Annotated in this window: 51 protein-coding genes and 1 pseudogene (2 of these 52 cut by a window edge); 32 read left to right on the plus strand and 20 right to left on the minus strand. The window is 46.0% G+C overall.

The window, feature by feature from the left end:
- Both A8L45_RS01780 and A8L45_RS01785 read right to left on the minus strand, forming a co-directional pair.
- On the minus strand, positions 1-1,512 hold the 5' portion of the coding sequence (locus A8L45_RS01780; protein WP_068898605.1) for an MFS transporter. 354 nt of this gene lie to the left of the window's left edge; the window shows 1,512 of its 1,866 coding nt (coding positions 1-1,512); the start codon lies at positions 1,510-1,512; the stop codon falls past the left edge of the window.
- Between the two features lie 31 nt (positions 1,513-1,543).
- The gene (locus tag A8L45_RS01785) at positions 1,544-2,143 is read right to left on the minus strand and encodes a TetR/AcrR family transcriptional regulator (protein WP_068898607.1); all 600 of its coding nucleotides are present in this window, start codon (positions 2,141-2,143) and stop codon (positions 1,544-1,546) included.
- Positions 2,144-2,688: 545 nt separating this feature from the next.
- Between A8L45_RS01785 and A8L45_RS01790 the strand changes: the two genes are divergently transcribed.
- The 4 genes from A8L45_RS01790 (at position 2,689) to A8L45_RS01805 (ending at position 6,889) form a co-directional block, all read left to right on the plus strand.
- Complete coding sequence (locus A8L45_RS01790; RefSeq protein WP_068898610.1) at positions 2,689-3,606, plus strand: Tim44 domain-containing protein; 918 nt, start codon at positions 2,689-2,691, stop codon at positions 3,604-3,606.
- Positions 3,607-3,822: 216 nt separating this feature from the next.
- On the plus strand, positions 3,823-4,707 hold the full coding sequence (locus tag A8L45_RS01795; protein ID WP_068898612.1) for a TraB/GumN family protein: 885 nt from the start codon (positions 3,823-3,825) through the stop codon (positions 4,705-4,707).
- 582 nt (positions 4,708-5,289) lie between these two features.
- On the plus strand, positions 5,290-6,468 hold the full coding sequence (locus tag A8L45_RS01800) for an MFS transporter (protein WP_349266988.1): 1,179 nt from the start codon (positions 5,290-5,292) through the stop codon (positions 6,466-6,468).
- A gap of 163 nt (positions 6,469-6,631) precedes the next feature.
- Entirely contained in the window at positions 6,632-6,889 is a 258-nt protein-coding gene (locus tag A8L45_RS01805) for a TIGR02647 family protein (RefSeq protein ID WP_068898613.1), read from the plus strand.
- A 17-nt stretch (positions 6,890-6,906) separates the two neighbouring features.
- On the opposite strand, the gene A8L45_RS01810 is transcribed toward A8L45_RS01805, so the two are convergent.
- From A8L45_RS01810 to dinG, 6 genes are all read right to left on the minus strand, one after another.
- Positions 6,907-8,349, minus strand: a complete 1,443-nt coding sequence (locus tag A8L45_RS01810) for an alanine/glycine:cation symporter family protein (RefSeq protein ID WP_068898616.1) — start codon at positions 8,347-8,349, stop codon at positions 6,907-6,909.
- 386 nt (positions 8,350-8,735) lie between these two features.
- On the minus strand, positions 8,736-8,894 hold the full coding sequence (gene rsmS / locus A8L45_RS01815; protein WP_068898618.1) for a pleiotropic regulatory protein RsmS: 159 nt from the start codon (positions 8,892-8,894) through the stop codon (positions 8,736-8,738).
- A gap of 13 nt (positions 8,895-8,907) precedes the next feature.
- Positions 8,908-9,822 (minus strand): histone deacetylase family protein, encoded by a 915-nt coding sequence (locus A8L45_RS01820; RefSeq protein ID WP_068898621.1) that lies wholly within the window; start codon positions 9,820-9,822, stop codon positions 8,908-8,910.
- Position 9,823: 1 nt separating this feature from the next.
- Positions 9,824-10,375 (minus strand): primosomal replication protein PriC, encoded by a 552-nt coding sequence (priC, locus tag A8L45_RS01825; RefSeq protein ID WP_068898623.1) that lies wholly within the window; start codon positions 10,373-10,375, stop codon positions 9,824-9,826.
- Positions 10,376-10,408: 33 nt separating this feature from the next.
- Complete coding sequence (locus tag A8L45_RS01830; protein WP_068898625.1) at positions 10,409-11,182, minus strand: TSUP family transporter; 774 nt, start codon at positions 11,180-11,182, stop codon at positions 10,409-10,411.
- 16 nt (positions 11,183-11,198) lie between these two features.
- Positions 11,199-13,274 carry an ATP-dependent DNA helicase DinG gene (dinG, locus tag A8L45_RS01835; protein WP_068898627.1) on the minus strand — a complete coding sequence of 692 codons (2,076 nt, stop codon included), beginning with the start codon at positions 13,272-13,274 and terminating at the stop codon, positions 11,199-11,201.
- Positions 13,275-13,789: 515 nt separating this feature from the next.
- Between dinG and A8L45_RS01840 the strand changes: the two genes are divergently transcribed.
- The 12 genes and pseudogenes from A8L45_RS01840 to A8L45_RS01895 all read left to right on the plus strand — a co-directional run bounded on the left by A8L45_RS01840 (position 13,790) and on the right by A8L45_RS01895 (position 26,113).
- On the plus strand, positions 13,790-14,770 hold the full coding sequence (locus tag A8L45_RS01840; RefSeq protein WP_068898629.1) for a porin: 981 nt from the start codon (positions 13,790-13,792) through the stop codon (positions 14,768-14,770).
- 81 nt (positions 14,771-14,851) lie between these two features.
- Positions 14,852-15,490: a YccT family protein gene (locus A8L45_RS01845; RefSeq protein ID WP_083228147.1), complete on the plus strand. Its 639-nt coding sequence runs from the start codon at positions 14,852-14,854 to the stop codon at positions 15,488-15,490.
- A gap of 14 nt (positions 15,491-15,504) precedes the next feature.
- Positions 15,505-15,906, plus strand: a complete 402-nt coding sequence (locus A8L45_RS01850; RefSeq protein ID WP_139122282.1) for a hypothetical protein — start codon at positions 15,505-15,507, stop codon at positions 15,904-15,906.
- 416 nt (positions 15,907-16,322) lie between these two features.
- Complete coding sequence (locus tag A8L45_RS01855; protein ID WP_068898633.1) at positions 16,323-16,721, plus strand: YbaN family protein; 399 nt, start codon at positions 16,323-16,325, stop codon at positions 16,719-16,721.
- A 107-nt stretch (positions 16,722-16,828) separates the two neighbouring features.
- A complete protein-coding gene (gene apt / locus A8L45_RS01860) occupies positions 16,829-17,374 on the plus strand; it encodes an adenine phosphoribosyltransferase (protein WP_068898985.1) in 546 nt (181 codons plus the stop codon).
- A gap of 153 nt (positions 17,375-17,527) precedes the next feature.
- The gene (gene dnaX / locus A8L45_RS01865; RefSeq protein ID WP_068898635.1) at positions 17,528-19,711 is read left to right on the plus strand and encodes a DNA polymerase III subunit gamma/tau; all 2,184 of its coding nucleotides are present in this window, start codon (positions 17,528-17,530) and stop codon (positions 19,709-19,711) included.
- A 27-nt stretch (positions 19,712-19,738) separates the two neighbouring features.
- On the plus strand, positions 19,739-20,068 hold the full coding sequence (locus A8L45_RS01870) for a YbaB/EbfC family nucleoid-associated protein (protein ID WP_068898637.1): 330 nt from the start codon (positions 19,739-19,741) through the stop codon (positions 20,066-20,068).
- A 2-nt stretch (positions 20,069-20,070) separates the two neighbouring features.
- Entirely contained in the window at positions 20,071-20,673 is a 603-nt protein-coding gene (recR, locus tag A8L45_RS01875; RefSeq protein WP_068898639.1) for a recombination mediator RecR, read from the plus strand.
- A 162-nt stretch (positions 20,674-20,835) separates the two neighbouring features.
- A complete protein-coding gene (htpG, locus tag A8L45_RS01880; protein WP_068898641.1) occupies positions 20,836-22,740 on the plus strand; it encodes a molecular chaperone HtpG in 1,905 nt (634 codons plus the stop codon).
- A gap of 163 nt (positions 22,741-22,903) precedes the next feature.
- The gene (adk, locus tag A8L45_RS01885; protein WP_068898643.1) at positions 22,904-23,548 is read left to right on the plus strand and encodes an adenylate kinase; all 645 of its coding nucleotides are present in this window, start codon (positions 22,904-22,906) and stop codon (positions 23,546-23,548) included.
- A gap of 177 nt (positions 23,549-23,725) precedes the next feature.
- Complete coding sequence (gene hemH, locus A8L45_RS01890; RefSeq protein WP_068898645.1) at positions 23,726-24,694, plus strand: ferrochelatase; 969 nt, start codon at positions 23,726-23,728, stop codon at positions 24,692-24,694.
- A 115-nt stretch (positions 24,695-24,809) separates the two neighbouring features.
- Positions 24,810-26,113: pseudogene (locus tag A8L45_RS01895) on the plus strand (inosine/guanosine kinase).
- A gap of 77 nt (positions 26,114-26,190) precedes the next feature.
- Here the strand turns inward: A8L45_RS01895 and asnB are convergent.
- The 4 genes from asnB to nagB form a co-directional block, all read right to left on the minus strand.
- Positions 26,191-27,858 (minus strand): asparagine synthase B, encoded by a 1,668-nt coding sequence (gene asnB, locus A8L45_RS01900; RefSeq protein WP_068898647.1) that lies wholly within the window; start codon positions 27,856-27,858, stop codon positions 26,191-26,193.
- A gap of 361 nt (positions 27,859-28,219) precedes the next feature.
- Positions 28,220-29,437: a DNA-binding transcriptional regulator NagC gene (nagC, locus tag A8L45_RS01905; protein WP_068898649.1), complete on the minus strand. Its 1,218-nt coding sequence runs from the start codon at positions 29,435-29,437 to the stop codon at positions 28,220-28,222.
- 7 nt (positions 29,438-29,444) lie between these two features.
- Positions 29,445-30,581, minus strand: a complete 1,137-nt coding sequence (gene nagA / locus A8L45_RS01910; RefSeq protein ID WP_068898651.1) for an N-acetylglucosamine-6-phosphate deacetylase — start codon at positions 30,579-30,581, stop codon at positions 29,445-29,447.
- A 15-nt stretch (positions 30,582-30,596) separates the two neighbouring features.
- Positions 30,597-31,397 carry a glucosamine-6-phosphate deaminase gene (gene nagB, locus A8L45_RS01915; protein ID WP_068898653.1) on the minus strand — a complete coding sequence of 267 codons (801 nt, stop codon included), beginning with the start codon at positions 31,395-31,397 and terminating at the stop codon, positions 30,597-30,599.
- A gap of 267 nt (positions 31,398-31,664) precedes the next feature.
- On the opposite strand from nagB, the gene nagE reads away from it, so the two are divergent.
- Positions 31,665-33,224 carry an N-acetylglucosamine-specific PTS transporter subunit IIBC gene (nagE, locus tag A8L45_RS01920; protein WP_068898655.1) on the plus strand — a complete coding sequence of 520 codons (1,560 nt, stop codon included), beginning with the start codon at positions 31,665-31,667 and terminating at the stop codon, positions 33,222-33,224.
- Positions 33,225-33,433: 209 nt separating this feature from the next.
- Complete coding sequence (gene glnS, locus A8L45_RS01925; protein WP_068898657.1) at positions 33,434-35,104, plus strand: glutamine--tRNA ligase; 1,671 nt, start codon at positions 33,434-33,436, stop codon at positions 35,102-35,104.
- A 63-nt stretch (positions 35,105-35,167) separates the two neighbouring features.
- Here the strand turns inward: glnS and fur are convergent, their stop codons facing one another.
- The 4 genes from fur to A8L45_RS01945 form a co-directional block, all read right to left on the minus strand.
- Positions 35,168-35,614 carry a ferric iron uptake transcriptional regulator gene (gene fur / locus A8L45_RS01930; protein WP_068898659.1) on the minus strand — a complete coding sequence of 149 codons (447 nt, stop codon included), beginning with the start codon at positions 35,612-35,614 and terminating at the stop codon, positions 35,168-35,170.
- Between the two features lie 384 nt (positions 35,615-35,998).
- Positions 35,999-36,526 carry a flavodoxin FldA gene (gene fldA / locus A8L45_RS01935; protein WP_068898661.1) on the minus strand — a complete coding sequence of 176 codons (528 nt, stop codon included), beginning with the start codon at positions 36,524-36,526 and terminating at the stop codon, positions 35,999-36,001.
- A 119-nt stretch (positions 36,527-36,645) separates the two neighbouring features.
- A complete protein-coding gene (locus A8L45_RS01940) occupies positions 36,646-36,867 on the minus strand; it encodes a DUF2788 domain-containing protein (RefSeq protein ID WP_068898664.1) in 222 nt (73 codons plus the stop codon).
- Positions 36,868-36,936: 69 nt separating this feature from the next.
- Positions 36,937-37,701 (minus strand): alpha/beta fold hydrolase, encoded by a 765-nt coding sequence (locus A8L45_RS01945; RefSeq protein WP_068898666.1) that lies wholly within the window; start codon positions 37,699-37,701, stop codon positions 36,937-36,939.
- A gap of 100 nt (positions 37,702-37,801) precedes the next feature.
- Between A8L45_RS01945 and seqA the strand changes: the two genes are divergently transcribed.
- Positions 37,802-38,347: a replication initiation negative regulator SeqA gene (seqA, locus tag A8L45_RS01950; protein WP_068898987.1), complete on the plus strand. Its 546-nt coding sequence runs from the start codon at positions 37,802-37,804 to the stop codon at positions 38,345-38,347.
- Positions 38,348-38,384: 37 nt separating this feature from the next.
- A complete protein-coding gene (gene pgm / locus A8L45_RS01955) occupies positions 38,385-40,031 on the plus strand; it encodes a phosphoglucomutase (alpha-D-glucose-1,6-bisphosphate-dependent) (RefSeq protein WP_068898668.1) in 1,647 nt (548 codons plus the stop codon).
- Positions 40,032-40,112: 81 nt separating this feature from the next.
- On the opposite strand, the gene A8L45_RS01960 is transcribed toward pgm, so the two are convergent.
- Positions 40,113-40,883: a DUF1853 family protein gene (locus tag A8L45_RS01960; protein ID WP_068898670.1), complete on the minus strand. Its 771-nt coding sequence runs from the start codon at positions 40,881-40,883 to the stop codon at positions 40,113-40,115.
- A gap of 157 nt (positions 40,884-41,040) precedes the next feature.
- Between A8L45_RS01960 and A8L45_RS01965 the strand changes: the two genes are divergently transcribed.
- Positions 41,041-41,796: a Nif3-like dinuclear metal center hexameric protein gene (locus A8L45_RS01965; protein WP_068898672.1), complete on the plus strand. Its 756-nt coding sequence runs from the start codon at positions 41,041-41,043 to the stop codon at positions 41,794-41,796.
- 151 nt (positions 41,797-41,947) lie between these two features.
- Here A8L45_RS01965 and A8L45_RS01970 read toward each other — a convergent pair whose 3' ends face one another.
- A complete protein-coding gene (locus A8L45_RS01970; RefSeq protein ID WP_068898674.1) occupies positions 41,948-43,237 on the minus strand; it encodes a citrate synthase in 1,290 nt (429 codons plus the stop codon).
- Between the two features lie 418 nt (positions 43,238-43,655).
- Between A8L45_RS01970 and sdhC the strand changes: the two genes are divergently transcribed.
- From sdhC to sucD, 8 genes are all read left to right on the plus strand, one after another.
- Positions 43,656-44,048, plus strand: a complete 393-nt coding sequence (gene sdhC, locus A8L45_RS01975) for a succinate dehydrogenase cytochrome b556 subunit (RefSeq protein WP_068898676.1) — start codon at positions 43,656-43,658, stop codon at positions 44,046-44,048.
- The gene (sdhD, locus tag A8L45_RS01980) at positions 44,042-44,389 is read left to right on the plus strand and encodes a succinate dehydrogenase, hydrophobic membrane anchor protein (protein WP_068898678.1); all 348 of its coding nucleotides are present in this window, start codon (positions 44,042-44,044) and stop codon (positions 44,387-44,389) included. The genes sdhC and sdhD overlap by 7 nt, the downstream gene beginning before the upstream one ends.
- Positions 44,390-46,156 carry a succinate dehydrogenase flavoprotein subunit gene (gene sdhA / locus A8L45_RS01985; RefSeq protein WP_068898680.1) on the plus strand — a complete coding sequence of 589 codons (1,767 nt, stop codon included), beginning with the start codon at positions 44,390-44,392 and terminating at the stop codon, positions 46,154-46,156.
- Between the two features lie 15 nt (positions 46,157-46,171).
- A complete protein-coding gene (locus A8L45_RS01990; protein WP_068898682.1) occupies positions 46,172-46,882 on the plus strand; it encodes a succinate dehydrogenase iron-sulfur subunit in 711 nt (236 codons plus the stop codon).
- Between the two features lie 114 nt (positions 46,883-46,996).
- The gene (gene sucA / locus A8L45_RS01995; RefSeq protein WP_068898684.1) at positions 46,997-49,822 is read left to right on the plus strand and encodes a 2-oxoglutarate dehydrogenase E1 component; all 2,826 of its coding nucleotides are present in this window, start codon (positions 46,997-46,999) and stop codon (positions 49,820-49,822) included.
- A 12-nt stretch (positions 49,823-49,834) separates the two neighbouring features.
- The gene (odhB, locus tag A8L45_RS02000) at positions 49,835-51,052 is read left to right on the plus strand and encodes a 2-oxoglutarate dehydrogenase complex dihydrolipoyllysine-residue succinyltransferase (protein ID WP_068898687.1); all 1,218 of its coding nucleotides are present in this window, start codon (positions 49,835-49,837) and stop codon (positions 51,050-51,052) included.
- 90 nt (positions 51,053-51,142) lie between these two features.
- Positions 51,143-52,309 (plus strand): ADP-forming succinate--CoA ligase subunit beta, encoded by a 1,167-nt coding sequence (gene sucC / locus A8L45_RS02005; RefSeq protein WP_068898689.1) that lies wholly within the window; start codon positions 51,143-51,145, stop codon positions 52,307-52,309.
- Positions 52,309-53,181, plus strand: a complete 873-nt coding sequence (gene sucD, locus A8L45_RS02010; protein ID WP_068898691.1) for a succinate--CoA ligase subunit alpha — start codon at positions 52,309-52,311, stop codon at positions 53,179-53,181. The genes sucC and sucD overlap by 1 nt, the downstream gene beginning before the upstream one ends.
- Before the next feature lie 122 nt (positions 53,182-53,303).
- On the opposite strand, the gene znuB is transcribed toward sucD, so the two are convergent.
- Together znuB and znuC are read right to left on the minus strand one after the other, a co-directional pair.
- Entirely contained in the window at positions 53,304-54,089 is a 786-nt protein-coding gene (gene znuB / locus A8L45_RS02015; protein WP_068898693.1) for a zinc ABC transporter permease subunit ZnuB, read from the minus strand.
- The gene (gene znuC / locus A8L45_RS02020) at positions 54,082-54,852 is read right to left on the minus strand and encodes a zinc ABC transporter ATP-binding protein ZnuC (RefSeq protein WP_068898695.1); all 771 of its coding nucleotides are present in this window, start codon (positions 54,850-54,852) and stop codon (positions 54,082-54,084) included. The genes znuB and znuC overlap by 8 nt, the downstream gene beginning before the upstream one ends.
- Positions 54,853-54,934: 82 nt before the next feature.
- Between znuC and znuA the strand changes: the two genes are divergently transcribed.
- The 3 genes from znuA to A8L45_RS02035 all read left to right on the plus strand — a co-directional run.
- Positions 54,935-55,903: a zinc ABC transporter substrate-binding protein ZnuA gene (gene znuA / locus A8L45_RS02025; protein WP_068898697.1), complete on the plus strand. Its 969-nt coding sequence runs from the start codon at positions 54,935-54,937 to the stop codon at positions 55,901-55,903.
- Complete coding sequence (gene mepM, locus A8L45_RS02030; protein ID WP_068898699.1) at positions 55,900-57,243, plus strand: murein DD-endopeptidase MepM; 1,344 nt, start codon at positions 55,900-55,902, stop codon at positions 57,241-57,243. Before znuA ends, mepM begins: the two co-directional genes overlap by 4 nt.
- Positions 57,244-57,465: 222 nt before the next feature.
- A protein-coding gene (locus A8L45_RS02035) for an AraC family transcriptional regulator (protein ID WP_068898701.1) crosses the window boundary here: on the plus strand, positions 57,466-57,671 show its start. It continues 2,461 nt past the right edge of the window; 206 of the gene's 2,667 nt are visible here — the first part of the coding sequence; its start codon is at positions 57,466-57,468; its stop codon lies beyond the right edge, outside the window.

Here is a 57,671-nt window from a genome sequence, read left to right on the forward strand (position 1 = left end):
GTGGATTGGGATAACCCTTGCCGCACGGAAGAAGTAATGAAGAACAGGGATGTGGTAATACTCTTCATCCATCACGAAACGAATAGGTCGAGGACAGGCGCCAGCCAGCAGCAGTGCATCGACATAACTAACGTGGTTACAGATAAGTAATGCGCCGCCCTTTTCAGGAATATTATGTAGGTCTTTGTGTGTAACGCGGTACATAGTATGGCTTAGTAGCCAGATAAAAAACCGTAGCGCGAAAAGCGGAACTTGTTTTCCTACATAAATGGCGACCACAAGATTACCGATTGCAAGTGCAAGAAAGAAAGTGGGGATACTGATGCCCATAACACTGAGAGCAATAATTGCAGTAACTGCACTCGTTACCATGAACAGAGAGTTGTAGATATTGTTCGCGGCGATAACCTGAGAGCGTTCACTTTCTTTGGCTCTTTGCTGCATCATCGCGTAGAGAGGAACAATAAAAATACCGCCAAATACGCCGAGTAACGCGAGGTCAATAAACACACCGAAGAGCTCTGGGTGTGAGATAAACTCAAGGAAACTGGTCGTTTCAGGAAGGGATTCTGGCGTCGTAAAGAATAGATGCCCTGAGAAAATGGTGATCCCCAGACTACCAATTGGCACAATACCCGGTTCAATCCGGTGGTTCGATAGCTTGTCACAAAGGAGTGAGCCAACCGCGATACCTACCGAAAATAAAGCTAACAAGAAAGAGACGCCAGCTTCACTCCCACCCAAAAAGGTTTTAGCGTAGTTTGGAAACTGTGTCAGAAAGCTCGCACCAAGAAACCAGAACCAACTGATCCCCATGATGGATTGCAGGACAACTTTGTCTCGGTGGGCGATCGAGAGTGTTTTACGCATTTGCCTGACAGGAGCGAAACGTACTTTCAGATCCGGGTTACTGGCTTTAACTTCTGGAATAAAGCGGGCGCTTACATATCCCAGGATGGCAAAAAAGACAACACAGACGGCCGCAATCGCTCGGCTTTCCTCCATATTAGCAATAATGCCCGCTATCAGTGTACCAATCAAAATTGCCAGAAAAGTACCAGTCTCAACCAATGCATTACCCGACACCAGCTCAGAGGGCTTCAGCTGCTGTGGTAAAAGTGAGTATTTTACCGGACCGAAAAATGTCGATTGCGTGCCCATAAGAAACAGAATTAATAACAGAGCGATGTAGCTTTCCGTTATAAAGGCCAGAGCTGCTGCGCTCATGAGTACTATTTCGATCAGTTTTACTGCTCGTATCAAGGACGATTTCTCGTACTTATCAGCGAGCTCTCCAGCAAATGCGGAAAATAAAAAGAAAGGAAGAATGAATAGCCCTGCGGCGAGATTGATGAAGGCATCACTTGGTATTGCCAAGGTTCCGGGAGCCGCAAAGGCTACCAGAATGAGCAGAGTGTTTTTGTAGACATTATCATTAAACGCCCCAAGAGCCTGGGTGATAAAATAGGGTAAAAATCGGCGTTGTTTGAGAAGGCCTGTCTGAGTTGTCATGCTCTAGTTCCGGTAGCAATTAGAGAAGCAATTAGTTACATCGCCATGTTGCAAGGTAACCGTCGAGCAGATTCTGGATCAGGGCGTCGCCATCCACAGGTGTATCGGTAAACAGCTTATCGTCAACGGATAAAAGGGTTATACCGTGAACTCCTGCCCACAATACCCGACTTGCCTCAATCACTGCTTTTTCGTCTCTGTTAGGCGAGAGCTGGCCCAGCATTTTCTCAATAAGGCCTGTCATCCTATCGATACGCTCGCTGTGCCATTTAGGTAGCTCTTTCCCATTCATACTGTGTTGAAACACCAACTGCCAGCGATGTGGATTCTTTCGCGCGTAATCCAGATAAAGTTGGGCGAGAATTGAGAGACCCTCTTCAGGATTAGTACACTTTTCGATTTCTACTCTCGCTGTCTCTCCCATGTCATCCAAGGTGCGTGCGACAACATGAAGCAGAAGCAGGTTGTAGGAGCCAAATACATTGATAAGAGTGCTGGGTACATACCCAATCATTGCGGCAACTTTTCTCAGGCTCAATTCCTGATGAGGTTTTTCTGAGAGAAATTGCTCGACAGCGGACAAAGTCATTTCAACTAGTTCGTCACGACTGTGGTCGTTTCGACGTGCCATAGGGATTCCGGTTCTTTGATGAACAATGTTCACAAGTTTATTGAGCTGGGTTAAAAAGGCAAGTTTCGTTTAATCTGAACCACACATTTATCAAACCGGATCGAAATCTTGCGCAACTTTCGCTGGATTAATCAGCGTAAATTTCATGTTGGTTAAACAATTGGCTCTTCCGGTATTTATAAAAAGGTAATCTTACCGGGCCTCAATCGCGTAATTACTAATGTAAATAACAAATATGTAATAAATGGGATAACGATTGAAATAGTGTTGCAAAGGGTAGTCCCTGTGGTCAGTTTTATGTCAAGCATGCATCATCAGAACAGACATCATTATGGTGCTGTCACAGCAATACATTCTTACCTCAACGTACTGGTAAGTCCGGTGCTTACGGGTATTCCTGCAATGTCTTTCAGTATGGGTATAATAAGCAGGTAAGGAAAAATGAAACGACTAGCATTGTTACATTTGTTATCTTTGTTTTCGTTGACATTCTGTTTGGAGAACCTAGCATGTCGTTAATTCTCAACACTCAAATAAGGGACGCAATGAAACGCTTTTTTGCAATTTTTGCGCTAATGTTCGTGGTTGTCGCAACGGCACCGCATGCAGAGGCGAAAAGGTTTGGCGGAGGAAAATCCTTCGGTAAGAGCTACAAAACAGCCCCAGCACCTAAATCTCAGCCTCAGCAAAATAACCTCAACAAACAACAGGCAAACCCAGCTAAGAACGGAACTAAGAAAGGTTTAATGGGCGGTTTGCTCGGCGGCCTGCTGGCGGGTGGTTTGTTGGCAGCGCTCTTTGCTGGCGGCGCGTTTGAAGGACTCCAGTTTATGGACATCCTTATTGTTGCCGTAATTGCATTTGTGCTGTTCAAAATATTCCGCTCGATGATGGCGGCAAAAAACGGCGCAATGCGACAGCAAGGTCCGGCTATGGCTGGCTCTGCGCCTAGTGCTGAGAAAAAAGGCTACTATCACGAGAAAGACGGCTTCCAGCAGGGTACCAACGCGTTCCGTGAAACGTCATCAACAGAGCCTGCAGCCCCTGCGGGTGGTTTTGGCTCTTCACCGACTTCTGAGGACGTGCCGCACAACTTTCCGCCAAACTTCGATATCACGGGGTTCGTTAATGGTGCACGTGATCACTACCGCACCCTACAGCAAGCTTGGAATGTGAATGATCTTGCGAAGATTCAGGAATACGTGACGCCTGAACTATACAACGAGCTTAGCCGTGAGCGAGCGTCGATGGAAGGTGAGCAACACACCGAAGTGATGTTTGTTGACGCAGAGGTTGTGAGAGCGGACCATGACCAGTCAACGGCTCACATCAGCCTCAAGTTTAGTGGCCGATACCGAGACAGCCACGAAGGCGTTGAAGAAGACATTACTGACATTTGGCACCTGGAGCGAGATCTTAAACTACCGAACGCTCCTTGGCTTATTGTGGGTATTGAGCTGTAAGCTTTTCGATATACCCCAATGTGGAAGCAGCGCACCGCGCTGCTTTTTTTATGTCCGATTTGTGAGTCTTTTCTGAAACTTTTACACATAGTGTTACTTTTTCCAATCTAAACGCCGTAAAGTCTTTTTTTCTTCAATCGAATATTGTTTTGTAAAGCAGACATAGGAAGAAGTTTTAAATAGATATTTAATGGCTTTGCCAACACAGGAGTGTTTATGAAAAGTAATGTTTTGGGAAGAGTATCAATGTGTCTCAAAGGTCTGCTGTCGCTCTCATTTCTTTCCGCTTCAGCGGTAACTTATGCGGATTCAGCCGTTTGGAAAGTATCAAAAAATAATGATGTTATTTATCTTGGAGGCACGATTCATGCGCTACCGAGCACGGCTTATCCTCTCCCAAAAGCCTATGATATTGCCTATGGTAAATCTCAGGAAATTATTCTGGAAGTTGCCGAATTAAATCATCCTGATGTTGGTGCAAAAGCCTTGGCTCATGGCGTTTATCAAAATGGGGTAACCTTGAGCAGCAAACTCTCTCCATCGACGATTTCCTCCTTAGATAAAGCACTTGGCGGTTATGGGTTAAATCTTGCGTCGGTAGATATACTTAAACCGGGTATGTTGATGGCTCAACTCACAATGCTTGAACTTCAGAGAGCAGGTTTTGAAAGTGGGGGAGTAGACAGCTTTTATCAAGCTAAAGCCAATGAAGATGCCAAGCCAGTGCTTGGGTTAGAGACGATAGATGAGCAACTCATATTTCTGACTAACCTGGGTAAAGGTAACGAAGATACGTTCATACGAAAATTGCTCAACGATTTACCTGAATCAAAGGAGAAAATGAAGGAGCTTCTGCTTGCATGGCGTAACGGGAACATGAATCAACTGGAAAAAGTCTTTAACCAAGAGACAAAAGAGAATTTCCCAGACCTATATCAGTCTCTTGTTGTAAAAAGAAATAACGCCTGGATACCGAAAATTGAGCAATTGTTTGGTGATAAAAATACTGAGTTTGTTCTGGTGGGAGCAGGGCATTTGTCAGGAGACGTGGGCTTGTTAAAACAGCTTGCTGATAAAGGATACAAACTTGAGCAGATGTAACATGGTCTAATCCAGCTTGTTACTGATAGCTTTACGAGTATATTCCATTATTTAAGCTATATGCATCAAACATATAACTTAAATTTCTTATATTTTATCAAGCGTTTTTTTCAAAAAAAACAACAATTTGCACATTCATATTTTTTTGCGAAACGATACCTATATACCTTTTCGATAATACTTCTCTTGGCTCTGCAGAAAACAGTTTTAGTGTCACACACAGGGCAGAATAGAATTTTGCTCATAAATATCATCTAAATATTTTGATTATCTTTTTGGTTGATTACGCAGCCAAATCCAAACCTTTGTTGGCTTTTTTTCTAGGTATTCAGTCTGATTTTATTTTGATTCAAGCCTGAGTGCTGACAAGCTGAACAATCTGCCCTCTTTTTGTTCAGCTTTATCATTGTCAAAGATTCTCCACGCTAGGAGCAATTGAAATCGTCAGTAACGCTCCGAGAGGCCTCAGTATTTCAAGATGATCAAAGATTGATCGCATTGAGTATTTTTAATCGCCAGCGGGTGTTAAAGGTGGAATCGTCTGGGTATAGTGCAAGATGCCCTCAAGAAGAGAGACGGAAAATGGCAAGAGACACAAAATATCTACTGATTGCAATGGCTGTGGTCATGACTCTGGTTTTTTCAGTATGGAATGTTCTGTTAAATAACTTCGTCGTTGAAAAAGCCGCATTTACAGGCCAAGAAATAGGAATTTTGCAGAGCTTGCGTGAAGTTCCCGGTTTTCTTGCTTTTACTGCCATTTACCTACTCTTGTGGTTTAAAGAGCAGACATTTGCCCTTATTTTTCTTGCGTTGATGTGTCTAGGGGTTGCCATTACAGGATGGTTTCCCACTACCTATGGCCTTTACATGACGACTATGGTCATGTCGATTGGCTTCCACTATTTTGAGACAGTCAATCAATCCCTGACCTTGCAATGGGTAGACAAAGATGAAAGTGCCGCTTTTATGGGGAAGATACTGGCATGGAAAGGTGCGGCAAGTTTGCTGGCTTACTCTGCTGTTTGGGTATTGATGGAGTATTTCAATATCTCTTACAACGTCGTCTATATGTTATTTGGTTTGGTTGGACTCATTATTGTTGTGGGGCTTTGGCTATATTTCCCATTGTTCCGTCAAGCCCATCAACAACACCGTAAACTCATTCTACGAAAGCGTTACTGGTTATATTACAGTCTTACTTTTCTCAGTGGTGCCAGACGACAAATCTTTATTGTTTTCGCCGGATTTATGATGGTAGAGAAGTTCGGCTACTCGGTGGGAGAAATAAGCCTGCTTTTTATTATTAATTATATATTTAATATGTTGTTTGCTGAGCGTATCGGTCGTTGGATTGGTAAGGTTGGTGAGCGAAAGGCACTGACCGTCGAATACATAGGTTTGATCTGTGTCTTCACCAGCTATGCTTTTGTTGAAAATAGTTATATTGCCGGTGGGTTGTACGTTATTGACCATTTATTTTTTGCGTTAGCAATTGCAATAAAGACATATTTTCAGAAAATTGCGGCTCCCGAGGATATTGCATCAACGGCGGGTGTGAGTTTTACCATTAACCATATTACCGCTGTTTTTATACCTGCGATCCTTGGCGTAGTTTGGCTCACTTCCCCTACATTTGTCTTTCTATTCGGTAGTGCATTAGCGGCATCTTCGTTGGTGCTGGCACTTCTGGTACCACGTAAGCCATCGGCAGGCAATGAGGTGTTTTCTACCAACAAAACAGCACAGGATGTGACCTGAAAAGGTAAATAGGCGAATCCTGAGAAAGTTAAGGTGTCGTTTTTTTAGCTTTTAGCTTCTGGTTATTGGACATAGCGCAGAGTCTGAAATTGGCAGTGGAGGTACTCTTTAGGAGTGCTATCGTTAGATAGAACCAGTTCTCACTTCTACCTTGGGAGGTTTTATGCCATTTACCCCTGACCTAGTCGACGAGTTGAACATGCTGGTCAAATTTACGCTCTCTTCAGATATGGCTGGTCTAAAAGTACACAGTGATGCGAGTCCTTCATTGATTGAGGCAACACAAAGGCTGTATCAGAAAGGTTTGGTGACAGATTATGATGGTGGTTATCTCACCTCTATTGGTCGCGATGCAGTTGAGCATGCCAAAGAGGCTCTGCGAATATTAAATTCGGTACCACAACAAAAAACGGGAAGCTAACGCTTCCCGATATTCTTTTATTGATGTTTGTTCCAGACATCTTTATCTATTTGTTTGTCTAACTGCGGAAACTTCTTCCGGTCAAAGGATGGGGTGACGCCTCGCTTCCTTTGTTCCTCGTAATCTTTTAGCAAAGCAAAAACGATATTTGATAAAAGAAGGATAGCAACGAGATTGATCAAGGCCATCATTCCCATTGATAAGTCTGCAAAGGCCCAAACTGTCGGCAAGTCTGTTATTGCACCAACCACAATGATACCGAGTACCACAACACGATAGACATTGATTGCCAGTTTGCTATCAAAGATATAGCGAATATTTGATTCGCCATAAGAATAGTTAGCGATTAATGAAGTGAAAGCGAATAGCAAAATGGCAATGGCGACAAAGCCTGAGCCCCAGCTTCCAACCTCAACTTCCAGAGCTTTCTGTGTCAGTGCGATGCCGGTAACGCCGCTTTCTGGCTCCATTACCCCTGAAAGTAAGATAATTGCAGCGGTCGCAGTACAAATAACAATGGTGTCAACAAACACTCCCAGCATTTGTACATAGCCCTGAGCGACGGGATGGTTCGGATCAGTCGTTGCTGTTGCTGCAGCATTCGGCGCTGAGCCCATACCTGCCTCGTTTGAGAACAGGCCACGTTTTATGCCCTGCATCATCGCCTGAGCAATAGCGTAACCCATCGCACCACCTGCCGCCTGTTCAAAGCCCAGTGCGCTTTTCACTATGGTGGCGAATACGCTTGGTAGCTGAGTGATATTGGCAAAAACAACATAGAAGGCCACGATAAGGTAACCAAGCGCCATGAATGGCACAATGAGTTCTGCAACTCTTGCCACCGAGCGCATACCACCAAAAATAATTGGGGCAACGGCGACAGCCAGCAAAATACCAACCAAGGTATGATCAAAACCAAATGCATTATCCATTGCGGCAGCAATAGAGTTGGATTGAACGCCGTTAAAGGCAATACCAAATGCGACAATCAGACAAAGCGCAAAAAGGACACCTAACCAACGTTGACCTAGGCCTTTTTCAATATAGTAAGCAGGTCCGCCTCTAAATGTGCTGTCACCATTGTTGACTTTATAAGCCTGCGCCAGTGTGGATTCAATAAAGCTGGTGGACATACCGACCAGTGCTGTTATCCACATCCAGAAGATTGCGCCCGGGCCACCAAGATAAATAGCTACGGCAACCCCTGCCATATTACCTGTCCCCACGCGCGCAGCTAAACTCGTGCTGAATGCCTGAAAAGACGATATGCCACCTTCAGCTCCCTGACGGCTGGAAGATATCAACGAGAACATATGGCCGAACTGACGAAACTGTAAAAATCCCATTCTAATCGTAAAATACAAGCCTGCACCAATAAGGAGATAAATGAGTACACTTCCCCAAAGCAAGCCATTTCCGGCATCAACAAATGCAACGAAAGCGTCTTTAACGTCCGTCATATTACACTCCACTGTAGATTTTCTTTTGCCGGATCAGATAATGCGATGAGCATTAGACCCGGCAGTACCTTTTGGCGTTCCAGTGCCTGCGAGTGGTGTCCATTCCTTACATCAGGTCTACATTCATTGAGTTTTTCGTAGAGAGCAGAGCCTCGTTAGACGTAAAACTTGAATTTGATCCAATAACCATGATGAAAACGGCGAGAATAATACAGATAAAGAGGGTCTAAAGCAGGTCTTGATTAATGGGAACGGTCAGATTGATCCAATTTGTTTCGATTGTGTGAGCTTTATTCGGAAAATGTTGGATTTTAGGCAGGGTTGATTCTTTTCCTCGTTTTATCTTTGCCCACTGTAAATAAGTGGGCGGTAGGTAATATATGCAGTTAACGCGTATTTTCTTTCCTTCTTTCGAGATCCTGTTTAACTATCTCTAGTGCTTTCAGAGCAGTATCAATCTCAATTTCATTTGTTTCGAGCAGATATATCAGATCGACTGCCAGTTTTATTTCTGCTGGTGCATTTTCCAGCCCCTGATCACTCATATTATCCTTCGTCTTATTCGGTTTGATGAGAATGAAATATCGATAATGCTGAACGCACAAGTTCTGCATGTAAAGGAATTAATGTTGACTGGTCAGTTCGGTAACCGCCACCAATGACACTTGCAACGGGTATTTGATGATCTTTGCACAGAGCCATCACTGCATCATCCCTCTTGCGAATACCTCCCTGACTGACTGAAAAGTAGCCGAGTTCGTCATCGATGTGGATATCGACGCCTGCATCATAAATGATCATATCGGGTTGATATTGATGCACAGCGAGTGTAACTGCCGGGATGAACTGCGACAGATAATCGGCGTCATCAGTGTTTCTTGGGAGTGGTAAGTCCATATCCGATGACGGCTTTCTTGATGGAAAGTTTTTATCACAATGGACTGAAAAGGTAATAATGTCATTGTGATCTGCTGCCAAAGTCGCAGTGCCGTCACCATGGTGCACATCGCAATCAATGATCATCACCCGCTCGATATCTGGTTTGGTTAGCGCGTGTCTCGCAGCAAGAAAAAGATCGTTGAACAGACAAAACCCACTGCCAAAATCGAAGTGTGAATGGTGATATCCCCCGGTGAGATGAACCGCGCAACCATGCTCGAGGGCTTTATCAACAGTAAGTAGCGTACCACCGAGTGATGTCAGGCTGCGTCTGATGAGAGCCTCGCTCCACGGGAAGCCAATGCGGCGCATTTTCACTAACGGCAGTGTGCCATTGATCAGCGCAGTGACGTATTCCGGCGCATGCTGTTCGCAGAGGAGCTGCCAGTCAATTGATGACGGTAAGTGATACTCAACAGGCCAGCATTGCTTATCGATGTGTTCTTTCAGTAGACGATACTTTTGAAGCGGGTATCTGTGTTCTTCTGGAAGAGGGAAATCAGAATAAATTGGATGATAAATAAGGGGGAGCATATCAGCCTTTTTTCTCCCTGAATGAAATACGACCTTCTATACGGGCTTTTGCTTCACGGCAACGTGATAAGCGTTTTTCCAGTGCGAGCAGTTTCTTCTGACATGCCTGTTGTTCTTTTAGGGTGTCGCACTGACTAAGCTGTGTTTCACTATCGCGTACCATATCCTCAAGGCGTCTCTCCCAGCCCTGATGTTGTGCCAAGTCTTGATAAAGCTGACTAATGGAGACAGACGTCTTTGGCGCATAGTGTTTTTCTTTTTCCCTGATCCCGAGGGTTGCCATTTCCCTTTGCAGAGCTGATACCTGATTCAGCAAGGTTTCACACAAGTGATCAGCTCTGGCAGCAGAGAGCTTTCCGCTTTGCTGTTCTTTTTCTAATGTGCTGATAATAGATTGCGTTTCATTGACGCAGGCGGTCAGCAATTTTGAACGGCATTTAAAAAGCCTTTCGTCAAATAACGGTCGACGTCCCTCGCCACGCTTTCTGTCTATATCTGCAGCATGTTTTGCCATTTGTTCCAGTTGTTGTTTAATCGGAGATAATGCTGTCATAGCAATAGACTCACCTCATAGGTAGATTCAAGATTAAAACCATGCATCCATAGCAAGTTTACCTGACATCACCAAAACTACCGTGATAAAAATAGGGCGGATAAACCTTGAGCCGAAACGGATAGCTGAATGCGCTCCGACAAAAGCACCGGCCATGAGGCATATACCCATTGTCAGACCTAACACCCAATTGACATGACCCAATATCATAAAAGTGATCAGTGAAGTGATATTGCTGATGAAGTTCATCGCTTTTGCGACCCCGGTTGCCAGTAACATATTGAGCTTGTAAAGCGACATGGTGGAAACCGTCCAGAATGCACCGGTTCCGGGGCCCGCAACACCGTCGTAGAAGCCAAGGGCCAGCCCTTGTGAGATTTGCGTTTTACGTAATCGTGAGGTCTTCTCTGGCAACTGGTCTCGGCGGCCCGTGATTGAGGGGCTGAAAATCGTGTACAACGCTGTTGCGATGATGAGCACAGGTAATGCTTTTTCTAACCAATCAGTGTCTATTACATTAACGATAAGAGTGCCAAACACCGCACCAAACAGAGTGGCAATACCTGCTTTTAACCAAAAGTTAGGTGAAAAGAGATCTTTGCGATAAAACGTTATCGCAGCCGTTGATGAAGCGAATGTCGCCGCTAATTTATTAGTACCGAGAGCAAGGTGAGGTGGCAAGCCTGCTGAGAGCAATGCTGGGATCATCAGCATTCCTCCGCCACCCGCGACAGCATCTATAAAACCAGCAGAAAACGCGATGGCAGCCAGTACCGAAAACATCGAGGTATCAAACAACTCAGGCATGAAAAAAGTCCATTTATCAATATTCAATAATGCGTTTAAAAGGCGGGAGAGAGTCGAGTAGTGACTTACCATAGCGGCGGGTGACAATACGACGGTCCAACACAATGATCCTACCAGAGTCGTTTTCCTGACGCAGCAGGCGACCTGCAGATTGGATCAATTTTTTACTCGCTTCCGGCACAGAAATTTGTAAAAACGGGTTACCTCCCCGGCTTTCAATATATTCTGAGTGTGCCTCTTCCACAGGTGAGGTAGGAACTGCAAAGGGGATCTTGGTGATGATCAAGTTGGTCAGTTGATCGCCTGGCAGATCAAGTCCTTCAGAGAAACTGCCAGTGCCAAATAAAATACTGACTTTTCCTTTCTCACAGTTTTTTCTATGGGTGTCGAGCAAAGATGTTCTCGATGCCTCACCCTGGACAAGTAGATCCCACTTATTTTTGACGGCTGTTTTCTTGAGTGCTTCCGCAACTTTGTTCATCTGCCAATAAGATGAAAAGAGGACAAGGCTGGCTGTTTCGCCCTCAAGGTATTCAGTGAGTAGCGCGGGCAAGGTATCTGTGAATTTGTCATGCTGAGGTTCATAGGGCACTTTTGGCACGACAAGACGTGCTTGATTTTGATAATCAAACGGTGAAGGCAGTGCGAGAAAACGGCTGCCATCGTTTTCTTCAAGACCAACCTGTCGGCAAAAATAACCAAACTGGTTAAGTGCTCGCATCGTCGCGGAAAAAAGACCCACGCCCGCCGCTTTTGACCACAACATCTGATCCAGTCGCCAGCCGATCTCCAGGGGAGAGACGTGAACGATAAGATCCCGTTCCTTCTCATCGCAGCGTTTTATCCAGCGGGCCAGAGGTGCGCCTTTATCTGAATTGGGCTGTGCCATCAGGTTCCAGACCTTTTCGAGGTTTTCGAGTCGTTGGAGAAAGAAAGCAGACTCAGCCAGCGCAGGCTCAGCCAAACGGGCACTGAGTTCTCCATCCTTTACCCGCTCGGCAATGAGGTCATGAATCTTTGCTTGAGACTGCTGAGTCTTCTTTGCCGCTTTATGCATTTCTTTAGCCTGCAACTCGAGCGACTCAGGCAGTTCTCCATCTTTGAACCTGAATGTGCCGTCATCATTTAACGGTAATTCACTCAATTGTTCTCTAATTTGGCGTAAACCGGGAATAAGTTCTTGTATGCCGGTTTGAAGTGCATCAAGGAAACGGTTACTCCGTTTGATATCGGCAGTATTGGCTATTTTGCTTCCAGCTTGATTAAGCTTCTCAAGCCATGATGCGACACCGAGCAGACTTGCCGATGCTGCAGAGAAGTCACGGGCAACAATGGGCAAGTGGTGTGCTTCATCGATCATAAAGATCGCTTGTTCTGGTTCAGGTAGGATCACCCCGCCACCCAGTTCAAGATCTGCCATCAGTAAGCTGTGGTTAGCCACAATGACATCGGCTTTATCTAGATTCTCACGCGCTTTGGCGAAGGGACAACTACGGTGTGCTGCCAGTCCGTTATGGCAGGTATGTTTGTCGGAAGCAATAACGCGCCAAACAGTATCTGGGATGGTTTTCGGCCAGCTATCTCTATCGCCATCCCATTTACCTTCACTCAGTGCTCTATACAAATCTTTGGCCAGCAGCACATCATTATGTTTTGGTTTTTGATCAAAAAGGGCCTGTTGGATGCCTGTTTGATCGCCACATACCGATGCAAGTTTCTCTGCGCAGCAATAGCGTTGGCGGCCCTTAGCGAGAATGAAGCTAAATTCTCGCGGAGAGATCCTGCGAAATAGAGGGAGATCTTTACTGATCAATTGCTCTTGCAGTGCCACTGTTGCGGTTGAGATAACCACCTTTTTATTGCTGTTCAATGCAAAAGGTATGGAACCAAGTAGATAGGCCATGGACTTACCAATACCAGTACCTGCTTCGGCCACCATTATCCGACGTTTGGCGTGGTATTCGCCAGCCAGCGTTTTGGCAAGTTCAGCGACGAGATAGTTCTGCGCTTTGCGTGGAATAAAGTTGTCTAACTGTTCGCGCAAGTTCTCGTAGCAAGTTCTTATGTCTTTTTTAAGAGAATTATTAAGCATATATGGCAGAAAAATGAGTGAATTGGCCAGATTATATCACGGAGCGAGAATGTGAAAGAGGTCAAAATTTGGCAGATAAGTCTCTGATTATGAGATTGAGATCACGATTGTGACGACATTTGACAATATGACCGAGGCTTAGTGAACTTATTGTATATATTTGCTGTCACCCCATCTTTTGCAGTGAATAAATCTTAATTTTAACATTTAAAAATGTATTTTTAGTTTTATATTCTGTTTAATCTCCTGAACGTCTCTTACAGTTTCCTGACATTGTGTATGCACTACATAGATGGATTTTATTTGCATTATTTTATCTTGTTGTTTTTTAAGTATTTAAGCTTATTTTTTTTACTGATTGGCATTATTTGACAGAAGATTGATTGTTCTGCACGATAATTCACGAAGTTTAATGGTTTGTTGCTGATTCAAATAACTGACAGTAACAAGCTCTACAAGACAGGGATTCTGGAACAGGAATTCCATAATTCTTAAAAAGAAGGCAGTGGATTACCATGAAAAAAACAATTCTAGCTATGGCTGTACCGGCACTGATGGTAGCAGGCGCGGCAAATGCAGGTGTTGATCTTTATGACGCTGACGGCGTGAACGTAAGCGCTTCAGGCGCAATGGAAGTGCAATACAACAAAAGCACTAATGACAAAAGCAAAGCACAAGTTCGTCTTGATGACGGTGACTTGGCGCTTAACACTTCAGTTGAAATCTCTGATAGCTTGAAAGCAGTCGGCGAGATGGCGTTCAAATTCGAGAAAGAAGACGTACAGAACGATCGTTTGTATGTTGGTCTTTCTGGTGATTTCGGTACATTTACTGTTGGCCGTCAAGCAACCATCCTAGACGATGCTGGCGTTGGTAAAGACATCGAAGCTGGTGGCGGTTTGGACTTAGGTGAGCGCACTGACCTGTACGGTGATCAAGTCGTTAAATACACTTTCGATAATGACATGTTCTACGCAGGTATTGCTGCCGATTTGGTTGAAGACGGCAAAGACGGCGCCGACGAAGATAAGTACATGGACGGTCGTATCGGTGCACGTTTCGAAGGCCTAGATGCACGCGTTTATTTTGCTGACGGCGAGATTCAAAAATACACTGATAAAGACGGCGTAGAAGTGCCGAAGACCGACGTAAGAGTTATCGTATTAGAAGCCGAGTATGCACTTGACGACATCGGTATTGCTGCTGGATACGGTCAAGCAGAACTTAAAACGTCTGGCGGTAAAGTTAAAGCTAAATTGCTCCAGCTAGCAGCTGACTACAGCATGAACGACACCACGTTCGCAGTCGGTGTTGACCGTGTAGACTTCGATAAGGGCGATGCTGAACAAACTAGCATCTACGCGAATGTTACTCAGCAGCTTCACAGCAACGTCAAAGTTTATGCAGAAGTTGGTAATGCTGACGAGAAAGACAAAGACGGTAAAGACGTAGACACTGAGCTTGGCTACACGGTTGGTATGGAAGTTAAATTCTAATCTCTGTATTTAGCTTGCACAATAAAAGCCGCCTGATAGGCGGCTTTGTTGTTTCTGAATTAATCCAAAAGGGATCGTAAAGTGAAGAGAGCAATTAATTTTATTTGTTTGTTGTTGATTTCGACATCAGTTACGGCCGGTGAGTTTGCAGTTTCTGATGGTATTAAAATACTTGCTGTGGATGGAAAAAAAGTAAAATTTGAACACTCTTTGAGCGAGCAAAAAGTATCTTTAGCAAAAGGCACACATCAGATTGTCGCGAGATTTGATGATGAAGTCAGAGATGGCTCAAGAAAGGTTATCTTTACTTCTAAACCATATGTGTTTCAGGTTGATATGTCTAATGAGGACCTGGAGTTAAACCTACCAAACTTTTCGACTGAAAGTCAGGCTAAGGCACACTTTAATAAGGGGCCCAATTGGATCTTGTTGAATAGAAATACAAGAAAAGAGATACCTATTAGTTTTAAAAGGCTTCCCGGTATCGGTTTTGGAGGCTTTGGAAATATTGAAAAGGTAATAGCTGAATATAATCGTAATGAGGGTATTGTTCTATTCTCAGATAAGATCTCAGATAGTAACGATCTAGTCATTTTACAGAGTGATGCCCAAGTACCTAATCAAAATAATGATACGCTTGTACAACTTCAGCTTTGGTACACTAAGGCCTCTGATGAAGAGCGTAAAGCATTTAAGCGCTGGATGATCGATATAGATTAGAAATAGGCGATGAAGTGATGTACAGATTAAAAGTAGGCCTTATATGTCTATTGCTCTTGGCTGGTTGTAAGGCAAAAAGTGGCGCTGGTTTGCCGCCTTCTGAATTCGAAGGCAAAGTACCAAATGAAGTCAATCAGAGGCTTTTAGAATTAAATTATGTTCCTACCAAATCAATGCGTGGTTCAACAGGGTATTATTTTTATGATGACAGACGCGCTCTACTGACTGTTACGCATAGATTACGAAGCAGTAGTTGGACTTGGACAATGAATAAGTCCGATATTGAACCCTCGATAAGAGCTGACATGTGCGAGCGATTCTCTGATGAACTGGCGCTTGGTGTTGGAATCCGCAACTGGTTTGTGGGGAGTGGCGGCTTTGTAACCAAAACTCTAGTGGCTGAAGATTGTCAGTGACATTCTCTTGATAAAGTTCGTTGTTTACGTAGTTTCAAGAGCTCCGCTATGCGGGGCTTTTCTGTTTTCATGTCGCGAAACCTCCTGTCACGACCCTTCGAAAACCCAGTATGCTAGGGTATTTATATAGCAGTGCGAGTCTGTTTAAATTTGATCTTTATTCCATCTGTTGTGAAACTGCTGGTGTTTAATGCTTCTTACATTTGCTTCAGCAGGGTATATTGTAACCATATCGTCGATGCCCAGAGCGGGCAGAAGATATCCACGGAGGGGAAATATTTAAATGGAAAAAGAATATCAAGAGCCGTTTAATCTGCTCTACTTTTTGGGTTTACTGGGTGTATTTCTGATACCCACTCTTCCGGCCACCATCACATGGTTTAAAATGCTGGCAGGCTGAGCGAACAGGAGAGACAGTGAAAAATAACCTCAAACGCTGGATATTATTGTTTTTCGGGTGGCTTTGGCTAGTTGTCGGCCTAATTGGGATCTTTGTGCCTTTACTTCCGACAACACCGTTTCTTCTTCTCGCGACAGCTTGCTTTATTAACAGTTCACCTCGTATCGCTGAGTGGCTGCTCAATCATCCCAAATACGGGCCAACTATCGTGAATTGGCGGGAACATGGGGCTGTGACAAAGAAAATTAAGCGGCGCGCCAGCTTCTTCATTGTAATCAGTTTTACGATTTCTATTCTTATTTCACCCATCCTCTGGGTTAAATGGATGCTGGTGGCATTCTGCGCGACATTATTAGTGTGGTTTAATCGTCTGCCTGAGAGCGATGCAGTTGCCCCTGTCTCAGAAAATTCTTAACATATTACTTTCACAGGAGCAGTAGCTGACGGCCTTGGATGCATTTATCCCATCACTATGTCAGGCTCTGGTCCTGTATTTTCACTTCACTAAGTCATACCAATATCATGAATCAAGACAAAAAAAACATCATTAAAGAGAATATCAAAACCGTTCCCGATTATCCCAAGCCTGGCATCATGTTTCGCGATGTGACAAGTCTTCTGGAAAATGCAACTGCATATCAGACAACGATAGATATGTTAGCTGACAAATATCGCGACGCTGGATTTACTAAAATCGTAGGTACTGAGTCACGTGGCTTCCTGTTTGGTGCTCCTTTGGCGCTTGAACTGGGGATCGGCTTTGTACCTGTGAGAAAGCCGGGTAAACTGCCGCGCGAAGTGATTTCAGAAGATTACGAGCTGGAATATGGCTCTGACACGCTTGAAATTCATAAAGATGCCATTGTGTCAGGTGACAAGGTCCTAATGGTTGATGATTTGCTGGCGACAGGCGGGACGATCGAAGCGACCACTAAGCTTATTCGGCGTTTAAATGGTGATGTTCAGCACGCCGCTTTTGTTATCAACCTGCCTGAAATTGGTGGTGAGCAACGTCTGACGTCACTTGGAATAGATGTTTACAGTCTGATTGATTTCGAAGGCCACTAACCGTCGTATACATTTAGGCATCCTAGCCTTGATCGAGTGCTGGCACTTTTTACTTCATGGCTGATGACAAAATAGTCGGTTGTGAGGTGATGCTTCGCGCCGATCTTTGCCATGTGCTACGATGGCAACATAGCCGGAATAAATAGAGATTATATGACTTATCAGGTATTAGCGCGCAAGTGGCGTCCTCATGTATTCAAAGACGTTGTGGGTCAATCGCATGTGCTTACAGCCCTGGCAAACGCCTTGGATCATGATCGCCTCCACCATGCCTACCTGTTCAGCGGAACACGGGGTGTAGGTAAGACGACTATCGCCCGGATTTTTGCGAAGGGCCTGAACTGTGAGCAGGGCGTGACTTCAACCCCTTGTGGTCAGTGTAGCGCCTGTGTCGATATTGACGAGGGACGCTTTGTTGATCTGTTAGAGATTGATGCCGCGTCACGTACCAAGGTCGAGGATACTCGAGACCTGCTTGATAACGTGCAATATAAGCCTGCTCGGGGGCGTTTTAAGGTCTATCTGATAGACGAAGTGCACATGCTGTCTCGTCATAGCTTTAATGCTTTGCTTAAAACGCTGGAAGAGCCGCCGGAATATGTCAAATTTTTACTGGCGACAACCGATCCCCAGAAGCTGCCGGTAACCATATTATCCCGATGCCTCCAGTTTCATCTCAAACATCTTGATGCAGGTCAGATTCATCACCAACTCAGCCATATACTGGCCGAGGAAGCGGTTACGTCTGAAGACAGAGCTCTGTCGCTGATCTCCCGCGCAGCCGAGGGCAGTATGCGTGACGCTCTTAGCCTCACTGATCAGGCGATTGCTCTGGGCAATGGAGCCGTCAATGAGACTGACGTGACTGAAATGCTGGGTACGCTCAGTATAGACCAGGCTTTGTTGCTGCTTGAAGCACTGGTTGAGGGGACGCCTGATGTGTTGATGCAGTGTCTCGAACAACTGGCTGAAGTTGGCGTAGAGTGGGATGGCTTACTGAGAGAACTCGCCGCCCAATTGCACCGTATCGCCATGGCTCAGACGCTCCCAGCAAGTGTTGATATCAGTTCGCCAGATGCCGAGCGTGTGACCAAACTAAGCAAGGATACGACGCCTCAGGATATTCAGCTTTTTTATCAAATAGCTCTTCAAGGGCGGCAAGATCTACCTTATGCTCCGGATGGTAGAGCAGGGCTAGAAATGGTATTGCTGAGAATGCTCGCTTTCAGGCCTGCTGTCGCCGGACAGTTTGAGCCAACGACCATCGAAGTACCAGCCAGCGAGCCTACATCAAAAAGAGCTCGCCCGGCTGAAGAGAAAACGTTGGCTTCACAACAGGTTGCCAATCAAGGTGGACAATCACAGCTTGCAGCGCTAAAAGCGCAGGTTGCGAACACGGGACGCTCGGAAAAGCCTCCGGTTAATCCCCCAGTTAAAGCCACCTCTGCCCCTGAACCAACACAGCCGTCGCAGGCATCGCAGCATGCTGTTGATCCTCAGTTGGCCTCGCACATGGCTGCTATGGAACAAATGGATCAGCTTGATGACGAAAATCCGTCTGAAGACCTTGAGCCAGCAGCGCCTGTTAACAGACCAACTGAACAGCCGAAAACAGCGCCTACGGCAACATCTGCCAGCACACTGGTTGCAGCTCGTAATATGCTGCGCAGCAGGGTAAAAAAGGGAGATGATGGCGTAAAAAAGACGGATAGGGTATCAGCACCGAGAAAAAATTCGGTGTCGGTACTCGATCGCATAGCGGACAAACACAAGCCGATGGATCCAGCACTGATGGCCACCACAGTGCCCGATAAACAGGATCTTCGTCAAGGTGATTACCAGTGGCAGGCCAAAAACACACCGGCACCCGAGAAAGTGGCACAACTCACGCCGAAAAAGATAAAATCGGCATTGAGCCACGAAAGAACACCTGAAATGCGGGAAAAGTTGGTGTACGAATCACGCCAGCAGGATACATGGTGTGAAATGGCAAATGCGCTGGATATAGCAAGACTGGTCAAACAGATGGCTCTCAATGCGTCAATGGAGAGGCACGAAGATACGATTAATCTATATCTGAGGCCGGAGCAGGCACACCTTAAGACAGACAACGCTGTTGCTCAGCTGGCTCAGGCACTTTCTGAACAAGTGGGAAGCCCCATTTCATTGAATGTTGAGCTAGGGCAACAGGGAAAAACGCCACTCGAATGGCGTGATGATATATACGCAGGCAAGCTGGCACAGGCCAGTCAAAGCCTGAGTGATGACCCGAACATTCGCTTTATCTGCCAGCGTTTTTCAGCTGAAGTGGATGAAGACAGTATTCGACCAATTTAAAACAGCCAATCAAAAAGAGAGAGTAATATGTTTGGTAAAGGCGGAATGGGTAACCTGATGAAGCAGGCGCAGCAAATGCAAGAGCGCATGCAAAAAATGCAGGAAGAGATTGCCAATATGGAAGTGACTGGTGAGTCAGGCGCAGGCCTGGTGAAAGTTACCCTTACTGGCAGCCACAGCGTGCGTCGTGTTGATATCGACGAGAGTCTGATGGAAGACGACAAAGACATGCTGGAAGATCTGATTGCAGCAGCCTTCAATGACGCATCGCGCCGTATTGAAGAAACTCAAAAGGAAAAAATGGGTTCTTTGACCGGTGGTATGCAGATGCCCCCGGGCTTTAAAATGCCGTTCTAATCATGCGTACCAGCCAACTGCTTGAACAGTTGATGGAAGGGCTTAGGTGCTTACCTGGTGTTGGCCCTAAGTCTGCGCAGCGTATGGCGTTTCACCTCCTTCAACGAAACCGTCAGGGGGGGATTCAGCTGGCTGAAGCTCTGTCGGCGGCAATGACAGACATTGGCCACTGTAGCCAGTGCCGAACGTTTACTGAAGACGAAGTATGTGGCATCTGTGTTAACCCCCGTCGTCAGGAGAATGGTTTGATATGTGTGGTTGAAAGTCCCGCAGATATCGCAGCCATTGAGGCGACAGGGCAATACTCAGGGCGGTATTTTGTTTTAATGGGCCACCTGTCACCGCTCGACGGCATAGGCCCATCAGATATCGGTCTGGATTTGCTTGAGCAGCGTCTGAAAACGGAATCTATCACTGAAGTTATTCTTGCTACCAACCCTACGGTTGAAGGTGAGGCTACGGCTCATTATATCGGTGAGCTGTGTCATGAATACGAAGTGGTTGCTAGCCGTATTGCCCATGGTGTTCCTATGGGTGGTGAACTTGAGCTAGTGGACGGCACCACGCTGTCTCATTCCATCGTTGGGCGACATAAACTTGCCTGATTCAAAGCCATGCCTCTGAGCATGGCTTTTTTGTATAAAAATCTCCCATTCAGACTGCCCAAGTCTCCATCTTTAATAAAAAACATCGACCAAGGGTTGAAAATCTGGATTCCAACCCTATTTATTTGCTGTTAAATGGTAGCCCTTATCTATGGAGTTCAAATGAGCGATCAAGCAACCTTGCACAGTAAGGAAACTCGTGGTTTTCAATCAGAAGTCAAGCAGCTGCTTCACCTGATGATTCATTCTTTGTATTCAAACAAAGAGATTTTCCTACGTGAGCTGATTTCCAATGCATCGGATGCAGCAGACAAGTTGCGCTTTAAAGCACTGTCTGCGTCTGAGTTATACGAAAACGACGGTGACCTGCGAGTTCGTCTGAGTGTAGATAAAGAAGCAGGTACTCTGACGATCGATGATAACGGTATTGGTATGACCCGTGATGAGGTCATAGAAAACCTGGGCACTATCGCGAAATCAGGTACGGCAGACTTCTTCAAACAACTTTCTGAAGACCAGACCAAAGACAGCCAACTGATCGGTCAATTTGGTGTTGGTTTTTACTCTGCCTTTATTGTTGCAGACAAGGTAACTGTTGCTACCCGTGCCGCCGGTGAAGATGCCGCCTCTGGTGTTCAGTGGGAATCTGCCGGTGAAGGCGATTACACCATCGAAGGCATAGAAAAAGCGGAACGTGGTACCCGTATTACCCTTCACCTGCGTGAAGATGATAAAGAATATCTTGACGACTGGCGTCTACGCGAAGTTATTGGCCGTTACTCTGACCACATCGGTATTCCAGTTGAAATCTGGGCACTTGAGCGTGACGAAGAAGGCAAAGAAACAGAAAACGGTAAGTGGGAAAAAATCAACAAAGCTCAGGCTCTATGGACCCGCTCTAAATCTGATATCAAAGAAGAAGAATATCAGGAATTCTACAAACACCTGTCTCATGACTTCGCTGATCCTTTGAGCTGGAGCCACAACAAGGTCGAAGGTAAAAACGACTACACCAGCCTTCTTTACATTCCATCGAAGGCACCGTGGGATCTGTTTAACCGTGAGCACAAACATGGCCTGAAGCTTTACGTTCAGCGTGTCTTCATCATGGATGACGCGTCTCAATTCATGCCGAGTTACCTGCGTTTCATCCGCGGTCTAATTGACTCTAACGATTTGCCTCTGAACGTATCACGTGAGCTACTTCAGGATAACAAGGTGACTCAGTCGCTACGTAGTGCCTGTACCAAGCGTGTATTGACCATGCTTGAGCGTATGTCTAACAACGACAGTGAGAAATACCTCAAGTTCTGGAATGAGTTCGGACTGGTACTGAAAGAAGGCCCGGCTGAAGACATGTCAAACCGTGAGAAGATTGCGGGTCTGTTGCGTTTTGCGTCTACAAACAATGACAACAGCGATCAAACCGTGTCTCTTGCTGACTATGTCTCACGAATGAAAGATGGACAAGATAAGATCTATTACCTGACGGCTGATTCTTATCAGGCGGCAAAAAATAGCCCTCACCTTGAGCAGTTCCGCGACAAGGGCATTGAAGTGGTACTGATGTATGACCGCATCGATGAGTGGCTGATGAGCTACCTTCCTGAGTTTGACGGCAAGCAATTCCAGGCGATCACGAAAGCGGATCTGGACTTGAGCAAATTCGAGGAAGAAGGCGAAAAAGAAAAGCGTGAAGAAACCAAGAAAGAATTTGAGTCAGTAGTAGAGCGGACGAAAACTTATCTGGGTGAGCGTGTTAAAGACGTTCGTACTACCTTTAAGTTATCGGGTACACCTGCAGTTGTGGTAACCGATGAGTTTGAAATGGGTACACAAATGGCAAAACTGCTGGCTGCTGCTGGTCAGGATGCTCCTGAAGTGAAATACATTCTTGAGCTGAACCCAGAGCATACCTTGGTGCAGCAAATGGCCGATGAAGCGGACGAAGAAACATTTGGCCGCTGGGTCGAAATGTTGCTGGGTCAGGCGATGCTTGCAGAGAAAGGCGCTATGGATGACCCATCTCAGTTCCTTCAGGCTGTGAATTCGTTGCTGACTAAGTGATAATCGAAGTACGCAACAAATGTAAGAAACATAATCAGGCATTAAAATGTTCTGATTTGACCTGAAAGTTCAAGCCCGGACAGCTTCCGGGCTTGATAGCATTTTATGAACCGTGTATTTTGCGTCTTTTTCGCAAAACTCCACAAAATCAAAGGGGACAATTATGCGCATCATTCTTCTGGGTGCTCCAGGCGCAGGTAAAGGCACACAGGCGCAATTTATCATGGATAAGTATGGCATTCCGCAGATCTCTACGGGTGACATGTTGCGTGCTGCCATTAAAGCGGGTACTGAGCTGGGCAAACAAGCGAAGGCGGTGATTGACGCAGGCCAGTTGGTATCTGATGACATCATTCTGGGTCTGGTCAAAGAGCGTATCGCTCAGGAAGACTGTGTGAAAGGTTTCCTTCTGGATGGTTTCCCACGTACGATCCCGCAGGCAGATGGTCTGAAAGAGATCGGCGTTGACGTTGATTATGTTCTGGAATTCGATGTGCCTGACAGCGTCATCGTTGAGCGTATGAGTGGCCGTCGTGCCCACCTTGCATCTGGCCGTACTTATCATGTTGTTTATAACCCGCCTAAAGTAGAAGGTAAGGACGACGTGACAGGTGAAGACCTTGTTGTTCGTGATGATGATAAAGAAGAGACTGTTCGAGCGCGTCTGGGTGTTTATCATGATCAAACTGCGCCTCTGATTGCTTACTATCAGAAAGAAGCTGAAGCAGGCAATACACAGTATCTAACGTTTGATGGCACCCAAGCCGTTTCTGACGTGAGTGCTGAGATTGAGAAGAAACTGGCGTAAGTGAAATAACACAGATAAAAAGGCAATCAAATGATTGCCTTTTTTGATCTCAGGGACTTGCTCTCCCGTAACCTTGTTTCCCATAATATTTATTCTCTGGCGTTTTCGTGAACTCACCCTCTCTAATTACACGATGGAAGAGTAATATGTTCACGTGGCTTTTATTTGCAGGTATCTATGGAACAACAAAAAACAGGTATTCTTCTTGCCAATCTGGGTACGCCTGACGCGCCAACAGCAAAAGCTGTGAAGGCATTTCTTGCCGAGTTTCTTCATGACCAACGAGTTGTAGACCTCACTCGTTTCATCTGGTGCCCTGTGCTCCATGGCATTATTCTTCCTTTGAGATCTCCCCGAGTCGCCAAGCTATATCAGGAGATCTGGATGAAAGAGGGGTCACCATTAATGGTGTATTCAAGAAGGCAGCAACAAGCAGTAAAAGAGCTGACAGGTCTGCCTGTAGAGCTGGGTATGACATATGGTAATCCCAGCATGAAATCTGCGATTGAATCTCTGCAACAGCAAGGGTGCAAGAAGGTATTGGTGCTCCCGCTTTACCCTCAATACTCAGCAACGACAACGGCCGCTGTTTTTGATCGTGTCAGCAAAGCCGTCAAGAAAATGCCCCAAGTTCCAGAGTTCAGGTTTGTAAATCACTATTACAACCAAGAAAAATATATCGAGGCATTGGCGGTATCGATTGAAAAACACTGGTCTGAGCATGGCCGCGGGGATTTGTTGTTGTGTTCATACCATGGTATTCCGAAGCGTTACGCTGACAATGGCGACCCTTATCCCAAGCATTGCTTTGCCACAACTGAAGCATTACAGCAGCGCCTTGAGTTGGATGACGATCAAATCCGCACAACGTTCCAGTCTCGCTTTGGCCGGGAAGAGTGGCTGCAACCTTACACTGATAAGACGCTGGAAAAGCTACCGTCTGAAGGGGTAAAGCGGCTCGATGTTATCTCACCCGCTTTTTCTGTCGATTGTCTTGAAACACTTGAAGAAATTGATGGCGAATGCAGGGAAATCTTTATCGAGGCAGGTGGTGAATCATTCGAGTTTATTCCTTGCCTGAATGACAACCCGGAACACATTAGCCTGTTGAAAAACTTGGTAGAAACCAATATTTGTCAGTGGTAATGAGAAATTAATCTCGATTCTGTCGCACTATTTTTGCCCTATTTGTCTTTTAGGATATTTATAGTGTGATAGAATTCGCGTTTTTCCGCCTTCAACTGACGATGCATCGATAACCATGAAATTTCCAGGTCAACGTAAGTCAAAGCATTATTTCCCCGTCCATGCGCGTGATCCATTGCTTAATCCTTCCCTCGAATCCAAAAGTCTCAAACGTCCACATGTGATTGGTATTGACCAGACGCTGGTTGATATTGAAGCGAAGTCAGTGATGCGTTCCTAGAGAAATTCCAGTTGACCAAAGGTCAGTCGATGATCATTGATGATCAGCGCGCCGAAGCTCTTTATCAGGAGCTTAAAGCCAATGATATGATATCTCATGAGTTTGCTGGTGGCACTATCGGTAACACGCTGCACAACTATTCCAACCTTGCTGATGACAAGTCGATTCTGCTTGGTGTTATGAGCCGCGACATTACGATTGGCAGTTATGCCTACCGCTATCTCTGCAATACCTCCAGTCGTGTCGATCTCAACTATCTACAAGCTGTTCAGGGACCGATTGGCCGTTGTTACGCATTAATTAGTGAAGATGGTGAGCGTACGTTTGCCATCAGTGAAGGCCAAATGAATCAGCTCAAACCAGAGTCGATTCCGGAGCATATTTTTGAAAATGCCTCCGCACTGGTCCTGACTGCTTACTTGGTGCGTTGTAAAGAAGGCGATCCTATGCCTGAAGCGACCATGAAGGCGATTGAGTTCGCGAAAAAATACGACGTACCTGTTGTTATGACGCTGGGAACAAAATTCGTTATTCAGCAGAATCCACAGTGGTGGCGTGACTTCCTGAATGAGCATGTCTCTGTGTTGGCAATGAATGAGGAAGAAGGCGAAGCCCTGACAGGAGAAAACGATCCACTGATCGCGGCTGATAAAGCCCTTGAGTGGGTTGATATGGTGCTATGTACTGCTGGGCCAGTAGGCCTCTATATGGCGGGATACACAGATGAAGCTGCCAAGCGTCAGACAAGCTTGCCACTCCTGCCGGGATCGATTGCAGAATTCAACCGTTATGAGTTCAGTCGACCTGTCGTCAAAAAAGACAGTGATAACCCAGTTAAGGTATATTCTCATATTGCACCTTATATGGGTGGCCCGGAACGTATTAAAAATACCAATGGTGCAGGGGATGGTGCCTTGTCGGCAGTGCTGCATGATATGGCAGCCAACCACTACCATAAAGAGAATATTCCCAACTCCAGCAAGCATCAACACAACTTCCTGACATACAGCTCTTTCTCTCAGGTTTGTAAGTATGCTAACCGAGTGAGCTACGAAGTGCTGGCGCAACACTCACCGCGTCTTTCCCGTGGTTTACCTGAGAAAGAAGACAGTCTGGAAGAAGCTTACTGGGAGCGCTAATTTCTTCTCTGATGATAAGCTTTTTATCCAAACATAAAAAAACCCGGCAATGCCGGGTTTTTTATTAACAGATAAAGTTAGTCATAAGCTTCGTTATGAACAGACTGCACAGCACGGCCAGACGGGTCTGTCATGTTTTTAAAGCTCTCATCCCATTCAATAGCCTTAGCGGTTGAGCAGGCAATCGAAGGGCCACCAGGGACACATTTTGCCGCATCTTCAAGTGGGAACAGCTCTTCAAAGATCTCACGATACATGTAAGCTTCTTTGGTTGACGGGGTGTTATATGGGAAACGGAACTGCGCCGTTTCAAGTTGCTTGTCTGTAACTTTTGCTTCAGCAACTTCTTTAAGGGTGTCAATCCAGCTATAACCTACACCGTCAGAGAACTGTTCTTTCTGACGCCATGCGACGGACTCAGGGAGCAACTCTCCAAAGCATTCACGAATGATATGCTTCTCCATTTTGCCGTTACCGCACATTTTATCCTGAGGGTTGATTCGCATCGCGACTTCAAGAAACTCCTTATCCAGGAAAGGAACACGTGCTTCTACTCCCCACGCCGCCATAGACTTGTTCGCACGAGCGCAGTCAAAGAGGTTAAGCGCCATCAGCTTACGTACTGTTTCTTCATGAAATTCTTTGCTGTCTGGTGCTTTGTGGAAGTAAAGGTAGCCACCAAATACTTCATCGGCTCCCTCACCAGATAACACCATCTTAATACCCATAGCCCGAATTTTACGCGACATAAGGTACATAGGTGTTGAGGCACGAATGGTTGTCACATCATACGTCTCAATGTGGTAAACCACGTCACGAATAGCGTCCAGTCCTTCCTGAATGGTATAAGTCAGTTCGTGGTGAACAGTGCCCAAGTGGTCTGCAACCTTTTTGGCTGCTTTAAGGTCAGGTGCTCCGTCAAGTCCTATTGCAAAGGAGTGAAGTCTTGGCCACCAAGCTTGGCTTTGGTCATCATCCTCAACCCTTTTACCTGCAAATTTGTTAGTAATTCCAGAGATCACTGAGGAATCAAGGCCACCTGAGAGCAACACACCGTAAGGTACGTCAGTCATCAGCTGACGATGAACTGCATTTTCCAATGCTTCGGTCAGGGCTTTCTTGTCTGTTTCGTTGTCTTTTACGGCGTCAAACTCCATCCAGTCACGTTTGTAGTAACGAACTGGCTCGCCTTGCTTACTCCATAAGAAGTGGCCGGGAGGGAATTCACTGATAGTTTTACAAACAGGAACCAGTGACTTCATTTCAGATGCCACATAGTAGTTACCATGCTCATCATGACCGTGATACAGAGGAATAATACCAATATGATCGCGCCCGATGAGGTAAGCATCCTGCTCTTCATCATAAAGAATGAATGCAAAAATACCGTTCAGGTGATCAAGCAGTTCAGTGCCTTTTTCTTTGTAAAGGGCAAGGATGATTTCGCAGTCAGACTCAGTTTGAAACGGGTATTCCGGCGCTAACTCTTTGCGAAGTTCTTTGTGGTTATAAATCTCACCGTTTACTGCCAGTACATGGGTTTTGTCTGTGTTATACAGTGGCTGTGCACCGCTGTTAAGGTCGACAATTGCAAGCCTTTCATGGACCAGAACCGCCTTGTCAGACGAGTAAATACCAGACCAGTCAGGGCCGCGATGGCGCATTTTTTTTGACATTTCAAGCGCGGTTTCACGAAGTGCCGCGGCGTCAGTTTTAATATCGAGAATCCCAAATACTGAACACATAAATCCCTCTCAGCGATTACCACTATTTAAACAATAGCTTTTGTTATTGTGCGTAAATTTCTTGTCTCTCAATTTGCCAATATCACAAAAAAAAGCAACCTTAAAAGATAAAAAAACATAAAAAAAACCAACCTGATTTATTTTATTTAACAAAATACCGATTTAAGTGAATAAAACGCAATCCATGAGTAATGTTTATACAAAAAGTGATGACTAATAAAGGTCTCGACATACAAAGACAAAAAGAGTGGGTAGGTTTGCTGACGAATGAAAACGTAGGTCAATCAGGGGGCAGGGGAGAGTGAGATCGACTTCAAAATGAATAACGCCCCGGAGCCGGGGCGTATGAAAAGTAGCTGAATTAATGTTCGAGCAACTTTTGGAGTAAGGTGCCATTCAACATGGCGCGTTTAACCAACGCAAAGGGACCGATCGTAGGCGTGTCAGATAACTCAGACGACACAATAGGTAAGTTTTGATGGAAGGTTCTCAGAGACTGACCCTCGATACAACGTCGGATGGCAGATACGAGAATTTCTTCAGATTCTGTGATTTCTCCTGCCAACACAATCTGCTGCGGGTTAAACAGGTTAATCGTAATGGCAATAGCTTTACCTAGCTGATTTCCAACCTTCTGTAACACTTCTTTTGCCAGCGCATCATCCGCGTTTGCCGCTTTGCAAATATCAGAAACAGTGAGTTTATCTGTATGGTCAGCAAGCAGGCTTTTATGTCCTAGACCGAGCAACTGCTCTGCATGCTCTACGATGGCTGAATTTGATGCGACAGTTTCGAGGCAGCCGAAATTTCCGCACTGGCATTTTTTGCCGAGTGGATCAATCTGGATATGCCCTATTTCGCCCACGTTTCTGTTAATACCAAGGAAGACCTGACCATTAACTATGATACCCGCGCCTGTGCCGTTATGAACACTCACTAAGATTGAGTCCTGGTAGTGTCTGCTAGCACCAAAATAATGCTCCGCCAGTGCCTTACAACGGGTATCATTACCGATGTAACACTGAGCTTCAAACCTGTCAGAAATGAGCTGACTCATTTTCAGGTTGTCGACATCGATATTCGGCATGTATTCAACAATGCCAGCAACCGCGTCTACAAGGCCGGGAAGTGAAATGGAGATAGCGACTAATTCTCTGACCAAATCTTTGTGGTTACCCAAAAAATCAGTGATGTGCTGGTAAAGGCCTTCCATCAAAGATGTTTGGTCGTGATAGTCGAAGTTTTCAGCGTATTGAGCGAGAAGTTTACCTGAAAGGTCAAAAAGGGCGAGCTCAATTCTGTCGCGTCCGAGCCTAACTGCCAGAGCATGAAAAGGGGCAGACTCAGTCTTTAGCGATATCGCACGTCTGCCACCTGTGGATGCCTGTTGCGCGACCTCTTTTATAAGGCCGCGTTCCAGAAGCTGGCGGGTTATTTTGGTAACGCTGGCAGGCGCGAGGCTGCTAGCGTCAGCGATTTGGATCCGGGATATGGGTCCCTCTAAATCAATGAGACGATAAACGGCAGCGCCATTTAATTGCTTTACTAAATCAACATTACCAATTTGTCCGCCAGTCATAAACTTCCTAGTTATTTATGTATTCGCCATTCACAACCGTGGCTTTCACATTGAAGTCGCGATCGAAAACAGTGAGGTTTGCGACGAATCCTTTCTGGATTAGACCAAGCTTGTCATCAACACCAATAGCACGTGCAGGATAAAGGGTTGCCATTCTCAGGGCTTCATCCAACGCGATGCCAACATGTTCAACACTGTTTTGAACGGCTTCAATCATTGTCAGTGCCGAGCCACCCAGTGTGCCGTTTTCATCTACACACTTGCCATCTCGGTAATATACTTTCTTACCGACAAAAATAAAGTGATCCATGTCTGCTCCTGCTGGCGCTGCCGCATCGGTAACTAGGATCAACTTCTCGCCTTTGAGCTTGTGAGCAATTCGGATGTTGGCGTAGTCAACATGGAAGCCATCAGCAATGACACCTGTGTAAACCTCTGGCGTATCATAGATAGCCCCCACCATTCCCGGCTCACGGCCAACAATGGGAGTCATAGCGTTGAAAAGGTGAGTGGCGAAGCTAATACCCGCTTTAAAGCCTTTGCGTGCCTCTACATAACTCGCATTGGTATGACCAGCTGAGACGACAATCCCCGCTTTGACCAGTTTCTCAATGTGCGCTTGCGGGGTCAGCTCCGGTGCCAGCGTGACCTTGGTGACAACATCTGCATTTTCACAGATGAAATCAATCATGGCCTCATCAGAGTGACGAATAAAATCAACACTGTGAATGCCTTTTTTGGCGACATTCAAATATGGACCTTCAAGGTGAAGACCCAATGACTGGTTCTGATATTTGGCCTGATAATCACGGGCTACCGTGATTGCCTGCTTCATGTCTTCATCCGATGTGGTTATCAGAGTCGGGAGGAAGCTGGTACAGCCAGATTTGAGATTGGCGAGATGCATTGTCTGAATGACGTCAGCTGTGATCTCGTCATTGAGCATCACACCGCCACAACCATTCAGTTGCAGGTCAATAAAGCCAGGACTCACATACGCACCGTCCATGGAGCGTTTTTCAATGCCTTCCTGCAAGTCTTCTTCGAGGCAAACACTGTCGATGCGGTCATTTTTGACCACGATAGCATGTTTGTCTAAAACATCGCTTCCGGTAAAGATACGGCAGTTAGTCAGTGCATACATGTGGAGATCCTTACCTTACAGGTTGTTGATATTTTCCGCTTCCAGTTCCTGGAAGTATTTAACGGTTTTCACTTTCAGCTCAGCGGTTGATGGTTCGTCACAAACCATAAGCGCTTTAGGGTGAAGCTGGAGAGCGGAGATAGTCCAAAGATGGTTAACAGAGCCTTCAACTGCTGCTTCAAGCGCCAGCGCTTTGTTATGACCAGTGATAAGAATCATCACTTCTGCAGCGTCTAGAAGTGTACCCACACCGATAGTCAAGGCGTGTTTCGGTACCTGATTGATGTCGTTATCGAAGAAACGAGAATTCGCAATACGGGTATCTTCCGTCAGGGTTTTGATGCGTGTACGCGAAGACAGCGACGACGCTGGCTCGTTAAATGCGATATGACCATCGTTACCAACACCGCCCATGAACAGGTTGATTTTACCGTATGAGCGGATTTTTTCCTCGTAGCGGCGGCATTCAACTTCATGATCTGGTGCGTTGCCATCAAGCAGGTTGATGTTCGCTTCTTGAATGTTGATGTGGTTGAAGAAATTGTTGTACATAAAACTACGGTATGACTCCGGGTGATCTGCCGGAATACCGCAGTACTCATCCATGTTGAAAGTAACAACATGCTCAAAGCTGACTTCGCCTTGCTGATAGAGATGGATAAGCTGGTTGTAGGTATTGAGGGGTGTACCGCCGGTAGGAAGGCCTAATACAAAGGGACGGTCTGCAGTTGGAGAAAATTTGTTAATCGCATTAACAATGTAGCGCGCTGACCAAAGGCCGACTTCTTTTGAAGTCTTTAAAGGAATGAGTCTCACAGTAACACCTCGTAAAAACGTTCAGGAAAGCAGACATAGGATACCCCTTATGAATGCTCTTATCTTTATTTTCATAATAAAATAAGTTTCGTGAGTTAGCTACTAAATTGCTCACGAACTGTGCGTGTACAGTGATGATAGTCACAATTGCCCACCTTTTAATTTGCGGGTCGAAATTAATCGCATACACTCCCAGTGGCCGCATGGGATGGGTAAAGCTCCCATGCTGCTGTAAAACACCGAGAAAATACATAGGGGGAATTTACGGTGAATATTCTTGGATATCTTCAAAGACTGGGTAAGGCACTCATGCTGCCAATCGCAGTCCTTCCAGTGGCAGGTCTGCTGCTGCGTCTGGGGCAGCCAGACGTTTTTGATATTCCGCTCATGGCTCAGGCTGGTGGTGCGATTTTTGATAATCTGCCTCTTCTTTTTGGCCTTGGTATAGCGACAGGCCTGTCAAAAGACGGTTCAGGTGCAGCGGCTCTGGCTGGTGCGGTTGCCTATTTCGTACTGACTGCAACTGCAGGAACTGTCGATCCTACCGTTAAGATGACGTTCTTTGGCGGTATCATCGCAGGTATCATCGCAGGCCACTCTTACAACAGTTTCTACCAGACTCGCTTGCCTGAGTGGTTAGCGTTTTTCTCTGGAAAGCGTCTTGTACCTATCATGGCGGGCTTTTTCGCGCTGTTGATTGGTATTATTGCTGGTTATGTTTGGCCTGTAATTCAAAATGGACTGGATGCATTTGCGCATGCGGTTTCAAGCTCAGGTGCCATCGGTCAGTTCGCGTACGGTACGCTTAACCGTGCACTGATTCCAATTGGTCTTCACCACGTTCTCAACTCTTTCTTCTGGTTTGGCTTAGATACCTGTCAAGTTGTTAACGTACAGGCTGTTGCGGCTCTGAATGGTGCAACCCAGCTTTGTATTGACCCAGCAGTTGCTAAGCAACTGGCTGTTGGTCAGCCACATACCTTTGAATTTGCAAACTCAGTGAACCCAGAGATAACAACCGTTGTTAAAGAGGTGACTGAGACAATTAAGAACGGTGATATCAACCGCTTCTTTGGTGGTGACAAATCAGCGGGTACCTTCATGAACGGCTTCTTCCCGGTCATGATGTTTGGTTTGCCAGCTGCTGCACTTGCCATGTTCTTTGCTGCGCCAGCGAACAAGCGTGCACAGGTTGGTGGTGCGTTGTTCTCTGTTGCTCTGACCGCTTTCGTAACAGGTATTACAGAGCCACTTGAGTTCATGTTTGTATTCCTTGCACCTGCACTTTATGCACTGCATGCAGTCTTTACTGGTCTTTCACTAGTGATTGCGAACATGTTCGGTACTCTGCACGGATTCACGTTCTCTGCAGGATTGATTGATTTTGCACTGAACTGGGGACTGGCGACTAAACCGTTTACTCTGCTGTTAATCGGCCTTGGCATGTTTGTCCTGTACTTTGTTACCTTCAGCGTAGCTATTCGTGCCTTTGACCTTAAGTCTCCGGGTCGTGAAGACGATGACGAAACTGCTAGCTCTGATGTAAAGAGCTCAGACAACGGTGAATTGGCGAAACAGTACCTGAAAGCCTTGGGTGGCCACGGTAACCTTAAATCAATTGATGCCTGTATTACTCGTCTGCGCCTATCTCTGAACGATGCATCTGTCGTTGATGAGCGAGTGCTGAAAGCACTGGGTGCGAAAGGTGTTGTGAAGTTGGGTGAAAATAACCTCCAGGTTATCCTCGGCCCGCTGGCGGAAATTGTTGCTGGCGAAATGAAGAACATCGGTACAGGTGAAGACCTCACTGAAGTAAAACTCCCGTAATTTATTCATAAGTCGAAATAAATTACTCAGCCAGCCCTCGATGGGCTGGCTTTTTTTATGGTGTGAACAGAAGACGTTTGCACAAGAGCAAAACTTTTTTTGATAAATAAACAGAGGAAGTCACTCTAATGGTTGAGTAAAAGGTCGCAATCGTGGATCATTGGTGGTCACCAATTACATAATTCGGATATTCCCACGAGGTATTTTTGATGAGTGAGTCTGAGGCTCGTCCGACCAACTTTATCCGTCAAATCATTGATAAAGATCTGGAAAGTGGTAAGCACACAACTATCCACACCCGTTTTCCGCCAGAGCCAAATGGTTACCTGCATATTGGCCATGCGAAATCTATCTGCCTGAACTTCGGCATTGCTCAGGACTATAAAGGCCTGTGTAACTTACGTTTCGATGATACTAACCCTGAGAAAGAAGATATCGAGTTCGTAGAGTCGATTAAAAATGACGTCAACTGGCTGGGTTTCGACTGGTCTGGTGAGATTTGTTATTCTTCCGGTTATTTTGACCAGCTGTATTCATACGCTGTCGAGTTGATTGAAAAAGGGCTGGCTTACGTTGATGAGTTAAGCCCTGATGAGATCCGTGAATATCGCGGCACTCTCAAAGAGCCCGGCAAAAACAGTCCATACCGTGATAGAGCGCCAGAAGAAAACCTGTCGCTGTTTGAGAAAATGCGCGACGGAGGCTTCGAGGAAGGCAAAGCTTGTCTTCGAGCCAAGATCGATATGGCATCTCCCTTCATGGTAATGCGTGATCCAGTGCTATATCGAGTGCGATTCGCCCATCACCATCAGACCGGAGATAAGTGGTGCATCTATCCGATGTACGATTTTACTCACTGTATTTCTGATGCAATTGAAGGGATCACACACTCTCTTTGTACGCTTGAGTTTCAAGATAACCGTCGCCTGTACGATTGGGTCTTAGAAAACATTTCTATTGAGTGCACGCCGCATCAGTACGAGTTCAGCCGTCTTAATCTCGAATATACCGTGATGTCTAAGCGTAAGCTAAGTCAACTGGTTAGCGAGAATTTGGTGAATGGTTGGGATGACCCGCGTATGCCTACTGTTTCCGGTATGCGTCGCCGTGGCTATACACCAGCATCATTGCGTGAGTTTTGCCAACGAATTGGCGTGACAAAGCAGGACAACATTATTGAGATGGGATCTCTTGAATCCTGTGTCCGTGATGATTTGAATGAAAACGCGCCACGTGCAATGGCGGTGTTAGACCCTATCAAAGTAGTTATTGAAAACTACGAAGAGGGGAGTGTTGAAACACTGACTGCACCTAATCACCCTAATAAACCAGACATGGGCTCACGTGAATTACCATTCAGTCGCGAGCTATGGATCGAGCGTGAGGACTTCCGAGAGGAAGCGAATAAGAAATACAAACGTCTGGTACTGGGTAAAGAAGTTCGTCTACGTAATGCTTACGTGGTTAAGGCTGAACGCTGCGATAAGGACGAAGACGGCAACATTACCACGATATACTGTTCCTACGACCCGGAGACGTTAGGTAAAGATCCTGCTGACGGTCGTAAAGTGAAGGGTGTGATTCATTGGGTGTCAGCTGATGCAGGTGTTGAGGCTGAATTCCGCCTCTACGATCGCCTTTTCACTGTACCAAACCCGGCTGCTGCTGAAGACTTTGCAACAACAATTAACCCTGATTCACTGGAAGTGAAACGTGGATTTGTTGAGCCTGGACTCAAAGCTGCAGAGGCTGAAAAAGGTTATCAATTCGAGCGTACTGGCTACTTCTGTGTCGACAGCAAAGACAGTCAATCAGATAAATTGGTATTTAACCGCACTGTCGGTCTTCGTGATACTTGGGCCAAAATAGAGTCCAAATAAGAACGAATAGATACAAAAAACCGGAGCTTTTGCTCCGGTTTTTTTATTGCACTACGAAAAGGCTTATTTCTTGTCATGCAGGCTTGGATCAGCCTTACAGTCACCGTGTGCACAGACACCGTAAAGATAGAGGCTGTGATTCGTTAATTTAACGTTGTACTGGTGAGCAATCTCACGTTGACGCTGCTCAATGACTTCATCAGAGAATTCGATCACTTTGCCACAATCCAGACACACCAGGTGGTCATGGTGATACTGTGTTGCCAGTTCAAATACGGATTTACCCCCTTCGAAATGGTGGCGCGTAACGATCCCTGCATCGTCGAACTGATTAAGAACACGATAGACTGTCGCCAGTCCGATTTCTTCACCAATATCAATCAGTTTTTTGTACAAATCTTCCGCGCTGATATGCTGACAATCTGGCTGTTGCAAAACTTCCAGGATTTTTAAACGAGGTAAAGTGACCTTTAAACCTGCATCTTTAAGTGCTTTGTTATTGTCGGACATCTGGGATATTCCTACTTTGTTACCTGGTTACTTTGTTAAAACAGGCAAAAAACATATGGGTAAACTAGCAATTAGCCTAACAAATGAATGCTATGTCTGCCAGTGGAGTATAGGATTTACACGACGTTATTCATCGATTTGATTTAATCACAATTATTAATGCTCACTGAGCTCGCAAACTTATTAATTGGATAGCGGTAGTAATACAAATCTAATGCCTAAGTTTTGACCTATTGTCATCGGTTGGTATCTGTTTGTCGGGGGTTCAGTGTCTATTTAGTCTGAAACTCATTAATTCGAGACACACTTATGTGAGGTGAGTGGTACTCATCTTGTTACGTGATAAAAAAACGCCATTTCTGGCGTTTTTAAGCAACGAAATGCTTAGCCTTCTAGTTCAGCAAGGCACATTTCTTCATGGATTTGTTTTACCCATGCTGCAACTCGCTCGTCAGTCAATTCAGGCTGGCGGTCCTCATCAACACAAAGGCCAACAAAGCTACCATCCTCAACCAATGCTTTCGATGCTTCAAATTCGTAACCATCGGTAGACGTATGACCAATAATGGTACCGCCTTTGGTTTCTACGATATCTCTGACCGTACCCATGGCATCACAGAAATATTCTGAGTAATCTTCTTGGTCACCACAACCAAAGATTGCCACAAGTTTTGTTGAGAAATCAATCTGCTCTAGTTCAGGGAAGAAGTCATCCCAGTCGCACTGCGCTTCACCATAATACCAGGTCGGGATACCTAGCAGTAGCAAATCGAAGTTATCGATATCTTCTTTACTACTCTTCGCTATGTCCTGTACATGGACCAGATCTTTACTCAGTTGTTTTTGAATCATCTTAGCAATGGCTTCAGTGTTACCTGTATCACTACCAAAGAAGAGACCTACGCTTGTCATATTTTACGATACCCGTTTAATTTGTTATGTGGGCAACAATATGAGTAACCCACTCGAATCTGGGATAATGAACTTTACGTCATTGTCTATGTATTTGAGGACAAGGCTCATTGTTATCATCAGCCAATGCCTGCACCTTCCCAAAAAATTTGGATAACGCCTTTTGCGATAAAACCGGCGCACCCAAGGAAAAGTACCAGCCAAACAATACGTCGGCCAAATGGAGGTACTTCTCCTGTATTTAACACGTCCTTGATGGCCATACCAATAAAAAAGAAGATGCTTGCGAAGAGCAAGTCCAATCCAATTTTTTCGAGCAATGCATAATGCTCGTATAGCATCGACCATCTCCCTACGGTCTTTATCAGAGGCTAAAATATATCACAAAGAGTGAGCCGCTGTTAACGTGATCAGTTTTGTAGAAAGCGATTAATCACACGGCTCACTGTTTCAGGTTTCTCAGCGTGTAGCCAGTGACCAGTATTCGCGATCACATGCGCCTTAGCGTTAGGGAATGCTTTCTCTATATTCGCTTTGTGCTGTTGGGTGATGTAAGGAGAATCACCCCCTTTTAAAAACAATGTGTTGCCGTTATACACGGCGTCAATGCTCCAACCCATGATCTCAGCGTAGCCCTGCTCTAAGTTTTCAATATTGAAGCGAAATGTGAAATCTCCTTGTGATGTTTTAGCGAGAGACTTCATCAAAAACTGAATTATCCCAGGGTCGACGATGTAGTTTTGTAAAATGTCTTGAGCGTCTTTCCTTGAGGACAAAACTTCGTTACGAGCAGCATTGAGTCCGCGGAAGACAGCCTCATGCATGTTGTGAGTGTAAGCAATGGGGGCGATGTCAATTACTATTAATTGCTCCACAAGCTCAGAATATCGTAAAGCCACAGCCATTCCGACTTTTCCACCCATTGAGTGTCCAATAACCGTCACTTTTGATATTTTTTGCTGTGCAAGAAACTGAACAACGATCTCGGATTGATGTTGATAACTGACATCGGGATCGTGCGGCGAAAGGCCGTGATTAGGCAAATCAATTTGAAAAACCTGAAATGTTTTTGCTAACTCTCGGGCAATACCGCCAAGGTTTCCAAGGTCGCCGAAGAGGCCGTGAATCAACAGAACAGGTTGCCCGGTTCCCTGTACTTTGAAATTCAAAAACACGATTGTTTTCTCTCATAATGAATGCTTTGTCGTAGAGTATACCTTCCTAACTCTGTATAATCCTCAGGTGAATGATAAACAGGACACGATGATCAAAACGATGAAGACAATTGAGGTTGATGAAGAAATATACCGCTACATTGCCAGCCAAACCCAGCATATAGGCGAAAGCGCGTCTGACATATTGCGCCGCTTGTTGATGGCCCCTAAGAATGAACAAGTACTGGCTGCAACCCCGGCAAACTCTTCTCGTTCGCAAGGCATTGTTGTAAGCAAAGATGCTGGCAAAAATGGCGCAGTTGATCGTGTAAAAGAAATGCGTTCGCTGTTGATCTCGGATGAATTTGCGTCTCAAGAGAAAGCGATTGGACGATTCATGATGGTACTGTCAACATTGTATCGCATAGACAGCCATAGTTTTTCCGATGCAGCCGCGCTGAAGGGCCGCACACGAGTGTATTTTGCAGATAATGAGAAAACACTGCTCGATAGTGGAAAAACCACCAAGCCTAAACATATCCCAGATACCCCGTTCTGGGTTATCACCAATACTAACACCGGACGAAAACGTCAGATGGTAGAGCAGCTCATGGCTAAGATGGGCTTTGCTAGCGATATCACTGAAAAAGTTGCGGGTGAAATTTAATAATATAAAAATTCCGATAGAAAGGATGTCTTCTAATATGGCTAGTTTTCCTCGTGCGGGTCAGGCTGCTCAGCAGCAGGACCTGTACAATATTCCTTTGCTTGTTGCTAATTACTTTCAGATCCAGCCTGAACCTGAGAATACCCTTCATCGGGTAGCATTTGGCACCTCGGGCCACCGTGGTTGTGCTGATAAGGCAACATTTAACCAACACCATATCTGGGCTATTGCTCAAGCGGTCGCAGAAATCCGTGCTGAGCGCGGAATAGAGGGGCCATTATATGTCGGCAAAGATACGCATGCTCTCTCTGAGCCTGCGTTTTGTTCCGTATTAGAGGTGTTGATCGCTAATGGTGTTGAAGTCATCGCTCAGGAAGCAGGCGGCTACACGCCAACGCCCGGAATTTCCCATGCCATTCTGAATTACAACCGTCAGCACGATAAACAGGCTGACGGGATTGTGATCACTCCTTCTCACAATCCACCACAAGACGGTGGCATTAAATACAATCCTCCTCACGGTGGACCAGCAGAAGGGGAGTTTACAACCGCAATTGAAAATCGAGCCAATCAATTGATTGCCGATGGTCTGCGTGAAGTAAGGCGTTTACCGTTACAAGATGCAAAAGACAGTGACCTGTTCGTGGAACAGGATTTGGTCATGCCATACGTATCAGAACTGACAGATGTCATTAACTTTGATGCTATTAAGCAGGCTGGTCTTAAACTTGCCGTTGACCCATTAGGTGGCTCGGGTATTGACTACTGGCATGCGATTGCCCACCACTTTGATTTAGACATCACATTGGTTAATCAGGCTGTCGATCCATCGTTCCGGTTTATGAGTCTGGACAAAGATGGCGTGATCCGAATGGATTGCTCGTCACCTTATGCGATGGCGGGTCTTCTGAGCTACAAAGATGATTACGACCTTGCCTTTGGTAACGATCCTGATTTCGATCGTCATGGCATTGTTACTCCTTTTGGATTGATGAACCCTAATCACTACCTTGCAGTGTGTATTGATTACCTGTACCGCCACCGCGACGGATGGTCACAAGACGTTGCTGTCGGCAAGACATTGGTATCAAGTGCCATCATCGACAAAGTGGTTGAAGACTTGGGTCGTGAGCTTTGCGAGGTTCCAGTAGGTTTTAAGTGGTTTGTTGATGGCTTGTATAACGGCAAACTTGGCTTCGGCGGTGAAGAGAGTGCTGGAGCGTCTTTCCTTCGCAAAGACGGCACCCCATGGTCAACCGATAAAGATGGCATTCTTCTTTGTCTGTTGGCGGCGGAGATCACTGCAGTAACTGGTAAAAATCCTCAGCAGTATTATGACGAACTTGCTCAGAAGCATGGTTCATCGAGCTATAACCGTATTCAGGCAGTGGCTAACGTCGAACAGAAAGCAGTACTCAGCAAACTTTCACCAGAAATGGTGACTGCCGATACGCTGGCAGGCGACACAATTACTGCGAAGCTGACTCATGCCTCTGGTAATGGAGCAGCTATCGGTGGTCTTAAAGTGACTACCGATTTTGGCTGGTTCGCCGCTCGTCCGTCGGGCACTGAAGATATCTACAAAATTTATTGCGAGAGTTTTAAAGGTTCAGAGCATTTAGCAAAGATAGAGCAGGAAGCACAATTGATTGTCAGCGCCGTGTTTGAAGACGCAGGCCTGTAATCTTCCAGTATTCTTCGTATAAGTAAGTTTACTGAACACTAATAAGGCCGCCATTTTGGCGGCTTTGTCGTTCAGTTACGGTTAACTATCAGGCCAGTTATCTGGAACAACGAACCAGTGCTTTCCTTGTTCATCAATTAAGTGCTGCGCGCGCTGAACAGGCTTAATCTGATTTCCTTCTATTGTGGGAAGTGTTTCCGGATCTGGAGAGCACATCCATTGCCCGCGTGATAGGAGAGAGTAAACCGCGTTATCTGGCAATTGATGGTTCCAGCACCAATATCCCTGTATTGCCTCATTCCGCGCTATCTCGTGTGATATATGTGTCTCTTCCAACCAAGGATTGATATACAGTCTTCCTTGCATGAGTAATTTATGTTGCGTGGGTACAAGGTCAGGAAACTGTTGTTGGAACACAGTCGTCGTCGATAATGCCAGTTGGTGGTCTACCATTTTCTCTTGCTTTTTTGCTAGTGTATCTTTTGCATTAGGGCCAAACCATTGCTTGTCATAAGCAAGATAGAATTTTACCGCCACCTCCCAGTGTTCGAGCTCACCGGTATCACTTTTGACGAGAAAATCCACTGAGCCCAGAGTTTTTCCATCAGCATTAAGTTGAATTTCTTCCGCAATCAGTTGATAGCTAGGGTGGCTGAGCAGTGCATGTTTAAGCAGCCATTGATAGTAAAAGCCGATGCGATGCCCACCATCGTATTCTAAACCTTGTGGGCATTTCATCGCTTCTACCCAAAATAAGTCAGGTACTTGAAGACGTGCAGGTAATTTGAGTAATTGTGGTGCTTGTCTTAGCCATTCGAAGTCTCTTTGGCTTTGCTGCTTGTCAGAAAACATGAGTTCCTTTATTCATTTTAATCGATTGTATCTGATTTTTTTTAAGCGAAGTTCTAAACACTCTGATGAATGGATATGAGCTTTACGCCTCAAATCAACCCGCTAGAATAACGATATTTACTCCATATACGAGTTGATATTACTCAGGGAAATAACGATGAACAACATGCAGCTGGAAACTATTCTAAACCAGCATTTAAATGCCAATGCATTCAAGGACTATTGTCCTAATGGCCTCCAAGTAGAAGGCAGGCCAGATGTGAAAAAAATTGTTACGGGTGTTACTGCCAGTCAGGCATTGATTGACCTTGCAGTAGACAATAAAGCTGATGCGCTACTTGTTCACCATGGTTATTTCTGGCGGGGAGAATCGCAGCCATTGCGAGGTATGAAATATAAGCGGATAAAAGCGCTGATTGAAAATGGAATTAATCTCTATGCCTACCATCTTCCCTTAGATGCTCATCCTGTACAGGGCAATAATGCTCAGCTTGCACTCAGACTGGGTATCGAACTCAAAGGGAGTCTGGAGCAAGGAAATCCAAACTCTGTCGTTGTTTGGGGTGAGTTAGAACAGCCTTTATCACCTTCTGATTTTGCTCAAAAGGTTGCAAAGGTACTCGATCGTGAACCACTGACAATAGACGGTGGAAATGGTGACATCAAAAAAGTGGGTTGGTGCACGGGCGGTGGACAGGACTTTATTGATTTGGCTGCCAGTCAGGGGTGTGATGCTTTTCTGTCAGGGGAGGTATCAGAGAGAACGACTTACTCTGCACGAGAGCAGGGCATACATTATTTTGCTGCTGGCCATCATGCGACAGAACGATACGGTGTTAAAGCGCTTGGCGAGTGGCTAGCGGACAATCATCAACTCGATGTTCATTTCATCGATATCGATAATCCTGTATAGGATACCAAGTGAAAAACAGCGAATTTCAACACTGGTCATCAGATTTATTGAAAGCCCTCAATAGCTTTCGGGAGAGACAAAAACTATTACGCATAAAGTAAGAAAATAAAAAACGCCGCAGATACGGCGTTTTTCTGACAAAACCAAGCTATCAGCTTCGGTCTTTCATCGGTTTAAAGTCTCTTTGATCGTAACCAGTATAAAGCTGGCGAGGACGTCCGATACGGTTGTTCGGATCACTGTGCATTTCATTCCAGTGAGCAATCCAACCAATAGTACGAGACATAGCAAAGATAACTGTGAACATTGAAACCGGGATACCGATCGCTTTCAGGATAATACCTGAGTAGAAATCTACATTTGGATAGAGTTTCTTCTCAATGAAGTATTCATCTGAAAGTGCGATTTTCTCGAGTTCCATCGCAACATCCAGAAGTGGATCCTTGATGTTCAATTCATCAAGCACTTCATGGCACGCTTCACGCATAACTGTCGCGCGTGGGTCATAGTTCTTGTAAACACGGTGACCAAAGCCCATGAGACGGAATGGATCATCCTTGTCTTTCGCTCGCTCAATGAACTCAGGAATCTTATCAACAGAACCAATCTCTTCTAGCATCTTCAGGCAAGCTTCGTTTGCTCCGCCGTGAGCAGGTCCCCACAGAGATGCAATACCTGCAGCGATACATGCAAATGGGTTTGCACCAGAAGAACCAGCCAGACGAACGGTTGACGTTGAAGCGTTCTGCTCATGGTCAGCATGAAGAGTAAAGATTTTGTCCATTGCTTTTGCTACAACTGGATTCACTTCGTATTCTTCTGCTGGTGTAGCAAACATCATATGCAAGAAGTTTTCTGCATAATCCAAGTCGTTGCGAGGGTAGATGAATGGTTGACCAATCGAGTACTTGTAGCACATTGCTGCAAGTGTTGGCATTTTTGAAAGTAACCGGAATGCAGTGATCTCGCGGTGGATATCATTATTAATATCCAATGAATCATGGTAGAACGCAGCGAGGGCACCGACAACACCAACCATAACCGCCATTGGGTGTGCATCACGGCGGAAGCCGTGGAAGAAGCTGGCGATTTGCTCGTGTACCATGGTGTGGCGAGTAACAATCTTACGAAACTCTTCGTATTGTTTGCGACTCGGGACTTCACCATAAAGAAGGATATAACAGACTTCTAAATAATCAGCGTTATTGGCAAGTTGATCAATTGGGTAGCCACGGTGTAAAAGTACACCTGCAGCACCATCAATGTAAGTGATCTGCGATTCACAAGACGCAGTCGCTACAAAACCAGGATCAAAAGTAAAAAAACCATTGGCTCCAAGTGCACGTACGTCAACCACTTCCGGGCCAACAGTGCCTCCCTTGATCGGCAGTTCGATTGGTGCTTTCCCTTCAATGTGCAGGGTAGCTTTCTTCTCTGCCATAACAATCTCCTTTGTAATTTTTATTTCCTATCCCAAAATTGGACTTCGTTGTTGTACAGTTGAAGCCGAGATATGTCAAATCGGGCGAGTGATCTTTGTAGGGTCTGCGCAAGTATAACAATTGTGTTTCTTCGCGGTTAAAGCTGTGTTTCGGGATTTTCGTCAATTATATATATTTGTGTTTATCTTGTCGCAGGCATATACTCTGCCGCAGGTCTCTGGGCTGCAGTGTTTCAGCCGGGGCGTATCGGGGCTAAAATCAATTTTTACTGTGTTAAACAGGGCACGGAAGCCTTCTATTAATATCGGTTTCCCCCCTTTTGGCTGCATAAAATACAAAAAAGGTTTGTTCTGTCGCCTTTGCTCAGCTGAGTCTCCCAGAGAGTGTATAACAATAAATGCTTCTCTATGAAGCTGAGTGGGCCATATCGTGAAAGTTAGCAAGCCAAGACCGGTAAATCTTGACCTACAGACCATTCGCTTCCCACTGACAGCGATTGCGTCTATTTTGCACCGCATTTCAGGGGTGATCACCCTTGTGTCAGTAGCAATACTTCTGTGGTTACTAGATTTATCCCTTTCATCACCAAGCGGTTTTGAAGCCGCAAGTTCTATTATCGATAGTTACTTCGTCAAATTTATCCTGTGGGGCATTTTGACGGCCCTTGCCTATCATATCGTCGGCGGCATTCGCCACCTGTTTCAAGACATGCAATATTTCGAGGAATTGGAATCAGGAAAGGTCAGTGCGCAAGCGTCGTTCGTGATCACTGCTGTGTTGTCTGTTTTAGCGGGGATCTTAGTATGGTAGGACAAGTTTCTTCAGTCGGTCGCAACGGAATACATGATTTTATCTTAATTCGTGCCACCGCAATCATCATGACGCTTTACACTTTTTTCATGGTTGGATACTTCGCCGTTGGGCAAGATCTGTCTTATGAATTGTGGTTGGATTTCTTTAGCAAAACCAGCACAAAAGTGTTCACTGTACTGGCACTGTTTTCAGTCCTGATCCATGCATGGATCGGAATGTGGCAGGTACTGACAGATTATATCAAACCAACAATGCTGCGTGCCTTTTTGCAGTTTGGCGTTGTGGCACTTCTGTTTGTATACCTGATGACTGGCTTCTTTGTTGTGTGGGGTGTTTAAGTGAGTATTCCAGTTCGTGAATTTGACGCGATTGTAATTGGTGCGGGTGGCGCAGGTATGCGCGCTGCACTGCAGATTTCAGAGCAGGGCCTTTCATGTGCGCTGCTGTCTAAAGTTTTCCCGACCCGTTCTCATACTGTTTCCGCTCAGGGTGGTATAACAGTGGCGCTTGGTAACAGCCATGAGGACAACTGGGAATGGCATATGTACGACACAGTTAAAGGGTCTGATTATATAGGCGATCAGGATGCCATTGAGTACATGTGCAAAACGGGTCCAAAATCTATTATCGAGTTAGAGAAGATGGGTTTACCTTTTTCTCGCTTTGATAACGGTCGCATTTATCAGCGTCCATTTGGTGGTCAGTCAAAAGCCTTTGGTGGTGAGCAAGCTGCGCGAACTGCAGCGGCCGCTGACCGAACAGGCCACGCACTGCTTCATACTTTGTATCAACAAAACATAAAAAACAAAACAACCATTTTTTCTGAGTGGTATGCGTTGGATTTAGTCAAAAATCAGGACGGCGCAATTGTTGGTGCAACAGCGATGGACATGGAAAGTGGCGAAATCTGCTACTTCAAAGCCAAAGCAACAGTATTAGCGACTGGTGGTGCTGGTCGTATCTATCAATCAACGACTAACGCTCACATTAACACGGGTGACGGTGTTGGTATGGCCCTCCGTGCTGGTGTCCCAATGCAAGACATGGAAATGTGGCAGTTCCACCCAACAGGTATTGCTGGCGCCGGTGTACTGGTAACCGAAGGTTGTCGTGGTGAAGGTGGTTACCTTCTTAACAAAGACGGCGAACGTTTCATGGAACGTTATGCACCTAACGCCAAAGACCTTGCGGGCCGCGATGTTGTTGCACGTTCAATGATGGTAGAGATTCGTGAAGGTCGCGGCTGTGATGGCCCATGGGGACCACACATTAAGCTTAAACTCGATCACCTTGGCAAAGATGTGCTTGAAGCGCGCCTGCCTGGTATCCTTGAGCTGTCTCGTACCTTTGCCCATATTGATCCGGTTAAAGAGCCAATCCCAGTTATTCCAACCTGTCACTATATGATGGGTGGTGTACCTACTCAGGTTTCAGGCCAAGCAATCAAGCAAAATGCAAACGGTCAAGATGTCGAAGTACAAGGCCTGTTTGCTTGCGGTGAGATTGCTAGCGTATCTGTTCACGGTGCCAACCGTCTCGGCGGTAACTCGCTGCTTGACCTTGTTGTCTTCGGACGCGCGACAGGTCTGCACCTTGGCGAAACACTGGCAGCACAGGTTGAAGCGCGTGATGCCTCTGAGTCAGATATCGAAGCATCCTTGTCTCGCCTGAACCGTTGGAACACAACGCAGAAAGGTGAAGACCCAGTCCAGATTAGAAAAGATCTTCAAGAGTGTATGCAAAACAACTTCTCGGTATTCCGTGAAGGTGATGCAATGGCTAAAGGTCTGGAAGAGCTCAAAGTGATTCGTGAGAGGCTTAAAGAAGCACGTCTTGACGATACGTCTTCTGAATTCAACACCCAACGTGTTGAGTGTTTAGAACTGGACAACTTAATGGAGACTGCGTTCTCTACCGCTGTGTCGGCTAATTACCGAACAGAAAGCCGTGGTGCTCATGCGCGATTCGATTTCCAAGAGCGTGATGACGAAAACTGGCTGTGCCACACTATTTATAACCCTGAAACGGAAGTGATGTCGAAGCGTGACGTAAATATGTCACCCGTTCATCGTGACGCATTTCCGCCGAAGGCACGTACATACTAAGGGAGGTATCTAATTATGAAATTGAAGTTTTCTGTTTATCGTTACAACCCTGATGTTGATGACGTTCCACATATGAAGGGTTATACACTGGAAGTGCCTGAAGGCTCTGACATGATGGTGCTTGATGCGTTGATGTTGCTCAAAGAGCAAGACCCAACGTTATCATTCCGCCGCTCTTGCCGTGAAGGCGTTTGTGGTTCTGATGGCATCAACATGAACGGTAAAAATGGCTTGGCGTGTATTACGCCATTGTCAGCTCTGACAGGCAAGTCGACGATTGTGATACGTCCGCTTCCCGGTTTGCCAGTAGTCCGCGATTTAATTATAGATATGTCGCAATTCTACGAGAATTATGAGCGCGTGAGACCTTACTTGGTTAATGATGCAGTTCCTCCTGCGAGGGAGAATCTGCAGTCGCCGGAAGAGCGTGCGCATCTCGATGGCTTATATGAGTGCATCATGTGTGCATGCTGCTCAACCTCATGTCCATCTTTCTGGTGGAACCCAGACAAGTTTGTTGGACCTGCAGGTCTACTGGCGGCTTATCGATGGCTAATAGACAGCCGCGATACTGCGACAGATGAACGTTTATCTGATCTGGACGACGCTTTTAGCGTTTTTCGTTGTCACAATATTATGAATTGTGTCAATGTTTGTCCGAAAGGACTGAACCCTACGAAAGCAATTGGTCATATTAAGTCAATGCTACTCAAGCGAGCCGTTTAAAACGTCCGCTCAGGTCCGATCAAGGAATTAGATTCCCTCGCCTGGGGGAATCTATATTGGAGACCAGCGCAAAGCTGGTGTTGTAACAAACAATAACGTGGTTAAGGGATAACAATGCAAAATGGCGTGATGAAGGCTTGGATTGAGTCTTCACACTTGGCTGGCGCCAATGCAACCTACGTAGAGGACCTCTACGAACTGTACCTTAGTGACCCGGAGACAGTAGATATCGAATGGCGGAAAGTGTTTGACGACTTACCAGTTGTCCAACAGCACGCCCCGGAGCAGCCTCACTCCAGAGTTCGTGACTACTTTCGACGACTAGCGACGGAGACAGCGCATTACAGGGCTCCAGTTAGTGATCCAGACGTCGACGCAAAACAGGTTAAAGTACTGCAACTTATCAATGCTTACCGTTTTCGTGGACACCAACAAGCTAATTTAGATCCTCTGGGTATTTGGCAACGTGAACGAGTACCTGATCTCGACCCAGCTTTTCACACCCTCAATGAAGACGACTTCGAACAGACATTTAATGTCGGCTCCTTTGCCATAGGGCAGGAGAGTATGAAGCTCGCTGATCTTTACGACGCACTAAAACGAACCTACTGCGGTTCAATCGGTGCAGAGTACATGCACATCACCGACACAGAGGAAAAGCGCTGGATTCAGCAGCGGCTTGAATCTGTCGTGGGACAACCAGAATTCACTGAGCAAGAAAAGCTAACTTTCCTTGAAGAGTTGACAGCGGCTGAAGGTTTGGAACGTTACCTGGGAGCAAAATTCCCTGGCGCGAAACGTTTCTCACTAGAGGGCGGTGATGCTCTGATCCCCATGATGAAAGAGCTGGTTCGCCACTCTGCCAAAGCAGGTCAGAAGGAAGTGGTTGTCGGTATGGCTCACCGAGGCCGTCTAAACGTACTGGTTAACGTACTGGGCAAAAAAACTTCAGAACTGTTTGACGAATTTGCTGGCAAGCATGACGAGACGTGGGGAACAGGCGATGTAAAATATCACCAAGGCTTCTCCAGTGATTTCTCAGCCCCAGACGGCGACGTTCACCTCGTGTTGGCATTCAACCCGTCGCACCTTGAAATCGTGAACCCAGTTGTTATGGGCTCGGTTCGGGCACGTCAAGATCGTCTTGCTGACAAGAACGGTTCAAAGGTACTTCCAATCACAATTCACGGTGACTCAGCGATTGCTGGTCAAGGTGTTGTGCAGGAAACCTTTAATATGTCACAGGCGAGAGGTTTTCAGGTCGGCGGCACAGTTCGCATAGTTGTGAACAATCAGATTGGCTTCACGACCTCAAACCCGAGAGACACTCGCTCAACGCAATACTGTACAGATATTGCCAAAATGGTTCAGGCTCCAATCTTCCATGTGAACTCGGATGACCCTGAAGCCGTCGCTTATGTTTCCCGCCTGGCACTGGATTTCCGTAACCAATTCAAGCGCGATGTCGTGATTGATTTGGTTTGCTATCGTCGTCATGGACATAACGAAGCGGATGAGCCAAGCGCAACCCAGCCTCTGATGTACCAGAAGATCAAGAAACATCCGACACCTCGTAAAATCTATGCTGACAGACTACAAGATCAGACAATTGCTGATCTCGAGGGTGCCACGCTATTGATCAATGAATATCGAGATGCACTTGATCGCGGCGAATGTGTCGTTAAAGAATACCGACCAATGACACTCCATTCTGTTGACTGGTCGCCATACATCGGGCACGAGTGGACCATCGACTGGGACAGCAAAGTAGACGCAGATCGTCTTCGTGAGCTTGGACAGCGTCTTTGCCAGTACCCTGAAAGTCATAAACTCCACAGTCAGGTGAAGAAACCTTACGTCAAGCGCGCCGAAATGGTTGCAGGCGAAAGGCCGCTGGATTGGGGTATGGCTGAAACCCTCGCTTATGCGACCTTGCTTGACGAAGGCAAACGGATCCGTATTTCCGGTCAGGATGCTTGTCGAGGCACCTTTGTGCACCGCTTGGCTACGCTGCATAACCAGACCGATGGTACGACCTATCAACCACTCGCTAATCTTCATGATAAACAGGGACCGTTTCAGATTTTTGACTCTGTTTTGTCAGAAGAGGCTGTTTTGGCATTCGAATACGGTTATGCCACAGCAGAGCCGGGTGGCTTGACCATGTGGGAAGCTCAGTTTGGTGATTTTGCTAACGGCGCCCAGGTGGTCATTGATCAGTTCATTAGTTCTGGTGAGCAGAAGTGGGGCCGTATGTGTGGTTTAACCATGCTGTTACCTCACGGCTACGAGGGACAAGGTCCAGAGCACTCATCTGCCCGCCTTGAGCGATACCTGCAGTTGTGTGCAGAACAAAATATACAGGTGGTCATTCCATCAACACCTGCACAGATGTATCACATGGTTCGCCGTCAGGTGATCCGTCCTATGCGCCGTCCTTTGGTAGTGATGTCACCAAAATCATTGCTTCGTCATCCTTTGTGCACATCTTCTTTGGAAGATTTGACCGAGGGGACGTTCCAGCCCGCCATTGGCGAAATTGATGAGCTGGATCCAAAAGCTGTTAAGCGCATTGTGATGTGTTCGGGCAAGGTTTACTACGATCTGCTGGAAGCTCGTCGTAAGGAAGAACTCATCGATGTTGCTATCATTCGCGTAGAGCAGCTTTATCCGTTCCCTTACGAGGCGGTCGAGAAGTTGGTCAGCGGATATCCAAACGCTAAGGAAGTCGTGTGGTGTCAGGAAGAACCCCAGAATCAGGGTGCTTGGTACAGCAGTCAACATAACTTCCGTTATGCGATCCCATCAGATGCGAAACTGACTTATGCAGGCCGGAAGGCGTCCGCTTCACCGGCAGTTGGCTATATGTCTGTCCACCTGAAGCAACAAAAAGCCCTTGTCAGAGATGCACTTGGCTTAAATGAAGAACTGGAAAAATAAGGAATAAAGTGAATGACAGTCGAAATTCTGGTTCCCGACTTACCTGAATCTGTTGCAGATGCAACAGTTGCTACCTGGCACAAAAAACCGGGTGAAGCGGTAGCTCGTGACGAGGTGCTGGTAGATATTGAAACCGATAAAGTTGTACTTGAAGTACCTGCTCCAGATGATGGCGTTTTAGAAGCCATCATCGAGGAAGAAGGTGCAACAGTACTGTCAAAGCAACTTCTGGCTCGCCTTACTGCTGGTGCAGTAGCGGGTGAAGAAACAAAGGATGCTGTTGCTGAATCTGCACCATCTCCTGATAAGCGCCATACTGCGTCTCTCTCAGAAGAGAGCAGTGATGCACTTAGCCCTACTGTACGTCGCCTGCTTGCAGAAAATGAAGTAAACCCAGAGCATGTTAAAGGCTCAGGTGTGGGTGGTCGCATCACCCGTGAAGACGTTGAAGCGTTCCTGAAGTCAGCAAAAGCTGACGCGAAAGCTGAAACCAAGGCAGAAGCGCCTGTTGCCGACCTCAATGTTGCACATCGCAGCGAAAAACGTGTTCCAATGACGCGCTTGCGCAAGCGCGTTGCTGAGCGTCTGTTGGAAGCGAAAAACAGCACGGCCATGCTGACAACATTTAATGAAGTCAACATGAAACCAATCATGGATATTCGTAAGCAATACAAAGATGCTTTCGAGAAACGCCATGATGTGCGCCTTGGCTTTATGTCTTTTTACGTTAAGGCCGTTGTTGAAGCGCTGAAGCGTTATCCAGAAGTGAATGCCTCTATTGATGGTGATGAAATCGTCTACCACAATTACTTCGACATCAGCATGGCGGTATCGACGCCACGTGGCTTGGTAACACCAGTGCTGCGTGACTGCGACCAGCTGGGCTTGGCAGATGTTGAAAAAGGTATAAAAGACCTAGCGATTAAGGGCCGTGACGGCAAGTTGACTGTTGATGAGTTAACTGGCGGTAACTTCACTATCACCAATGGTGGTGTGTTTGGTTCTCTTATGTCGACCCCAATCATTAACCCACCACAAGCGGCGATCCTTGGTATGCACAAAATCCAAGAACGCCCGATGGCGGTGGATGGCAAAGTCGAAATTTTGCCAATGATGTACCTTGCTCTTTCTTATGACCACCGTCTCATTGACGGCCGTGAATCAGTTGGCTTCCTGGTCACTATTAAAGAGCTTTTAGAAGACCCAACACGACTGCTGCTTGATGTGTGATCAAGTCATGCAGTAACAGTCTGTATCAGAGGGGGCCATCGCTCCCTCTGGATGGAATCAAATTAAAAGAATGGAAACGGATAGAACATCATGAATCTGCACGAGTATCAGTCCAAGCAGCTTTTTGCTGAATATGGATTGCCTGTTTCAGAAGGTTATGCCTGTGACACCCCTCACGAAGCTGCAGAAGCAGCTGACAAGATTGGCGGCGATCAGTGGGTAGTGAAATGTCAGGTCCACGCCGGTGGACGTGGTAAAGCTGGCGGTGTAAAGCTGGTTAAAAACAAAGAAGAAATCCGTGATTTCGCACAGAATTGGCTAGGTAAAAATCTGGTGACTTACCAGACAGACGCAAACGGTCAGCCAGTGAGTAAAATTCTGGTAGAAAGCTGTACTGACATTGATCAAGAGCTGTACCTTGGCGCAGTTGTTGACCGTGGCTCACGTCGCGTTGTTTTCATGGCATCAACTGAAGGTGGTGTGGAAATCGAAAAAGTTGCTGAAGAGACGCCTGAGCTTATTCACAAAGCAAGCATTGATCCTTTGGTTGGCCCTCAGCCATATCAGGGACGTCAGCTGGCGTTTAAACTGGGCCTGAAAGGCGATCAGATTAAGCAGTTCACTAAAATTTTCATGGGCATTGCTCAGCTTTTCCTCGACCGTGATGTTGCACTGGTAGAAGTTAACCCACTGGTTATCAAAACTGATGGCGACCTTCACTGTCTGGATGCAAAATTGGCTATCGATAGCAACGCAGTGTATCGCCAGCCAAAAATCCGCGATATGCACGATCCAAGTCAGGAAGATGCCCGCGAAGCACATGCAGCGAAATTCGAACTTAACTATGTTGCTCTAGATGGCAGCATCGGTTGTATGGTGAACGGTGCTGGTCTTGCGATGGGTACAATGGACATCGTAAACCTGCACGGCGGCAGCCCTGCTAACTTCCTTGATGTAGGTGGCGGCGCGACAAAAGAACGTGTTACTGAAGCATTCAAGATCATCCTGTCTGATAGCAACGTAAAAGCTGTACTGGTCAACATTTTTGGCGGTATCGTTCGTTGTGACCTGATTGCCGATGGCATTATCGGTGCAGTTGAAGAAGTAGGCGTAGAAGTACCTGTTGTTGTTCGTCTTGAAGGTAACAACGCAGAGCTGGGTGCTCAGAAACTGGCCGAAAGTGATTTGAATATTATTGCTGCGACCTCTCTGACTGAAGCAGTACAGAAAGTAGTAGCTGCAGCGGAGGCCAAGTAATGTCTGTTTTAATCAATAAAGATACCAAAGTTATCTGTCAGGGCTTCACTGGTGGTCAGGGTACTTTCCACTCAGAGCAAGCGATTGATTACGGAACGCAAATGGTCGGTGGCGTATCTCCGGGTAAAGGCGGTACTGAGCACCTTGGTTTGCCAGTGTTCAATACGGTTGCTGATGCAGTAGAAGCAACAGGTGCAACAGCATCTGTTATCTATGTGCCTGCTCCATTCTGTAAGGATGCGATTCTGGAAGCAATTGATGCTGGTATCGAGCTTATCGTTTGTATCACTGAAGGCATTCCAACACTGGATATGCTGGACGTGAAGGTGAAGCTGGATGAAAGCGGCGTTCGCATGATCGGTCCAAACTGTCCGGGTGTGATCACTCCGGGCGAGTCAAAAATCGGTATTATGCCAGGCCATATCCACAAAGCAGGTAAAGTAGGTATCGTTTCACGTTCAGGTACCCTGACTTACGAAGCAGTGAAGCAAACCACTGACGAAGGTTTTGGTCAGTCTACTTGTGTTGGTATTGGTGGCGACCCAATCCCGGGCTCTAACTTTATCGATATCCTTGAGATGTTCGAAAAGGATCCAGCAACAGAAGCTATCGTGATGATCGGTGAAATCGGCGGTACTGCTGAGGAAGAAGCAGCGGCTTACATCAAAGAGAATGTAAGTAAGCCTGTTGTGTCCTACATTGCGGGTGTTACAGCTCCTCCAGGTAAGCGTATGGGTCACGCTGGTGCAATTATTTCAGGCGGTAAGGGTACTGCCGAAGATAAATTCGCTGCACTGGAAGCCGCTGGTGTCACCACGGTGAAAAGTCTGGCTGATATCGGCAGTGCGCTTCGTGAGAAGACAGGCTGGTAATCAAGCCCACCTTAAATGCAAAAGCCGCTCATTTGAGCGGCTTTTTTCGATCTAGTCTGCTGTTGGTATCTTCTTTGGGTTCCGACTTATCAACTGTTAGATTGAATCATTGCGTTATCTCTCTAACGCGGTTGTTGGCGCAATTGACTGAACAAAAATAGTGCGCCTGCGATGACGACGACAGACGGGCCAGCAGGTGTATCTTTAAACCATGACAGAGTGATGCCTCCCATGACAGCCAGCCAACCAATAACAACAGCAAAGACCGTCATTCTCTCTGGGCTGTCAGCAAAACGCCTCGCTGTGGCGGCAGGTATGATCATTAGTGAGGTGATAATCAGGGCTCCGACAAATTTCATCGCAATGGCGATCACCAGACCCACCATCAGCATCAGTACTAACCTCAAAGCGTCAACATTATAGCCGTCGACTTTCGCCATATCTTCACTGACGGTAATGGCCAATAAAGGTCGCCAGAGCCAGAAAATCAATCCCAAAATAACCGCTGTGCCTGAGGCTATCACTACGAGGTCTTGCCCACTGATAGACAGTAAATCGCCGAAGAGATATGCCATCAGATCAACTCTGACATTATCCAAAAAGCTTACTGAGACCAGGCCCAATGACAACGAACAATGGGCAAGAATGCCAAGGAGTGTGTCAGTTGACACAGAGCTTCTGCGTTGGAGCAATACCAGAGCCACTGCGATTAACAGACAACAGCTGATTAAAGCGATATTGAGATCGATCTGGAACAGTAATCCCAAAGCCAGACCAAGCAGCGACGCATGCGCTAATGTATCGCCGAAATATGACATTTTGCGCCAGACAACAAACGAGCCCAGCGGACCTGCCGCCATAGCGATAAATAAACCTGCGAGAAGCGGGTAGAGGAGAAAATCAAACATGGTCTCGTGTCTCTCCGTGTTGACATGGGCCCATCATGTCACCAGATAGATCATGGTCATGATTATGTTGATGATGGTAAAGTGCGAGCTGTTCGCTTTCTTGTTTACCGAAAAGCGCGACATATTCCGGGTGCGCCGAGATAGTCTCTGGGGTGCCTGAGCAACAAATATGATGATGAAGGCAAATGACCTCATCAGTTTTGGCCATGACCAGATGGAGGTCATGAGAGACCATCAAAATTGCACAGTGAAGTTTTTTTCGCAGTTGTTCAATCAGCGAATAAAGTGCCAACTGTCCGTTGACGTCTACGCCTTGAACGGGTTCATCAAGTACCAATAAATCAGGCTTTTTCAGTACAGCATTGGCGAGTAAAACTCTTTGAAGCTCACCACCAGAGAGAGTGTGCATATTGGCATGAAGAAGCTTGGCCGCGCTAACAAGAGTGAGCGCCTCAAGCACAGACTCCTTGGTTGCACCGCGGCAGAGCATCAGAAAGCGTTCGACTCTCAACGGTAAGGTATCATTCAGTTTGAGTTTCTGAGGGACATAACCAATGCGCAGTGACGGCATCCGCTGCACTTTTCCAGATGTTGGTCGATTCAGGCCGATGACTGTCTTGACCAGAGTCGATTTCCCTGCTCCATTTGGGCCAATCAACGTCATGATTTTATTACGTTCTAGTTTGAAAGACACATTATCTAAAACATGACGTCCATCGAAGGTTACGGTCACATTTTCAAATGTGATGAGAGGCGCGCTCATAAATTCCACATGATATTAAAACTGGGATGTTATATTATAACATTTTTGTTTCTCGTTAAACTTACAGTTGTTAGGATTTGCTATGCGCCGCGTTGTTTCTTCTGCCCTTGCGTTTCTCGCTTTTGGCCTGCTCCCGCTCACCACTTATGCTTCTTCAGTTTCTGTTTTGACCACAATTAAACCTATCTCTCTTATTGCAAAGGATATTGTTGGCGATCATGCGGATGTAAAACAGTTGCTTCCAAATGGTGCATCTCCCCATAATTACGCACTCAAGCCGTCAGATTTGAGAAGTATTGATCAGGCTGACTTACTCATTTGGGTTGGGCCTGAGATGGAGTTATTCCTGCAGAAGATTGCCAGCCGTCATGACAAAGCGCTTCAACTGACCGCGATTGAAGGTTTTCCTCTGCGATATTACGGTGAGCAAGAGAATCATGAAGACCATGACCATGACCATGACCATGACCATGACCATGACCATGATAGCCATGACCACGACGGTGAACATTCGTCGCATCACCACAATCACACAGGAATTGATGGACATATCTGGCTTGGTCCTCAGCAGGGTATTACAATAGCGAAAGCCATTACTGAAAGAATGGTAAATATTGATGCTGACAACGCTGATTATTATCGTAAAAATCTGGATCGTTTTATCAACGGCGTACACCAGACAACACAAAAAATAAAAACAGAGTTGTCAGCCTATAATGAACAGGGCTATTTTGTTTTCCATGATGCTTATGGCTACTTTGAAGAAGCATTCGGGTTAAAGCAGAGCGGTCACTTTACCGTTGACCCTGACAGAAAGCCGGGCGCAAGAACCCTGGTGACAATAAGAGAGGCATTAGTGAAAAATAAGGCGCGGTGTGTGTTCACTGAACCACAGTTCAACGACAGTTTTATTCAAAGTGTATCGAAACACACAAAAGCTAAGATCGTTACCCTTGATCCCCTAGCAACCAACATTTCTAAAGATGACGGTCGTTATCAGGCATTTTTGTCAGCACTTGGCGGTAAGTTCGTAGAGTGTTTTGATCAATGAGGAAAAAGTTATTCTCTGGGCCGCAAAAGATGGCGGCTCAGTTACAGACTATGCCGCGTATTCATCGGCTATCTCTGATCACTATGTCGTTTTTGATGGTGGCAGTGGCAATATGGACACCTACTCATCACACTGAGCGGGATGTTACGAGAAAAGTCATTCCGTTGGATAAAGCATCAGTTACTCCCATATCAAACGACAACAGCGAACCTATGGATGTATTGCTCGATCCCGATGATCCTGCCCTTAAAGTAGAGCAGGATGAGATTGACAAACAACTCGCCAAGGAAGACTCTCATCAGCACAGTCACGTTATCGTCGATGGCGATAGTTTGAGCTCGGTATTCGGCCAATATGGCCTATCTCTCAACGACATGTACGCGTTAGTAAAGGCTAACTCTGATGTAAGTAAACTAAGGGTTGGTCAGACATTACGTTGGCAGGTAGATGATGACGGAAAGCTGACAAGTTTTGAAATTCTCCGCAATCGTAAAAATACAGATGTATTTACCATAAGTTCTGCTGGTATTACCTATAAACAGCAAACTGCAAAGGGTGAATTCAGAGACGTTACTGTGAAAGGTGTGGTAAAAACCAGCTTTTATGTTCAGGCGCGTCAGGCGGGACTGACACCGGGTCAGATACAAGAGTTGGTGTCAGCCTTGCAGTGGCGCTTTGACTTGGGTAAGCAAGCTCGCCGTAATGACAGATTTTATGCTCTCATTAGCCGTGAATTTGTGGATGGCGAGCGTTTCAGTTCTGGCGAGGTACAAGGTTTCCTTTATAGATCGGGACGTAACGAAATCATGATCTATCGACATACCGACGGTAAGTTTTATGATCAAGATGGTCAGAGTCTTCAGCGTGCGTTCCGTCGTTTACCGCTCACGAAGAGATACAGAATCAGTTCGCCGTTTAATCCTCATCGCCTGCATCCAATTACGGGCAGAATTTCGCCTCACAACGGGACTGATTTCGCGACGCCTATTGGTACAGCTGTTCTAGCGACTGGTGATGGTGTTGTTGTTAAGGCTCAGAAACACAGGCTAGCTGGTAATTTTGTTGTGATTAAACACGGCAGAGAATATACCACCCGCTATTTGCATTTGAGTAAGATCTTAGTCAAGAAAGGCCAAAGAGTTAAAATGGGACAAAAGATCGCTCTGTCAGGCAATACAGGCCGCTCGACAGGTCCCCATTTACACTATGAACTGCACAGGTTTGGCCGACCGGTCAACGCAATGAAGGTACCTTTACCACAGGCATCTCCAATACCTGCTGGACAACGTAGCGAATTCGTTGCCCGACTCAAAAGGGCGGAGTCTCGTATAGAGGGATAAGTCGTGAGTTGGTTTGCGTAGTAAACCTATTCATTAACGGTAAAATTGAGGCTCGAAGTTTGATCCGTGCCTCTTAACTCTCTCTTTTTTCTGTGTTTAAAAAGGGCTGCAGGATACTATGATTTCAGGTTATATGATGTCATTGCAGCTCTTTTCTTCTAAATGTCACCAATAGGTAGATTCTTCCATTCTTATCAGCTGCATGTATACCATTTGGTATGCTTGTTTGCGTTATCTCTTTTTTGTCCCCGCTCCGGATATGCGGAGGATGTCGTTTATCAACACATTTATGATAGTTCGCCTATCGTCCAAGTTGCGCCAGTACCCGGGGAAGGGGTTTGGGTTCTGGATGACCAGGGTAAGATCAGTTACTTCAACGGTAAAACCTATCTCCCTCTGAGCGATATCACGCGCCCTCCTCGGAAGCG

The sequence above is a fragment of the Veronia pacifica genome (genome assembly GCF_001707825.1).
In the GTDB taxonomy this organism is placed as follows: Bacteria; Pseudomonadota; Gammaproteobacteria; order Enterobacterales; family Vibrionaceae; genus Veronia; species Veronia pacifica.

Excerpts from the sequence above, each read along its gene's own strand:
- A8L45_RS01785 (WP_068898607.1), bottom strand. The coding sequence starts at position 2,143 with ATGGCACGTCGAAACGACCACAGTCGTGACGAACTAGTTGAAATGACT.
- A8L45_RS01790 (WP_068898610.1), top strand. The coding sequence starts at position 2,689 with ATGAAACGCTTTTTTGCAATTTTTGCGCTAATGTTCGTGGTTGTCGCA.
- A8L45_RS01795 (WP_068898612.1), top strand. The coding sequence starts at position 3,823 with ATGAAAAGTAATGTTTTGGGAAGAGTATCAATGTGTCTCAAAGGTCTG.
- A8L45_RS01800 (WP_349266988.1), top strand. The coding sequence starts at position 5,290 with ATGGCAAGAGACACAAAATATCTACTGATTGCAATGGCTGTGGTCATG.
- A8L45_RS01805 (WP_068898613.1), top strand. The coding sequence starts at position 6,632 with ATGCCATTTACCCCTGACCTAGTCGACGAGTTGAACATGCTGGTCAAA.
- A8L45_RS01810 (WP_068898616.1), bottom strand. The coding sequence starts at position 8,349 with ATGACGGACGTTAAAGACGCTTTCGTTGCATTTGTTGATGCCGGAAAT.
- rsmS (WP_068898618.1), bottom strand. The coding sequence starts at position 8,894 with ATGAGTGATCAGGGGCTGGAAAATGCACCAGCAGAAATAAAACTGGCA.
- A8L45_RS01820 (WP_068898621.1), bottom strand. The coding sequence starts at position 9,822 with ATGCTCCCCCTTATTTATCATCCAATTTATTCTGATTTCCCTCTTCCA.
- priC (WP_068898623.1), bottom strand. The coding sequence starts at position 10,375 with ATGACAGCATTATCTCCGATTAAACAACAACTGGAACAAATGGCAAAA.
- A8L45_RS01830 (WP_068898625.1), bottom strand. The coding sequence starts at position 11,182 with ATGCCTGAGTTGTTTGATACCTCGATGTTTTCGGTACTGGCTGCCATC.
- dinG (WP_068898627.1), bottom strand. The coding sequence starts at position 13,274 with ATGCTTAATAATTCTCTTAAAAAAGACATAAGAACTTGCTACGAGAAC.
- A8L45_RS01840 (WP_068898629.1), top strand. The coding sequence starts at position 13,790 with ATGAAAAAAACAATTCTAGCTATGGCTGTACCGGCACTGATGGTAGCA.
- apt (WP_068898985.1), top strand. The coding sequence starts at position 16,829 with ATGAATCAAGACAAAAAAAACATCATTAAAGAGAATATCAAAACCGTT.
- dnaX (WP_068898635.1), top strand. The coding sequence starts at position 17,528 with ATGACTTATCAGGTATTAGCGCGCAAGTGGCGTCCTCATGTATTCAAA.
- A8L45_RS01870 (WP_068898637.1), top strand. The coding sequence starts at position 19,739 with ATGTTTGGTAAAGGCGGAATGGGTAACCTGATGAAGCAGGCGCAGCAA.
- recR (WP_068898639.1), top strand. The coding sequence starts at position 20,071 with ATGCGTACCAGCCAACTGCTTGAACAGTTGATGGAAGGGCTTAGGTGC.
- htpG (WP_068898641.1), top strand. The coding sequence starts at position 20,836 with ATGAGCGATCAAGCAACCTTGCACAGTAAGGAAACTCGTGGTTTTCAA.
- adk (WP_068898643.1), top strand. The coding sequence starts at position 22,904 with ATGCGCATCATTCTTCTGGGTGCTCCAGGCGCAGGTAAAGGCACACAG.
- hemH (WP_068898645.1), top strand. The coding sequence starts at position 23,726 with ATGGAACAACAAAAAACAGGTATTCTTCTTGCCAATCTGGGTACGCCT.
- asnB (WP_068898647.1), bottom strand. The coding sequence starts at position 27,858 with ATGTGTTCAGTATTTGGGATTCTCGATATTAAAACTGACGCCGCGGCA.
- nagC (WP_068898649.1), bottom strand. The coding sequence starts at position 29,437 with ATGACTGGCGGACAAATTGGTAATGTTGATTTAGTAAAGCAATTAAAT.
- nagA (WP_068898651.1), bottom strand. The coding sequence starts at position 30,581 with ATGTATGCACTGACTAACTGCCGTATCTTTACCGGAAGCGATGTTTTA.
- glnS (WP_068898657.1), top strand. The coding sequence starts at position 33,434 with ATGAGTGAGTCTGAGGCTCGTCCGACCAACTTTATCCGTCAAATCATT.
- fur (WP_068898659.1), bottom strand. The coding sequence starts at position 35,614 with ATGTCCGACAATAACAAAGCACTTAAAGATGCAGGTTTAAAGGTCACT.
- fldA (WP_068898661.1), bottom strand. The coding sequence starts at position 36,526 with ATGACAAGCGTAGGTCTCTTCTTTGGTAGTGATACAGGTAACACTGAA.
- A8L45_RS01940 (WP_068898664.1), bottom strand. The coding sequence starts at position 36,867 with ATGCTATACGAGCATTATGCATTGCTCGAAAAAATTGGATTGGACTTG.
- seqA (WP_068898987.1), top strand. The coding sequence starts at position 37,802 with ATGAAGACAATTGAGGTTGATGAAGAAATATACCGCTACATTGCCAGC.
- pgm (WP_068898668.1), top strand. The coding sequence starts at position 38,385 with ATGGCTAGTTTTCCTCGTGCGGGTCAGGCTGCTCAGCAGCAGGACCTG.
- A8L45_RS01960 (WP_068898670.1), bottom strand. The coding sequence starts at position 40,883 with ATGTTTTCTGACAAGCAGCAAAGCCAAAGAGACTTCGAATGGCTAAGA.
- A8L45_RS01965 (WP_068898672.1), top strand. The coding sequence starts at position 41,041 with ATGAACAACATGCAGCTGGAAACTATTCTAAACCAGCATTTAAATGCC.
- A8L45_RS01970 (WP_068898674.1), bottom strand. The coding sequence starts at position 43,237 with ATGGCAGAGAAGAAAGCTACCCTGCACATTGAAGGGAAAGCACCAATC.
- sdhD (WP_068898678.1), top strand. The coding sequence starts at position 44,042 with ATGGTAGGACAAGTTTCTTCAGTCGGTCGCAACGGAATACATGATTTT.
- A8L45_RS01990 (WP_068898682.1), top strand. The coding sequence starts at position 46,172 with ATGAAATTGAAGTTTTCTGTTTATCGTTACAACCCTGATGTTGATGAC.
- sucA (WP_068898684.1), top strand. The coding sequence starts at position 46,997 with ATGCAAAATGGCGTGATGAAGGCTTGGATTGAGTCTTCACACTTGGCT.
- odhB (WP_068898687.1), top strand. The coding sequence starts at position 49,835 with ATGACAGTCGAAATTCTGGTTCCCGACTTACCTGAATCTGTTGCAGAT.
- sucC (WP_068898689.1), top strand. The coding sequence starts at position 51,143 with ATGAATCTGCACGAGTATCAGTCCAAGCAGCTTTTTGCTGAATATGGA.
- sucD (WP_068898691.1), top strand. The coding sequence starts at position 52,309 with ATGTCTGTTTTAATCAATAAAGATACCAAAGTTATCTGTCAGGGCTTC.
- znuB (WP_068898693.1), bottom strand. The coding sequence starts at position 54,089 with ATGTTTGATTTTCTCCTCTACCCGCTTCTCGCAGGTTTATTTATCGCT.
- znuC (WP_068898695.1), bottom strand. The coding sequence starts at position 54,852 with ATGAGCGCGCCTCTCATCACATTTGAAAATGTGACCGTAACCTTCGAT.
- znuA (WP_068898697.1), top strand. The coding sequence starts at position 54,935 with ATGCGCCGCGTTGTTTCTTCTGCCCTTGCGTTTCTCGCTTTTGGCCTG.
- mepM (WP_068898699.1), top strand. The coding sequence starts at position 55,900 with ATGAGGAAAAAGTTATTCTCTGGGCCGCAAAAGATGGCGGCTCAGTTA.